General features: G+C 26.5%; 52 protein-coding genes, 1 pseudogene, 2 riboswitches and 1 other annotated feature. Of the genes and pseudogenes, 4 read left to right on the top strand and 49 right to left on the bottom strand.

Going from position 1 to position 57,671, the window contains the following annotated elements; all coding sequences use genetic code 11:
* Positions 1 to 150 precede the first annotated feature (150 nt).
* Positions 151 to 417, bottom strand: a binding site (T-box leader).
* 237 nt (positions 418 to 654) lie between these two features.
* Positions 655 to 750: riboswitch (purine riboswitch) on the bottom strand.
* A 142-nt stretch (positions 751 to 892) separates the two neighbouring features.
* The 30 genes from RYM86_RS09895 to RYM86_RS09750 form a co-directional block, all read right to left on the bottom strand.
* The gene (locus tag RYM86_RS09895; RefSeq protein ID WP_315080090.1) at positions 893 to 2,188 is read right to left on the bottom strand and encodes an amidohydrolase; all 1,296 of its coding nucleotides are present in this window, start codon (positions 2,186 to 2,188) and stop codon (positions 893 to 895) included.
* A gap of 365 nt (positions 2,189 to 2,553) precedes the next feature.
* Positions 2,554 to 5,547 carry a type I pullulanase gene (gene pulA / locus RYM86_RS09890; protein WP_315080089.1) on the bottom strand — a complete coding sequence of 998 codons (2,994 nt, stop codon included), beginning with the start codon at positions 5,545 to 5,547 and terminating at the stop codon, positions 2,554 to 2,556.
* A 150-nt stretch (positions 5,548 to 5,697) separates the two neighbouring features.
* Positions 5,698 to 9,138, bottom strand: a complete 3,441-nt coding sequence (locus RYM86_RS09885; RefSeq protein ID WP_315080087.1) for a pyruvate carboxylase — start codon at positions 9,136 to 9,138, stop codon at positions 5,698 to 5,700.
* A gap of 728 nt (positions 9,139 to 9,866) precedes the next feature.
* Positions 9,867 to 11,240 (bottom strand): MATE family efflux transporter, encoded by a 1,374-nt coding sequence (locus RYM86_RS09880; RefSeq protein WP_315080085.1) that lies wholly within the window; start codon positions 11,238 to 11,240, stop codon positions 9,867 to 9,869.
* Between the two features lie 540 nt (positions 11,241 to 11,780).
* Complete coding sequence (locus RYM86_RS09875) at positions 11,781 to 12,353, bottom strand: xanthine phosphoribosyltransferase (RefSeq protein ID WP_315080084.1); 573 nt, start codon at positions 12,351 to 12,353, stop codon at positions 11,781 to 11,783.
* A gap of 1 nt (position 12,354) precedes the next feature.
* The gene (locus tag RYM86_RS09870; protein ID WP_399547586.1) at positions 12,355 to 13,683 is read right to left on the bottom strand and encodes a uracil-xanthine permease family protein; all 1,329 of its coding nucleotides are present in this window, start codon (positions 13,681 to 13,683) and stop codon (positions 12,355 to 12,357) included.
* A 164-nt stretch (positions 13,684 to 13,847) separates the two neighbouring features.
* Positions 13,848 to 13,949: riboswitch (purine riboswitch) on the bottom strand.
* A 97-nt stretch (positions 13,950 to 14,046) separates the two neighbouring features.
* A complete protein-coding gene (locus RYM86_RS09865) occupies positions 14,047 to 15,234 on the bottom strand; it encodes an MFS transporter (protein WP_315080081.1) in 1,188 nt (395 codons plus the stop codon).
* Between the two features lie 156 nt (positions 15,235 to 15,390).
* Entirely contained in the window at positions 15,391 to 18,315 is a 2,925-nt protein-coding gene (locus tag RYM86_RS09860; protein ID WP_315080078.1) for a helicase C-terminal domain-containing protein, read from the bottom strand.
* A 382-nt stretch (positions 18,316 to 18,697) separates the two neighbouring features.
* Positions 18,698 to 18,931 carry a hypothetical protein gene (locus tag RYM86_RS09855; protein ID WP_315080076.1) on the bottom strand — a complete coding sequence of 78 codons (234 nt, stop codon included), beginning with the start codon at positions 18,929 to 18,931 and terminating at the stop codon, positions 18,698 to 18,700.
* A 93-nt stretch (positions 18,932 to 19,024) separates the two neighbouring features.
* A complete protein-coding gene (locus RYM86_RS09850) occupies positions 19,025 to 19,216 on the bottom strand; it encodes a hypothetical protein (RefSeq protein ID WP_315080073.1) in 192 nt (63 codons plus the stop codon).
* A 49-nt stretch (positions 19,217 to 19,265) separates the two neighbouring features.
* Complete coding sequence (locus RYM86_RS09845) at positions 19,266 to 19,763, bottom strand: hypothetical protein (protein WP_315080071.1); 498 nt, start codon at positions 19,761 to 19,763, stop codon at positions 19,266 to 19,268.
* Positions 19,764 to 20,202: 439 nt separating this feature from the next.
* The gene (locus RYM86_RS09840; RefSeq protein ID WP_315080069.1) at positions 20,203 to 22,392 is read right to left on the bottom strand and encodes a DNA topoisomerase III; all 2,190 of its coding nucleotides are present in this window, start codon (positions 22,390 to 22,392) and stop codon (positions 20,203 to 20,205) included.
* 186 nt (positions 22,393 to 22,578) lie between these two features.
* The gene (locus RYM86_RS09835; protein ID WP_252212375.1) at positions 22,579 to 22,770 is read right to left on the bottom strand and encodes a YwbE family protein; all 192 of its coding nucleotides are present in this window, start codon (positions 22,768 to 22,770) and stop codon (positions 22,579 to 22,581) included.
* Complete coding sequence (locus tag RYM86_RS09830) at positions 22,754 to 22,879, bottom strand: hypothetical protein (RefSeq protein ID WP_315080063.1); 126 nt, start codon at positions 22,877 to 22,879, stop codon at positions 22,754 to 22,756. Before RYM86_RS09830 ends, RYM86_RS09835 begins: the two co-directional genes overlap by 17 nt.
* Positions 22,880 to 22,999: 120 nt before the next feature.
* Positions 23,000 to 23,521: a metal-dependent hydrolase gene (locus tag RYM86_RS09825; protein WP_012451645.1), complete on the bottom strand. Its 522-nt coding sequence runs from the start codon at positions 23,519 to 23,521 to the stop codon at positions 23,000 to 23,002.
* A 264-nt stretch (positions 23,522 to 23,785) separates the two neighbouring features.
* The gene (locus RYM86_RS09820) at positions 23,786 to 24,016 is read right to left on the bottom strand and encodes a hypothetical protein (protein ID WP_315080057.1); all 231 of its coding nucleotides are present in this window, start codon (positions 24,014 to 24,016) and stop codon (positions 23,786 to 23,788) included.
* A gap of 74 nt (positions 24,017 to 24,090) precedes the next feature.
* Positions 24,091 to 24,978 carry a radical SAM protein gene (locus RYM86_RS09815; RefSeq protein WP_315080053.1) on the bottom strand — a complete coding sequence of 296 codons (888 nt, stop codon included), beginning with the start codon at positions 24,976 to 24,978 and terminating at the stop codon, positions 24,091 to 24,093.
* Between the two features lie 233 nt (positions 24,979 to 25,211).
* Positions 25,212 to 26,174, bottom strand: a complete 963-nt coding sequence (locus tag RYM86_RS09810; RefSeq protein WP_315080051.1) for an alpha/beta hydrolase — start codon at positions 26,172 to 26,174, stop codon at positions 25,212 to 25,214.
* Between the two features lie 336 nt (positions 26,175 to 26,510).
* Positions 26,511 to 28,628 (bottom strand): HAMP domain-containing sensor histidine kinase, encoded by a 2,118-nt coding sequence (locus RYM86_RS09805; RefSeq protein WP_315080049.1) that lies wholly within the window; start codon positions 28,626 to 28,628, stop codon positions 26,511 to 26,513.
* 103 nt (positions 28,629 to 28,731) lie between these two features.
* The gene (locus RYM86_RS09800) at positions 28,732 to 29,424 is read right to left on the bottom strand and encodes a response regulator transcription factor (protein ID WP_315080048.1); all 693 of its coding nucleotides are present in this window, start codon (positions 29,422 to 29,424) and stop codon (positions 28,732 to 28,734) included.
* A gap of 398 nt (positions 29,425 to 29,822) precedes the next feature.
* Complete coding sequence (locus RYM86_RS09795) at positions 29,823 to 30,101, bottom strand: late competence development ComFB family protein (RefSeq protein ID WP_315080046.1); 279 nt, start codon at positions 30,099 to 30,101, stop codon at positions 29,823 to 29,825.
* 18 nt (positions 30,102 to 30,119) lie between these two features.
* Positions 30,120 to 31,418 carry a CCA tRNA nucleotidyltransferase gene (locus RYM86_RS09790; RefSeq protein ID WP_315080045.1) on the bottom strand — a complete coding sequence of 433 codons (1,299 nt, stop codon included), beginning with the start codon at positions 31,416 to 31,418 and terminating at the stop codon, positions 30,120 to 30,122.
* Between the two features lie 128 nt (positions 31,419 to 31,546).
* Positions 31,547 to 32,452, bottom strand: coding sequence for a MurR/RpiR family transcriptional regulator (locus tag RYM86_RS09785; protein WP_315080043.1), 906 nt, complete (start codon positions 32,450 to 32,452; stop codon positions 31,547 to 31,549).
* Between the two features lie 173 nt (positions 32,453 to 32,625).
* Positions 32,626 to 33,336: a pseudouridine synthase gene (locus RYM86_RS09780; protein WP_315080042.1), complete on the bottom strand. Its 711-nt coding sequence runs from the start codon at positions 33,334 to 33,336 to the stop codon at positions 32,626 to 32,628.
* A 354-nt stretch (positions 33,337 to 33,690) separates the two neighbouring features.
* Positions 33,691 to 33,981 carry a hypothetical protein gene (locus RYM86_RS09775; RefSeq protein ID WP_315080040.1) on the bottom strand — a complete coding sequence of 97 codons (291 nt, stop codon included), beginning with the start codon at positions 33,979 to 33,981 and terminating at the stop codon, positions 33,691 to 33,693.
* Positions 33,982 to 34,392: 411 nt separating this feature from the next.
* Entirely contained in the window at positions 34,393 to 35,442 is a 1,050-nt protein-coding gene (locus RYM86_RS09770; protein ID WP_315080039.1) for a hypothetical protein, read from the bottom strand.
* Complete coding sequence (locus RYM86_RS09765) at positions 35,423 to 36,319, bottom strand: ABC transporter ATP-binding protein (RefSeq protein WP_315080036.1); 897 nt, start codon at positions 36,317 to 36,319, stop codon at positions 35,423 to 35,425. The genes RYM86_RS09770 and RYM86_RS09765 overlap by 20 nt, the downstream gene beginning before the upstream one ends.
* A complete protein-coding gene (locus RYM86_RS09760) occupies positions 36,303 to 36,701 on the bottom strand; it encodes a GntR family transcriptional regulator (RefSeq protein WP_252229772.1) in 399 nt (132 codons plus the stop codon). The genes RYM86_RS09765 and RYM86_RS09760 overlap by 17 nt, the downstream gene beginning before the upstream one ends.
* Complete coding sequence (locus RYM86_RS09755) at positions 36,688 to 37,227, bottom strand: hypothetical protein (protein WP_315080030.1); 540 nt, start codon at positions 37,225 to 37,227, stop codon at positions 36,688 to 36,690. Before RYM86_RS09755 ends, RYM86_RS09760 begins: the two co-directional genes overlap by 14 nt.
* Positions 37,228 to 37,657: 430 nt before the next feature.
* A complete protein-coding gene (locus RYM86_RS09750; RefSeq protein WP_315080027.1) occupies positions 37,658 to 38,302 on the bottom strand; it encodes a hypothetical protein in 645 nt (214 codons plus the stop codon).
* A 410-nt stretch (positions 38,303 to 38,712) separates the two neighbouring features.
* Between RYM86_RS09750 and RYM86_RS09745 the strand changes: the two genes are divergently transcribed.
* Positions 38,713 to 39,024, top strand: coding sequence for a hypothetical protein (locus tag RYM86_RS09745; protein WP_315080025.1), 312 nt, complete (start codon positions 38,713 to 38,715; stop codon positions 39,022 to 39,024).
* A 27-nt stretch (positions 39,025 to 39,051) separates the two neighbouring features.
* On the opposite strand, the gene RYM86_RS09740 is transcribed toward RYM86_RS09745, so the two are convergent.
* The 3 genes and pseudogenes from RYM86_RS09740 to RYM86_RS09730 form a co-directional block, all read right to left on the bottom strand.
* Positions 39,052 to 39,558 carry an NUDIX domain-containing protein gene (locus RYM86_RS09740; protein ID WP_315080024.1) on the bottom strand — a complete coding sequence of 169 codons (507 nt, stop codon included), beginning with the start codon at positions 39,556 to 39,558 and terminating at the stop codon, positions 39,052 to 39,054.
* Between the two features lie 195 nt (positions 39,559 to 39,753).
* A complete protein-coding gene (gshAB, locus tag RYM86_RS09735) occupies positions 39,754 to 42,057 on the bottom strand; it encodes a bifunctional glutamate--cysteine ligase GshA/glutathione synthetase GshB (protein WP_315080021.1) in 2,304 nt (767 codons plus the stop codon).
* Positions 42,041 to 43,222: pseudogene (locus tag RYM86_RS09730) on the bottom strand (MATE family efflux transporter); the annotation flags it as partial. The gene gshAB and the pseudogene RYM86_RS09730, both read right to left, overlap by 17 nt.
* A gap of 581 nt (positions 43,223 to 43,803) precedes the next feature.
* Here RYM86_RS09730 and RYM86_RS09725 point away from each other — a divergent pair.
* On the top strand, positions 43,804 to 44,028 hold the full coding sequence (locus RYM86_RS09725; protein WP_315080018.1) for a helix-turn-helix transcriptional regulator: 225 nt from the start codon (positions 43,804 to 43,806) through the stop codon (positions 44,026 to 44,028).
* A gap of 108 nt (positions 44,029 to 44,136) precedes the next feature.
* Positions 44,137 to 44,289: a ribbon-helix-helix domain-containing protein gene (locus tag RYM86_RS09720; protein WP_315080017.1), complete on the top strand. Its 153-nt coding sequence runs from the start codon at positions 44,137 to 44,139 to the stop codon at positions 44,287 to 44,289.
* Between the two features lie 217 nt (positions 44,290 to 44,506).
* On the opposite strand, the gene RYM86_RS09715 is transcribed toward RYM86_RS09720, so the two are convergent.
* From RYM86_RS09715 to RYM86_RS09685, 7 genes are all read right to left on the bottom strand, one after another.
* Positions 44,507 to 46,879 (bottom strand): hypothetical protein, encoded by a 2,373-nt coding sequence (locus RYM86_RS09715; RefSeq protein WP_315080016.1) that lies wholly within the window; start codon positions 46,877 to 46,879, stop codon positions 44,507 to 44,509.
* Between the two features lie 14 nt (positions 46,880 to 46,893).
* Entirely contained in the window at positions 46,894 to 47,154 is a 261-nt protein-coding gene (locus RYM86_RS09710; RefSeq protein WP_315080014.1) for a hypothetical protein, read from the bottom strand.
* 22 nt (positions 47,155 to 47,176) lie between these two features.
* The gene (locus tag RYM86_RS09705; RefSeq protein WP_315080012.1) at positions 47,177 to 47,608 is read right to left on the bottom strand and encodes a hypothetical protein; all 432 of its coding nucleotides are present in this window, start codon (positions 47,606 to 47,608) and stop codon (positions 47,177 to 47,179) included.
* Positions 47,609 to 47,924: 316 nt separating this feature from the next.
* Positions 47,925 to 48,104, bottom strand: coding sequence for a hypothetical protein (locus tag RYM86_RS09700; protein WP_315080010.1), 180 nt, complete (start codon positions 48,102 to 48,104; stop codon positions 47,925 to 47,927).
* Positions 48,095 to 48,991, bottom strand: coding sequence for a ParM/StbA family protein (locus RYM86_RS09695; RefSeq protein ID WP_315080008.1), 897 nt, complete (start codon positions 48,989 to 48,991; stop codon positions 48,095 to 48,097). Before RYM86_RS09695 ends, RYM86_RS09700 begins: the two co-directional genes overlap by 10 nt.
* Positions 48,992 to 49,109: 118 nt before the next feature.
* On the bottom strand, positions 49,110 to 49,316 hold the full coding sequence (locus tag RYM86_RS09690; RefSeq protein ID WP_315080007.1) for a helix-turn-helix transcriptional regulator: 207 nt from the start codon (positions 49,314 to 49,316) through the stop codon (positions 49,110 to 49,112).
* Positions 49,317 to 49,333: 17 nt separating this feature from the next.
* Positions 49,334 to 49,639 (bottom strand): hypothetical protein, encoded by a 306-nt coding sequence (locus RYM86_RS09685; RefSeq protein ID WP_315080005.1) that lies wholly within the window; start codon positions 49,637 to 49,639, stop codon positions 49,334 to 49,336.
* A gap of 200 nt (positions 49,640 to 49,839) precedes the next feature.
* Between RYM86_RS09685 and RYM86_RS09680 the strand changes: the two genes are divergently transcribed.
* Positions 49,840 to 50,307: a hypothetical protein gene (locus RYM86_RS09680; RefSeq protein ID WP_315080002.1), complete on the top strand. Its 468-nt coding sequence runs from the start codon at positions 49,840 to 49,842 to the stop codon at positions 50,305 to 50,307.
* Between the two features lie 417 nt (positions 50,308 to 50,724).
* On the opposite strand, the gene RYM86_RS09675 is transcribed toward RYM86_RS09680, so the two are convergent.
* From RYM86_RS09675 to RYM86_RS09635, 9 genes are all read right to left on the bottom strand, one after another.
* Positions 50,725 to 51,780, bottom strand: a complete 1,056-nt coding sequence (locus RYM86_RS09675) for a hypothetical protein (RefSeq protein WP_315080000.1) — start codon at positions 51,778 to 51,780, stop codon at positions 50,725 to 50,727.
* A gap of 262 nt (positions 51,781 to 52,042) precedes the next feature.
* Positions 52,043 to 52,843: a glycoside hydrolase family protein gene (locus tag RYM86_RS09670; RefSeq protein WP_315079998.1), complete on the bottom strand. Its 801-nt coding sequence runs from the start codon at positions 52,841 to 52,843 to the stop codon at positions 52,043 to 52,045.
* A 58-nt stretch (positions 52,844 to 52,901) separates the two neighbouring features.
* A complete protein-coding gene (locus RYM86_RS09665) occupies positions 52,902 to 53,192 on the bottom strand; it encodes a phage holin family protein (protein ID WP_315079995.1) in 291 nt (96 codons plus the stop codon).
* A gap of 1 nt (position 53,193) precedes the next feature.
* On the bottom strand, positions 53,194 to 53,430 hold the full coding sequence (locus RYM86_RS09660; protein WP_315079993.1) for a BhlA/UviB family holin-like peptide: 237 nt from the start codon (positions 53,428 to 53,430) through the stop codon (positions 53,194 to 53,196).
* Positions 53,431 to 53,503: 73 nt separating this feature from the next.
* The gene (locus RYM86_RS09655) at positions 53,504 to 54,301 is read right to left on the bottom strand and encodes a hypothetical protein (RefSeq protein ID WP_315079992.1); all 798 of its coding nucleotides are present in this window, start codon (positions 54,299 to 54,301) and stop codon (positions 53,504 to 53,506) included.
* 30 nt (positions 54,302 to 54,331) lie between these two features.
* Positions 54,332 to 55,732 carry an Ig-like domain-containing protein gene (locus tag RYM86_RS09650; RefSeq protein WP_315079991.1) on the bottom strand — a complete coding sequence of 467 codons (1,401 nt, stop codon included), beginning with the start codon at positions 55,730 to 55,732 and terminating at the stop codon, positions 54,332 to 54,334.
* A gap of 239 nt (positions 55,733 to 55,971) precedes the next feature.
* On the bottom strand, positions 55,972 to 56,160 hold the full coding sequence (locus RYM86_RS09645; protein WP_260534539.1) for a hypothetical protein: 189 nt from the start codon (positions 56,158 to 56,160) through the stop codon (positions 55,972 to 55,974).
* Positions 56,161 to 56,172: 12 nt separating this feature from the next.
* Positions 56,173 to 56,532 carry a hypothetical protein gene (locus tag RYM86_RS09640; protein WP_315079989.1) on the bottom strand — a complete coding sequence of 120 codons (360 nt, stop codon included), beginning with the start codon at positions 56,530 to 56,532 and terminating at the stop codon, positions 56,173 to 56,175.
* An 18-nt stretch (positions 56,533 to 56,550) separates the two neighbouring features.
* The coding region (locus RYM86_RS09635; RefSeq protein ID WP_315079986.1) for a phage tail protein at positions 56,551 to 57,671 on the bottom strand (1,121 nt) is incomplete at its 5' end.

The following is a 57,671-nucleotide window of genomic DNA, read 5'->3' as shown; positions in this document are numbered from 1 at the left end:
AGCAGTGAAGAAATAATGGTGCGACATATGATTATTTTTATTCTTTAGGACTAATTTCTTAATCTTTAAATAAGATGGCAATTTGGGTTATCCTCCATTTTTTAAAAATATAATTTCCTGAAGAATAAAAAAACTCCCATCCTTTATTTTACAAAGGACGAGAGTATATCTCGTGCTACCACCTTAATTTATTAATTACTCACATAATTAACCTCTTCAAGTACGCCATATTTTATGGATATACTTTAGCACTATAACGTGTGCAAGGATACGTCATCACCTAATTAGAAACATTTAATTCTGTTCAGCTTGAAGCTCTAAGATGTATTCAAAATTAGAATTCCAAGTGCCTCTCATTATCCGGCAACTTTCTGTTTGGCCTAACTAATTTCTACTTGTTCTTTTCACAGCTTTTCTTTAAATCTCATACTCCGAAATATAATTAATATAAATCTTCGTTATGCTATGTATATATTAAATTATTTACAATTATAGATAAATAATTTTTATTTGTCAAGTAATATAAACTTTATTTTTTGTAAGCACTTTCCTTTTGAAAATAAAACATTTATACGAGAAATTACTATATTTTATCAATCTATACTATTTTTATGTACAAAAAAACCAACATTCATAAAATTTGAATATAGTAATCCCGCAAAAGGATTAACTTATAATCAACTATTATGGTAGTTGGTAGAAACGTTCAACCTATTATGAACTTATATAAGTTAAAATATTATTTAATTAATGATTGTTTATTATTTAATTAAAATGCAAATTATAAATTTCGCTACCGTATTATTATATTGAATAATATCATAGTAAAAATACAAAGTCAATAAAAAAATGGCTTAACACTTTTATTAGTATTAAACCATTTTGTTTACTTCTATTTTAACTTAGAGAGCTTTTCATTTTTAATTCTATTAACATTGTAATAAACTTTTTCTATATCTATAGTTGTAAATACTCCATTTTTATATACAACTTTTCCATCTATCATTGATAAGCAAATATCACTTGCTTGTGAAGAATAGAATATATTAGCTAGCGCATCAAATACAGGTTGCATATGAGGCTTGTTAAAATCATAAACAACTATATCTGCTCTATTTCCTACGTTAATATATCCGCAATCGTCTCTCCCTTGTGACACAGCTCCGTTTAAACATGACATTTTTAATATATCTTTTGAACTTAAAAATAAAGGATCTTTATTGGCTCCTTTGTGTAATAAAGCTGCAAGATTAACTTCTTCAAGCATATTAAGGTTATTATTACTTGCTGCACCATCAGTTCCTATACTTACATTAATTCCATGTTCTAGCATAGTCTTTAATGGGGCTACTCCACTTCCAAGTTTTAAATTACTAGTTGGGCAGTGTGATACCGTAACATTATTTTCCTTAAGAATATTAAAATCATCACCTTCAAGAAAAACGCAATGAGCTGCTGTTGTTTTACTGTTAAAAGTTCCACATTTATAAAAATATTCAGCAGGAGTTAATCCACCATGTCTTTCCTTACAAGCTTCTTGTTCAAGTGTTGTCTCTGAAAGATGTATATGCATATTCATTTCTGTAGAATTACAGTAATCAGAAATTTGCTTTACTAATTCTTCTGAAGATGTATATTCTGCATGTACAGACACATCACCTTTGATAGATCCATTTTTAGAATTTTTAGCATAATTACGAATATATTCTGTTTCTTTATATGAATTATGTTTAAAATAATCATTATTTTCATCATTTTTCAAATATGAGCTTGAAATATTTGCCTTCATTCCTGTTTCTTCAATAGCTTGTACTAAAGATTCAAGATGAGAATACATGTCAGTAAAAGATACTACTCCACTTTTTATCATTTCAGATATTCCAAGTAAAGTACCCCAATAACAATCTTCATCTGTAAGCAAAGCTTCAAATGGAAAAATTCTTTCAGTTAACCACCTTTGTAAAGGTAGACCTTCACCATATCCTCTAAGTAGAGTCATTGGTACATGACAATGTGTGTTAAAAAATCCTGGCATTGCGACCTTATTTTTACCATCATACACTTCACCAGCATAGTTTTCCGGAATATTTTCTCCAATATATACTATTTTATTGTCCTCTACTAAAATATTAGTTCCTTCAATAGTATCAAAATTTTCATCAATCATTGTAATATTTTTAAATAACATAATAAGCATCCCCATTTCTTTTTTTGTTTACGGTAGCGGGTGTTATAAATTTGCTTATTATAATTTATGATAATATCAAAAATAATTAAAACATTCAATAATTATTTTTATGCAAAAGCATTATTTTTTTAACCACATCATACCTATTTAATATTTTTATCTATAATAATTTAAAAAACAATCAGTTAAACCTTATGCATATTCACTAATTGAAAAAATTACAGTAAATCTAAATTTAATTTTAATTTGTGCCATATTTATATTTTTTAAATAGTAATAATAAAAATTAATTATTATTGCTGGCATAGTAAAAAGAGAGAAACTTTTAAAGCTTCTCTCTCTTTATAAAATTATAAATATAATTATTATTTATAATTTTTTTCATAACTAGCTGTATCAGCAAGAACATAAGATGTATTACCTGGAATAGTAACTTTATTGCCTTCAATTTTACCTAAACTCTCTATACCAGCTTTATCTTTATTCACTACAATAGTCCAGTTGTCTTCTGGTAAAGTAACTTCAATAGATTCCTTATTAGAATTAAATATTACAGCTATATTTCCCCACTCATCTCCAATTTCTTTACCATTTATTGTATATGCAATTAAATTATCTTTATTATTAACACTTTGTAAAAATTTAAGATTATTTTTAATATCAATTGCTTTAGTCATTCTAAACGCCTTATGAGAACTTCTTAAATTAATTAATCCTTGATAATATTTATATAAATCCTCATACTTTTCAACTCTATCCCACTCCAATTTATTTACACTATCAGAAGAGTTATAACTATTTTCATTAAATGTACCATCTTTATTAACTTTACTTCTTGCAAATTCTTCTCCTGCTTGAATAAATGGAATTCCTTGAGAAGTAAATACAACTGCGGATGCCATTTTGTTCATGTCTTTTAGCTCTTCATCAGTTTTATTAGGATTAACAGTTTTAATTCTATCCCATAAAGTTAAATTATCATGACATGATACATAATTAATGGTTTGATACGGTTCATTTGCCCATGGTTTTTTGGAATATCTTACTTTATCATAATCTATATCATCATGCTTAGTAGAACCCACAATTCCAAATTTAACCCAATCTTCAAAACCAGGTGTTCCATTAATAAAAGCTGGAGCAGTGTTATTAAAAACATCACCTTTTAATCCATCTCTTATATCGTCACTAAATACACCTATTTGTTTATCTCCAAACTTAGAAACATTAATTTTTAATGATTGATTTTCACTAGGTAATGCACAAGAACCACCAGCCCATCCCTCACCATAAATTAATATGCTGCTATCTATTTTATCTAGTTCTTCTCTTATTAATTTCATTGTTTCAATATCATGATTTGCCATTAAATCAAATCTAAATCCATCAATATGATATTCTTCTACCCAGTACTTAACTGAGTCTATAATAAACTTTCTAACCATTTCTCTATCTGACGCTGTTTCATTGCCACAACCTGATCCATTAGAATAATTTCCATCTGCATCTTGACGGTAATAATAATCTGGTACAGCTAAATCAAAGCATGAATTTTTTGTTGTATATGTGTGATTATAAACAACATCCATAACAACTCTTATTCCTTGTTTGTGAAGTTCATTTATCATTTCTTTAAATTCTTTTATTCTTATTTTTCCATCATATGGATTAGATGAATATGACCCCTCTGGAACATTATAATTTTTAGGATCATAACCCCAGTTAAATTGAGGCATATCTAATCTACTTTCATCTACAGAACCATAATCAAAGCTTGGTAATAATTGAATTGTATTTACTCCTAACTCTTTTAAATGAGCAACTCCTGTTTTTATATTTCCATTTAAATTAGTTGTATTCTCTTGCCATACCCCTTTAAATTTTCCTCTATACTCTAAATTAACACCCGAATTAGAATCTATTGAAAAATCTCTAATATGCATTTCATAAATAACTGCATCTGTTGGATTCTTAAGTTCTGGTCTTTTATCATTTTCCCAATTTGCTGGATTAGTAGATTTTAAATTTATTACCATTCCTCTATTACCATTGACTCCAACTGCTTTTGCATATGGATCTATAACTTCATTTTCTTTTCCATTAACAGTTACTAAGTAATTATAATAAACTCCATCTAAATCTCCAGATTCTTTAACAGTCCAAACACCACTTTTTTCTTTTACCATATCTAGTTGTTTTTCAGCAGCTGAAGAATATAATTTACCATCTTTTCCGTAAAGAACTACTTTTACATCAGTTGCAGTTGGTGCCCATAAATTAAATTGTGTTTTATCCTTACTATAAATCACTCCTAATTTGCCATCATATGAATATAAATCTTCAAATTCCTTACTTTCATATACTTTTCTAAACTCAGCATTTTTTACTCCATGTTTAGGAATTTCCAAAGAGTAAGTGTTTTTTAAATTCAATTTTTTATTAAATTTAATGCACCCTTTAAGTCCATTATCTTCAAGTTTAATGCTATATAAATCCTTTCCGATAACGTTTCCATTTTCTTTCAAAATAAATTCATCAGTATTATCAATTTTAGAACTAACCTCAAAATTAATCTCATCAATGGAATCTATTTTTAAAGATGATATCCTTTCCCCTATTGGTTTACTGTTATCCATATAAACCTTTTCATTTCCTTCAACAATATATGCATTTATTTCACCATTATTATTTGCATATGACAAATCTATATTCCTATCTTTATCTATATCTTTTTCTGTCCACTTCTCCTTGTCTTTTCTTATTATAAAAGATATTTCTTTATTGTTTTTTGTATTTAATTTATTAATTTCAGCAATCTTACCAAATTCATCTTCCTTGTTAAAATCATATCTTTTTCCATCATTTTCATCAAACCAAGACCAAACATCCCATGAATCATAATTGCTGTCAGATCTATAATAATGTAAATTCAATTTTACTTCTTTAAAATCTCTATTTAAATTTTTATCTTCTCTATTTATTTCTTTGTTATTCTCATGTATTATAACTTCCTTGTCACCATTTGTTAAATCTACACATTGATCTTCTGTTGCTTTTTCACTCCAATTTGATTTTCTAATAATAAAAAATAACTTTTTTTCATTTTTATTGGATTTTATAACTGCAAATTTTCCTTCGTTATCTTCTCCAATAAAGTTTATCGACTTTCCATCTCTTCCTTTCTCCCATGTCCATATGTCCCAATCATTATAATTTTTATCTGATCGATCATATCTTATTTTTACATATACCTCATCATTTTTTTCAGTAGCTTGGACATTTATAGCTGGCATTTGTACCATAGTAAAAATAAATGTAACCATAAATATTATTGCCCATACTCTTTTAAATTTTTTCATTGTATTCCCTCCCGTTAAATGTTTACATTTAATACTATATCATACTTTTTTATCTTTAGAAATACTTGTAAAAAAAATAAGCATTTTAAGTTATACTTAATTAAACTTAAAATGCTTATTTAAATTAATTTACAATTAAATTTTATTCTATTATTTTAATTTTACTAATAATTGACCTGTTTTTACTTGTTCTCCTTCTTGAGCAAAAATAGATTCTACAATTCCATCACAGCTAGCAACTATATTTGTTTCCATTTTCATTGCTTCTATTACGACTAAACTTTCTCCTTCTTTAACTTCTCTCCCTTCTTTAACAAGTACATTTATTATATTTCCTGGAATACTTGCACCAATTTCAAGCTTATTTGATGAATCCGCCATTTTAGTTGGATTGTCTAAACTTAACATGCTTGTAGCTCTTTCAGTTCTATCTTTTATTTTTATCTCTCTCCTATTACCATTTATTTCAAATTCAATAGTTCTATAACCTTCTTTATCTAATTTTCCAATTTCAATCAGTTGAACTATCATTGTCTTACCTTCAGCAACTTCGATTTCGCTTGTTTCACCTTCAGATAAACCGTGGAAGAATACATCACTTCCCATAAGACTTACATCCCCATATTTTAATACTGACTTTATAAAGTCTTCAAATACATCTGGATATAAAGCATAACTTAGTATATCTCTTTTACATGGTTTAAATTTATATTTTTCTTTTAAGTATTTTTCGATTTTATCAAAATCTTCTGGTGGTAATAGTTCTCCAGGTCTAACTGTAATAGGCTCTTCTCCCTTTAAAACGAGTTTTTGTAGTTCTTTAGGAAATCCGCCTTCTGGTTGACCCATCATTCCTTTAAAATATGAAACAACAGAATCTGGGAAAGCCATATTCTTTGCCTTTTCATATATATTCTCAGTAGTTAAATTGTTTTGTACCATAAATATAGCCATATCTCCAACCATTTTTGAAGATGGTGTAACTTTTATTATGTCTCCAAGTAAATCATTTACTTTTTTGTACATCTTCTTCACTTCACTAAATCTATGTCCAAGTCCAAAGCTTTCAACTTGTGGTTTTAAATTTGAATATTGTCCTCCTGGAATTTCAAATTTATAAATTTCTGCACTACCTGATTTTAAATCAGATTCAAATTGATTATATACAGGTCTTACTGCATCCCAGTAATCAGATAATTTTTGAATTCCACGTATATCAATTCCTGTATCTCTATCAGTATTATTAAGAGCTGCAACTATTGAATTTAAAGCTGGTTGACTTGTAAGTCCTGACATACTATTAAAAGTTGTATCAATAATATCAACTCCTGCATCAGCAGCCATTAATACAGTTGCAACACCATTACCTGTAGTATCATGTGTATGAAGGTGAATTGGAATTGAAACTTCATTTTTTAATGCAGTTATAAGTTTCTTAGCTGCATAAGGTTTAAGCAATGCAGACATATCTTTTATTGCAAGTATATGTGCACCCATTTTTTCAATTTCTTTAGCTTTATCTACATAATATTTTAGACTATACTTATCTCTATTCTCATCTAAAATATCACCTGTATAACATAGTGCAACTTCTGCCATTTTATTAGCCTTAAGTACTTCTTCTAAAGATACCTCTATTCCTTTTAACCAATTTAGTGAATCAAATATTCTAAATATATCTATTCCGCTATTAGCTGATTCTTTTATGAATTCTCTTATCACATTATCTGGATAGTTTTTATATCCAACTCCATTAGCACCTCTAATAAGCATTTGGAACATAACATTCGGAATTCTTTTTCTTAATGAATCAAGTCTTCTCCATGGAGATTCTTTTAAAAATCTATATGCAGTATCAAAAGTAGCTCCACCCCACATTTCAAGTGAGAATAAGTCATTTCCATATACGGCTGTTGCCTTAGCTATGTTTTTCATATCCTTACTTCTAACACGAGTAGCCATTAGTGATTGTTGAGCATCTCTCATTGTAGTATCAGTAAGCAATAATTTCTTTTGATTTTTTATCCATTTAACTACTCCCTCAGGACCTTCTGCATCTAATATTTGCTTAGTTCCTGACAAACCCTCTAAAGAATTTACTATAGGAATTACAGGAACATCATATTCTTTCTTAATTCCTTTGGTTTCATTTACTAACTTTTCACCAATAAAACTAAGTAATTTATATTCACTATCGCTTTGTGGTGATATGTCAAACAATTGTGGATTTTCTGATATAAAGTTAGTATCACACTCACCTTTTTGGAATGTTTTATTATTTAATACATTTATTAAAAAGTCTACATTTGTTTTTATACCTGTAATAGTTGACTCTTTTATTGCACGTATTGATTTTCTAACAGCATCTTCAAAAGTTCTTGAATATGCTGTTGTTTTAACTAATAAACTATCATAATAAGGACTTATGACTGCCCCACCAAAGCCATTTCCCCCATCTAGTCTTATACCAAATCCTGAACTAGTTCTGTAAACATCTATCTTTCCTGTATCAGGTGCAAAATTGTTTGATGGATCTTCAGTAGTTATTCTACATTGAATAGCATAACCCCTTGGTTTTATATCTTCTTGAGAATATATCCCGATTTCTTTAGAATTTAACGGATAACCTTGAGCTACTAAAATTTGACTTTGAACTAGATCTATTCCTGTAGTCATTTCTGTTATGGTATGTTCTACTTGAATTCTTGGATTCATTTCTATAAAATAATGATTTCCGTGCATATCTACTAAAAATTCTAAAGTTCCTACATTTCTATAATCAACAGCTTTAGCTATTTTTAATGCATCAGCACATATTTCTTCTCTCTTTTCTTGTGTTAAGGATAAAGCTGGACTGATTTCAATAACTTTTTGATGTCTTCTTTGAATAGAGCAGTCTCTTTCATAAAGATGAACTACATTTCCATATTTATCACCTAAAATTTGAATTTCTATATGTTTTGGTCCTTCTATGTATTTTTCAATGAACATATCATCTATACCAAAGGCCTTTTTAGCTTCATTTTTTGCACTTAAAAATGCATCAACAAGCTCATTTTCATGTCTTACTATTCTCATTCCTCTTCCACCGCCACCGGCAGCAGCTTTTATCATAACTGGATAACCACACATACCAGCAATTTCAATTGCCTCTTTTTCACAAATTATTGGTTTTTCTACTCCCGGTATTACAGGAACTCCAACATTTTTAGCAACTATTTTTGATTTTATCTTATCGCCTAATTGATCCATCATTTCAGATTTTGGACCTATAAATTCTATACCTACTTCTTCACATCTTCTTGCAAACTCAGGATTTTCAGATAAGAATCCATAACCTGGATGTATAGCATCTACATTCTTCTTTAATGCAAGCTTTATAATCTCATCAATATTTAAATATGCTTCTACTGGCCCCTTGTTTTTGCCTATTTGGTATGCTTCATACGCTTTAGTTCTGAAAAGAGCACGTTTATCTTCTTCTGAGTATATAGCAACAGTCCTTATTCCAAGTTCATGACATGCTCTAAATATTCTTATTGCAATTTCCCCTCTATTTGCAACTAATACTCTTTTAAATTTCTTCCCCAATTAATACACTCCTTTATTCTTTTCTTATACTTTAATTAAAGTACATTTGATTGATTTAATTAATTCAATTGATAATATTATAAAAATTATAGCACATTTCCCTAAAATTTTCACTTAATATTCGTTATTATTTTTCTTTTAACTATACTCTTACTAATTTCGCTTATAAAAACAATTTAAATCTAAAACTCTACAATTCATCTGTATTTTTATTAAAATAATTTAGTTTAAAAAGCTAAGAAATCATACAATTGTTTATTTAATTTTACAAATGATTTTTAATTTGTAAAGTTCGTATTATTATATAAAATCATAATGTCATTAATATTTGCAACATGTAAATATTCACTTGTTCCTAGGTCTAAAAATCTTACTAAATTTATTATTTCTTCTTCTTAAAAATTATCTTACTAATATTATTTTCTTTCTATAATGAAAAAATATTCTTATTTATATATTTTAATTATGTCATCAGACATTCTACTAATAATATATTGAAAATATTGTTTTTTACTCATTAATAAAATTCCTCTAAAACTACCAATTTAACTTATGATATTTTAAATAAAAAAATAGCTGAGTATAACAAAATACTTTCAGCTATTTTTTAATTGGCTATGTTTAAATATGTGCTAGTCAAGGTAGTATGTTACTCTATCCATTTTGCTTATGCATATATCAATACATAATTTTTAAAACTTAAATTTAATAAGTAATATTTAACTAAATTATACTTCAACAATATTCTTTAGCCATCTCTTTTGTTTATATCTTTTAAATCCTAAAACAAATTTATAAATTTCTTCTGCTAATACTAGTACATAAACCCAATAAATAGGTAATGATAAAAGTATTCCTCCTAAATAAGCTAAAGGAATTCCAATTAACCATACTCCCGTAGCATCTAAAATAAGTCCTGCTTTAGTATCGCCTCCACTTCTAAGAACTCCTGTAATATTAACTAAATTAAACATTTTAAAAGGTAAATATAATACAAATACTATTAGACATTTACTTATATCTACTGCTACTGATTCTGTTACAGTAAACAAACGTATTAATGGCCATCTCGTTAAAACGCATATAATTCCTACAACTAAAGTAGCTATAAATTGCAATATAAGAAGATATTTTGCATGTTCATCAGCTTTTTTAAGTTTATTTGCTCCTAATTCATTTCCCAAAATAACAGCTGTTGCTGCACTAATACCTTGAAACATTACCACTGCTATTTGTTCAACTGTTTGAGTTATAGTAATAGCCGCAACTGCTCCATCACCCATTCTTCCATATACAAGTGAATATATAGTTACTCCGAGTCCCCACATAAACTCATTTGCAATAACTGGAGATACTGTAATAAAGAACATTTTTATAAACTCTTTATCAAAATCAACTAATTCCTTTAGCCTTGCAGCAGCTGGTCCATTCTTTAAGTAAACTATACTCAATACACTAATACATTCAACTATCCTAGCAATTAAAGTTCCAATAGCAGCTCCTTGCACACCTAATGCTGGAAAACCAAAGTGTCCAAATATTAATGTGTAATTTAAAATTGCATTAATTAAAATTGAAAATAAGCTTATTACAACTGGTGCTTTTACTTCATTTACAGCTCTTAATAAAGAAATATAGGCATTGGTAATTGCTGTTAATGGATAACTTAATGCAACAATTGATAAATACATAACACCAATACTTATTGTTGATTCATTTGGTGTAAAAATCCTCATAACTAAATTAGGACATATCAAACTTGGAATAACAAATATTATTGCTCCAAGTAAACCTATAATTAAAGATATTCCCAGTACTTTTCTTATATTTTTAATATCTTTTTTACCCCAATATTGAGCAGTTAATATTGATGATCCACTTACAATTCCAAATAATAATAATGTAAATACAAAGAAAACTTTATTAGCAAGTCCTACAGCTGCAATGGTAGTTTCGCCCAATTGGCCTATCATCATAGTGTCTATTAAATTTAAAGATGTATTAAGCAGAGCTTGTATTGTTACTGGAACAGCAATTGCTATTGTTTTACGAAGAAATACTTTATCTTCTACTATGTTTATTAACTGTTTTGTTATTGTCACTATTTCTCCCCCTTTTATCTATATAAATAACTATAAATACCTGAAAAACTCCACGTACAATATTAACATAAAATATACAATTTTACCAAGCATTCTATAACAACGTAAGTATTTTATTACTTGTAAGTGGAAATTTACGAGTTTTACTTCAAAAACTTAGGTTTTATCAGCTCTTTAAGTTTAAAAATTATAAATTTCCTTTACAATTGTATAGTATTGTTATGGAATTTAATATATAAAACAATAATAAAAACTAGAATTCATAATTAATAGTAATTTAACTATGATTCTAGTTTTAGTTACGCATATATAATTTTAGTTAATTATATATATTTTCTTATAAGAGCGTAGTGACATTGAAATTTGCTTTTTAGAATTCTTAATGGATATTTGTTGAATTAATTGCTTGTCCCAATGTTTCATTGGGAGCATGCATTAATTAGACTAATATACATTCTAGAATCCTTAAAGCTAATTTCTCAGTCCACGAGCTTTATACGAAAATATATATATTATTTCTAAAATACAATTTTAAAAGCATTATTTTGCAATTTTTATAATTCCTTTTTCAAGCTTTTCTATTCTAGCTAAAGAATATACATCATATCCTTTTTCTTCCAAAAGTTTTGGACCTGGTTGAAATGATTTTTCTATTACAATCCCAATTCCAGCAACTTTAGCTCCAGCACCTTCTACTAATCTTGCTGCCCCAAGAGCTGCTTCTCCATTAGCTAAAAAATCATCTATAATTAATATATTATCATCTTCATTTATATACTTCTTTTGAAGTGTAAGTTCATAATCTGTACCTTTTGTAAATGAATGTACTGTTGTTTGATACACATCACCCTTTAATATTTTAGATCCTTGTTTTTTTAATATTACCATTGGTAAATTCATTTGCATAGCTGTCATAACAGTTGGTGCAATTCCTGAGCTTTCAATTGTAAATATCTTAGTTATCTTATGATCTTTAAAGTAGTTTTTAAAATATGTACCCATTTCATACATTAAATCAGCATCTACTTGATGATTTAAGAACGAATCTACTTTTAACACATCATTTGAAAGTGCCTGTCCTTCTTCTAATATACGCTTATGTAAATTTTCCATTTTATTTTACCTCACTTTTTTCATCTTTTAATATTAAGTTTAAAACTAAAGCTACAATAGTTCCAGTTGAAATACCAGATGAAAATATCATTTTTAATCCTTCTGGTAATTGACTTATAAAATCTGGGCGGAATGTGATTCCAACTCCAAGACCTATTGATGTTGCTATTATTAATAAATTTCTATTGTTTAACTTTACTCTACTCAAAGTCTTAATTCCAGATGCTGCAACAGTACCAAACATTACTATTCCTACACCACCTAAAACTGGTGAAGGTATTATATTTATTAAAGCTGCAAACTTAGGGAAAAATCCTAATATAATTAATATAATTCCAGCCATCATTGCAACACATTTACTAGCTACTTTTGTTAATGGAATTAATCCTACATTTTGACTAAAAGAAGTATTAGGAAATGTTCCAACGACTCCTGCTAACATACTTCCAATTCCGTCAGCCAATACCCCTGCTCCAACTCTTTTATCGTCCATATCTACTTTAGAAACCTCTCCTATCGCTTTTAAGCACCCAACGGTTTCTATTGTAGTAACAAAATATGCAGGAATAAAAGGTAATACTACTTTCCAATCAAAAGTTACACCATATGAGAATATTTTAGGAAATGATAAAAAATTTGCTTCTCTTACAGTAGTAAAATCAATCACTCCAAGTGGTATACATATTATATATCCCATTACCATACCAATTAAAATTGAAGCACTGCTAACTAACCCTTTTCCATATCTATTTAAAAGCAATGTAACAATCATTACTAACATAGCAATTGAAATGTTCATTATACTACCATAGCTTGGTGAACCTACACCACCAGCTGCCCAATCCATAGATACTGGAAGTAATGTAAGACCTATTAAACATACAACTGTTCCTGTAACTAATGGTGGAAATAATTTCATTAATGGTCTGATTATAAAACTTAAAATTATTTCTACAAATGAACCTAAGATTGTTGCACCTATAATACCTGGAATTCCAAAAACACTTCCAACAGCTATAGATGGTGAAACAAAAGTAAAATCTGTTCCCATTATACATGCTACTCTTGATCCTACTGGTCCAACTCCTCTAGATTGAATAACGGTAGCTATCCCAGCTGCTAAAATTGTTGCACTCATAAGAGCAGTTGATGTTGCAGTGTCAAACCCCAATGCACTTGAAATAACTAATGGAACCACTATAATTCCTCCAAATGCTGCAAATATATTTTGAAATGCCAATAATATTTGAGTAGTTAAGCTAGGTTTATCATCAATACCATAAAGCAATTGTAAATCATCTTGATTTTCTAATAAATCATCTTCTCTCATTTTAAGCATTTTCTTTTGCTCTAATTGCATGTTATTTATCCCCCTCCTAGTAAAAATGATCATACCTAAAGACACGTAAATAACTAATATGTGCTTAAATAAATCTAATAAAAAAACACCTCAAATATAAAATTTGAGGTGTTGCATTTCTAGATAATAAATCAAGAATCTTAACAATACCTCGTAGTCTGCTAATTTACGGATAGCAGGTAGAAACTTTCCAACCATTATATCGGAAATATACGAGTCTTTCGTATGAATGTTGAAATTATAACATATAACAATTATTTATTCAAACACATTACAATTTATTAAGATGTTCTCAATATATACTTAATATTTTATAAAATTCATTATTTCTCATTAGAAATTCTTACAATTTGAAAATTCATCATCTTTAAAATTTTTTGTATAAATTAACATAAAGTATGTAATTACTAATATAACTCCTGCAATTATAAAAGGTAACTTGCTACCAAAATTAAATATAAAACCAGAAAATAGCGACCCAATCACCATTCCCAATGCTTTTGACGAATTCTGTACTCCCATTATCATCCCATAATTTTTACTAGATTCTTTTGATATTATACTTTGTTGTATTGGTGTTGTTAACGAAATAAATGATAAGAAAATTATTATAAATATTATTGCAATACTCAAATTTTCTATTAATGATGCTGTTATAAGAGAAACTCCTGAAAGCAATACCACTGATTTAAAAAGCTTCTTTTCATTAAATTTCCCAGCTAAATAAGGGTTTACAAAAAAATTCATTATAAGTCCAATTATTCCTGAAGCAAACATTACTATACCAATTATGCTTGGTGGTAAATTTAAAACTGCTTCCAAGTAATAGTTTATTGTTGAATTATAACTTGTTGTTGCAAAAGAAACCAATGCAACTGCTATTATCATAATGCCTAATATAGACTTAAAATTTATCTTAATCTTCTCTCCTTCACATATCTTTAATTTTTTATTTACATTTAAAGAAGGGGGCCTTATACTCTCTCCTATAAATAAATTTATTAATATAGTTATTATTAAACATACAGCAAATTGAAATAAAAATGTTACTTTATATTTACCACTACCTATTATCCCTCCCATAAGTGATCCTAAAGAACTTCCTATTGAACCAAAAGCCGAATAGTATGACAAATACTTTATTCTATTTTTCTTACTTGTTATGTCTGTTATATACGCCATAGAAACTGTTATATAGCTAGCTGCAAATGCACCTGCTAAAGATCTAAAAATTAATATTAATATTATGTTCTTTGAAAATCCAAATCCTATTTGACTTATTCCATATCCACAAACACCATATATTAAATATCTCTTTCTACCATTTTCATCTGATAACTTACCCCATATTGGAGATGAAATAAATGTAGCAACAGACATAAATGCAAAAAAAACGCCAAACATAAAAGAAGGTAAGGATAATTCTGTAATTAACCTTGGAGTAACAGGATGCGCCATACTGAACGCAAACATAGCAATTAGATTTAACACAAGTAAATATCTCTTGGATACTTTTTTCATATTTATTTACACCTAGCTTTCTTTTCCTTATGTACGTTTATTTTGTCAATTTTGCTTTGTTACTATTCCTTAAAAATCAAAATGATTATACTATATTTAAAGTGAAAATATTGAGGAATACTTTTTTCAATATTTATTTTCATCATACCTTATTATCTATAATTTAGCCTTTAAATTGAAATCTATGTTACGAAAATAACTTTGATTATCTTTAGTTCCTAAAATTTCCCAAAAGATCTTGTGTTTTTTCGCCTCATTATTAAATTCACTTTCAATGTTTTTATTTTTCTTCCTCATATCTCTTAACAAAATATTTAAGTTATACTTTTTCCAAAACTTATAGTCATAATCCATTTTATCTAATACTCTATCTGAATTAAGAATTTCAATTTCTGGACCGCTAAGATCTCTTTCTATATTTCTTATTGTATTAGAATTCTTCCCTGGATCTAATATAATAAAATATCCATAATCTAAATCGCTTCTAATCAATCTTCCATATATCTGCTTCATTTTTATACATAGTTGAGGATAATTAACTTCTTGGTATCTCTTATTTTGATATGTCGTTATAGCTTTTAATATTGGGTAATCTATACTGTAATTAGGTAATTTATCTAACATTACACATGTAAGTCCTTCTCCAGCTATGTCTATTCCTTCAAAGAATCCTTTTCCACCCAATACTATAACACTTCTATTTTTATCATTTAGAGATGAAATAGCTTTTCTATTTACATGGACTTCTATCTTTGTTCCACTAGCTAATAATTGTAATTCATCAAAAACTTCTTGTTTTCTATTATTGCTATTAAATAAAACAAGTATATGTCCATTTAACTTTTTAGCAGTATTAAATATAAAATATGCCATATTCTTAGTGTAATTTGGACTATCATAAGAACCTATATCATTTAAAGCAAATATTTTTGTTCTCTGTTTTAAATTAAAGGTAGATGGAATTATAAATTCATTAGAATTTTCTTGACCTAAATGATTTTTTATCTTTTCAAAAGAATTTTCTATTCTTAAAGTTGCTGATAAGAAAGTTGTACTTTTTACTTCTTTAAGCATATGTTCATTTACTAATTCACCAACATTTAAAGGTATATTTCTAAATGTGAATCCCCTGTATTCCATATCTATTTCTAGTTCTTTTGCATAAAATCTACTTTCTTCTAAAAATTTATCTATTATATTAAAGTTATCTTTTAATTTGCCCACATAATCATTTAAGCTTCTAAATTCTTTATCTCCATTTGTTTCATCTTCTAATGTAATACTTCTTATATAATCATTTAAGACTTTATATAATCCATATATACTTTCTTTTATATTGGATATTGGCAACCTTAGTTCATTCATTATATCTTTTAACTCATCTTTAGGTAAAAAGAACTCTGTAGTAAAATTATACTTACCATTTACTAATTCTATATTTCTAAATTCATTTAGTAATATAATAATGTTACTATTAATTTCTTCAATTAAAAATCGTAATTTATTTAAATCTATATTCTCTCTATAACCATACTCTGCATTTAACGTCCTAAGTTGAGCATAAATACTAGGATGTCCTTTTTCCACTTGAGTTAATAATTCTATAAATTCATTAGAAATAAACTCTTCACAAAAGAAATCATAACATTTATCCATCAAATTATGAGCCTCATCAATTATTAAATGATTTATTTTTTTCTTTTCACAATATGGATAACATGATAATAAGGAATGGTTAATTACTGTTATATTTTCACTTGGAAGTTCATTATATCTATTTTTTAAATAGCATGGTTTAATACATCTATCCAAATCACAAGATTCGTTATCACAGTTTATTGCTTTTAAATATTTATCAATCTCAAAATGAATGTATGCCCAATAACTTATATTTTCTATATCTCCATGTTTACCACCATCACATAATCTTCTTAAAAACAATTGGGTTAAACTACTTTCTTTGCTTTCATTAAGTGCATCGCATTTATTTAATCTATCTATGCAAATATAATTTGCTTTCCCTTTCATGGCTCCATAATTTAATTTTTTCTCTAATCCAAGTTTTTTTAGTATCATTGGTATATCTTTTTCAATAAGCTGATTTTGAAGTTCTTTAGTATTTGTAGATATAAAATAGCTTGCATCTTCTATTTTCTTATTCTTTTTGTTTAAATAGGCTTTAGTTGCTGCTATAAGAAGATATGCAAATGTTTTTCCACTTCCAGTTGGTGCTTCTATAAATATTCTTTTTTCTTTCTCTATATTTTCTCTTATCTTATTTGAAAAGTGCTTTTGATCTTCCCTATATTGGTAGCCAAAATCACCGCCATTATTCCATATTTCTTCATTAACTAATAAATCTTCATATTTTTCATAATCTATTAGTATTCTTTTTAGCTTAATATCTTCTCTTTTATTTTCTTCATAACTTACATAAGGGTAATCCCCTATATCAAATAATATTGGCTTCAATAAATATTCTTTCCATTCCCAATGTTTTAAAAATTCATAGTCTTTATCTATAATATTATATAGCGATTTATTTTTCTTCTTACTTTCTTCTCTAATCCACTCTCTACATAAAAGTGAATTTACCACCTTTAAAGTATCAATTGAATCTTCAAGACCTCTATGAAATTCATCTTTATCTAAAATAGTAATACTCTTTATTAAAGAATCTAAATTATACTCTTTTCTCCAAGGTTCAAGTATTGCTGCAAGTTCCATAGAATCAAATATTTCATTTTTTATCTCAGGAATATGATGAGAAAGAAATTTCCTTTCAAAACCTCCATTATGACAGATAAGTGGTAAATCTTCTAAAAAAACTAATAACTCATTCTTTATATCCTCTAAGCACTTTGAGTTCATCAATTCTTCTTCTTTTAGCCCATGACAAAGTTTATAAATGTTTACGGGTACATTCCCCTTAGGTTTTATTAGTACCTCATATGTAGTTACACTTGAATTTTTTATTTTAACTGCACCAATTTCGATTATTTCACAGTTTTTTTCATCTAATCCCGTTGTTTCAATATCTAGATATATAACATTGTCTAAAATGCTTTCTAATTTTTCCATAATATACTATTAACTCCTAGTATTTAAATAATTTAAATATGTTTTTCTGATAAATCTAATAAAATTATATCATAATACAATTTTTCACTAAATCTATTTCTAATCCTAAATATTATTAGCTTTATAAGCTTTAATAATTCTATACTTTTCTTATACAATTAAAAAGTTCCAGATATAATAAATTTATTATATCTGGAACTCTCCAAATAATTTACCAAATCACTTTTTGCATCAAATATTATAAATAAATATTTATAATTATTATACTCACATATAACTATATTATTGATATTTAATGTGATTTAACTTCATTATTTTTGAAAGGAATAAGTTTAAAACTTATGTTTGTAATATAGATGTTTTTTCATTACTTTGAACAAGATTACCATTGATTATTTGTAGCAGTTTTTTTATGTCTTCTACTTGCTTCTTCAATGTCATAATTTTGAGGCACTGATGTCCAGTTATTATTAGTGGCGCTTTTTCCTGATGTATCATTCACTTTCTCTGTTTTATCTTCGTGAATCAATGGTGCTTCCTTTTCATGGCATGAACATCCACAAGTCTTAAGGTCATTGTCACCATGATAACCCCAATATTCTTTTTCATTACTCATAACAAACACGTCCTTTCTACACATATAGATTGTGTAAAAGTTAAGTTTTTATGCTTTTTCATTCTAGAAATTCACACCACTTACTACTTAATTTTACTTGGTATGTGTACACTTTTCTCCTGTACTATCATTAAATCCTTTAACATGATAATGTTCAGTTAAAGGATTAGATGCTATATTTGACATTTGATTTTCTGTAACCATTCCAAGGTCGTGATAACCTTCTCCATTATAACGCTTAACATTTTTCTCTTCTTCACTACAAGATCTTTTAGGTGCATACATCTTAAACACTTCCCTTCTACACTAATATATTGTGTAGAAAAAAAAATTTTTATTCACCATTTTTTTCTAATTCATTTAGTACTTCTAAAAACAAATTGTACATTTCTACTTCGTCATCTTCTTTGCTTAGTACAATAAGTCCATAAAAAGATATAATTAACATATAGCATAATATTGATATAGTTCCTAACTTTTTTATATACAAACTAGTATATGCAAAAACAGCACTTGCAGTTAAATTAGTCAAAAGAGATGCCTCTATTCCACATCCGCCACTTAAATAAGAGCCTAGTTTTGTTTTAACATATATCTTTTCCATACTCATGTTTATATTTTCTACTTCATACCATTTTTTAACCTTATCATACATTATATATAAAGTCTTATCTCTATTTTTAGTAAGTTTAAGTAAAATTTTAAAAGCCTTCTTATATTTTTTTGCAATTTTAGGAGCATAAATTTTATATTCATCAGTATATCTATTTTTAAACCCTTTACTAGTATTAGAATGCAAATATCTTATTTTTATATTACTCTTATCTTCCAATATATTTTCCTCCAAAATTTTTCAAGAAGATTGTTAAACATTAATCCTAATAATATAAAATATTCTTATATACTTAAAATATTGCAAACGGATTTTTAATTATTATAAGTCTTACTTTATAAATATATTATTTCAGCATGTTTATTATTAAAAATTTAATCTTGTAATCCCGCATTTTACAATCAAATTCTTAAGTTCTTAAATTCTTAAATTTAAATATTCTTTTATTTTTTAGAATTTCCTAGACAAAAAAGAGCCTACTATATTTAAATATAATAAACTCTTTCTCCTATTTAAATCTCTATTTTAAATATGTGTTGATATATACAATAGGTAAAGTGGCATTGTAATTGGACTATACTCATTTTAGCATTCCTAAGTTCAATTACTCAGTCCACTTTGCTTATGTATATATCAACACACTACTAAAGCAGAACCTTTATTTAAAATCTTTTAAAAGTGCAGCAAATGGATTATCATTAAATTCTTCTGCTTCCTTTTTCATTTTTTTCATATAATTATTAACTTCTCTTTTATCTACTTTACCTTTTTTATCAAATCTCTTTTTAAATTGTGATGCTTTTTCTCTAAAGTTACAATTTGTATTTGGACAAACGTATATTTGACCTTCACCATGTCCTCTAAGTTCTAATTTTTTCTTACATTCAGGACATCTAGCATTTGTTATTTTAGATACACCTTCTCTATGACCACATTCTCTGTCTTGACATACATTCATTACGCCATTCTTGCCTTTAACTTCTAGCATGTATTTTCCACATACAGGACATTTTTTACCAGTCATATTATCATGAATGTATTTATCATTACTGAATTTAACATCTTGAACTAAAGCTGTTGTATAGTTTCTCATGTTAGAAATAAAATTATGAACATCTTCTTTTCCCTTACTTATATCATCTAGTGTCTTTTCCCACTTAGCTGTAAGAAGAGGTGATTTTAAATCTTTTGGTACTAAATCAATAAGTTGCTTTCCTTTTGATGTTGGATATAAGTCTTTACCTTTCTTTTCTATAACAAAAGAGTTAAATAACTTTTCTATGATGTCTGCTCTTGTAGCAACAGTACCTAATCCTCCAGTTTGACCTAAAGTCTTTGCTGACTCTTTATCTAGCTGGATGTATTTTTGAGGATTTTCCATAGCTGATAAAAGTGTACCTTCATTAAATCTTGCTGGTGGTTTAGTTTGATGATTCTTTATTTCTATAGAATTTATCTTTAACTTATCGCCTTTTGATAAATTAGGAAGTACTTGTTCTTTTAATGCTCCGTCTTCACTTGTCTCTTCAAGATCATCGTTTTTATCATAAACCATCTTCCAACCTTTAGATTTTATAACTTTACCTTTAGCTTTAAAATTTTCATTTCCAATCTTAACTTTAATTGAAGTCTGAATATATTCAAAAGGTGGTAATAACACACTTAAAAATCTCTTTATAACTAAATCATAAATATTTTTTTCTTCCTTACTAAGCATTCCAAGTGATACCTTTTGCTCTGTTGGAATTATAGCATGGTGATCACTTACCTTTGAATCATCAACAAAACTCTTATTACCATGTATAGTTCCTTTTAATATTTGATTAACAGCTGATGAATAATTTCCAACAGATATAGCTTTTAATCTTTCTTTCAATGTTGGAACTATGTCTCTTGTTATATATCTTGAATCTGTTCTTGGGTAAGTTAATATTTTATAATTTTCATAAAGTCTTTGCATTATAGATAAAGTTTGTTTAGCTGAATATCCAAATATTCTATTTGCATCTCTTTGAAGCTCAGTTAAATCATATAAAGCAGGTGAATATTGCTTCTTATTACTTTCGCTTATTTCTGAAACTTCTCCTTCTTTACCCTTTAATCCTGATATTAGTTTCTTTACTAACTCATTATCATATATTCTATTATTGTTATCATTAGCTGACCACTCCATAGCTAAATTATTATTTTTAGCTATTATAGTATAATAGTCCTTAGGTTTAAAGTTTTTGATATCCTCTTCTCTTTGAACTATCATCGCAAGTGTTGGTGATTGAACTCTTCCAGCTGATAATTGAGCATTATATTTGCAAGTTAAAGCTCTAGTAACATTAAGTCCTACAATCCAGTCTGCTTCTGCTCTTCCTTGAGCGGCTCTATATAAATTTTCATAAGCAGAACCTGGCTTTAAATTTCTAAAACCATCTAAAATTGCTTTATCAGTTTGAGATGAAATCCATAGTCTTTTTATTGGCTTTTTAACTCCAACCTTGTCTATAATCCATCTAGCAACTAATTCTCCTTCTCTTCCTGAATCTGTTGCAATTACTATCTCAGTTATATCATTTCTAAGCATTTGTTTTTTCACTTCATAAAATTGCTTAGAAGTTTTCTTTATAACACATAACTTCATATTTTTAGGAAGCATTGGAAGGGTTTCCATACTCCATTTTTTATACTTATCTCCATATCCTTCTGGATCTAGTAGTGTAACCAAATGACCTAATGCCCAAGTTACTACATAATTATTTCCTTCTATATAAGAACCTTTATTTTGATTACATTTTAATACTTTAGCTAAATCTCTTCCTACTGATGGTTTTTCAGCTAATACAAGAATTTTACTCATTATTTTCTTCCTCTCTCAAAAGAACTCTATTAAAATCCAATTTATAATATAAATTTCAATAGAGCTCTATTTTTACGTCGTATAATTTAATTATATCATAAAATTATATGTGAGATTATAATCTATAAACTTTATAGACTGTAAGCTTTATACGATAATATCCGAACTCACTCAAAGCTACTTAATTTAAAGAATTTTTTGAACTCTTCCGACTACATTATCTTCAAGCATAACTTTAATTCCTCTATGATGATTAGAAGAATTAGTAAGAATTCTCTTAACTATACCCTCAGTTAACTTTCCTGTACGTTGATCCTCTTTCTTAACAACTAATACCTTAGAACCTATTTTTATATCACATCTATTTGTTCCATTCATAACAACATTCTCCTCCAAAATTCTTAATATCTACTGCAAGCTCTAACAGTCTTTTACTATCATTTTCATTTATTAATTCCATACTATCTGCTATCAACTCAATAAACACTTTATTTAATTGTTTATTTATTAATATACTATTTTATTTCTCATTATTTTTACACGAGATGTCGCACTTAACTTAACAATTCATCATACATTAACACCATGATAAACATATCCCCTTAACTTAATGTTGTGTAAATGTAAATATTGATGTTATTCTTAATAAATCTAATAATATTACTATATTGATAAATATTATTATTCCACAAAAAGTGAATTCTAATTGACTATTAGTTTTGATTTTACCTAAGGATATTTTCTTTTTACTTAAGGGATAAAACCAAGGTAATCCCCCAATTGTACAACTATCTAAAATTAAATGAGAAACTATTCCCAAAAATAACCCATTAATAAAAATCAGTTGAAGTGCATCTTTAACTGGATATGTCACTATTAAATATAATATTAAGTATAATAATGGTGAATGAAAAAGCTTTCTATGACCTGCTAATTTATTTATAACTCTAGATACCGGTTTTGCTTTTTTTCCAATATAACTACTTTTATGATCAATATCCGGTAAAAGACTTCCTAATATAGAACCGCCAACAAATATAGTTACTGGTAATAATTCAATATTGTGCATTTGTGAAGTTATATAAAAACTCGCTAGAATACCTCCATTTATATGAGTTTTATAATTCATTTCTCTTCTCCTAATTTTTCTTTGGTTTCTATTAGTATATTGGCTATTATACTACATATTCGCCATATTTCCAAAAAATTAGATATAAAATTCATATTTATTTGCAAACCAAATTAGAATTTACTAAAAAGCAACCTAAAAAAGCACCTAAAAATATAAGTTATTTTAGATGCTTCTTAGCTTAACCTTTAACAATTTAAAATTATAATTGAATAAATTTAATCAGCTTAAATTATAATTAATATTTTAATTACTATAAATCTATTAATTTTCTATCATTGATAATAAATCCTGAACTGATTTTTTAACCTTACTAGGTAATTTGTCTAATGCTTTTTCTCTTTTTCTTTCATCTTGTATTTGAGCAATTCTAAGTACTTCTTGTTGAAGTCCAGGCACTCCCTTAAGATCTCCCACTGCTTGATAAAATCTTTGAGCAAATACTGGATCCTGCATTTTTTGTTGGACTTTCATTATTAACTGATAACCATTCATTTAAAATCCTCCTACTTAAGCGCTATCATTCCATACTCTTATAGTATTCAGATTTAATATAAATGGTACGAATATTATAAACTTCTTAAATTTCTGTTAAATTCAAACTTTAATCTCATTTCGTCGTAATTTTCAAGTATTATATCTAATCTTTTAATAAATTCTTCTTTATCTCTTGATAATTTCCCTGACATTTGTGTAAAGTTTGATTCATGTTTTGAACTAAATAATGTATTTTCATTAACATTTAAGTTTTTTATTAAAGTTCTTAATTCTACTAATCTTTCTAATTCTGTTGCTTCTTCGAATTTTCCAAGTAAGCAATCTGAATTTAACTTTGTTCCTGGCATTAATATTAAAGATAATGGGAAAATTCCCTTACTGTTTACTTTATTTAATAATTTTGCTGTATCAACAGCATTTTTAATTCCTTTACCAGCGCCAGCAATACCAGTCATAACCATACAATAGTATCCTATTCCCGCTTCATCTAATTTTCTTAATTCATCTAAAGCTTCTTTTGAAGTATTTCCTTTATTAATATTTAAAAGAACTTCATCATTTCCACTTTCTAATCCAATATATAAATCGTTAATTCCAAGATTACGTAATTCTTTTAATTCATTTATATTTTTTAATTTGATGCTTTTTATTGAAGCATACATAGCTATTGTTTTACATTTAGGTAAATGTTTCTTTATTAAAATAGCTATATTTTTTAATTCTTCTGTAGTTAAAATAAATGGATCTCCATTTAATAAATAAATTCTTGAATCATCTTTATGTAATTTACTTGCTTCTTTTAAATCCTTTTCTATTTGATCCAAGTTCTCTTTTTGAAACCTTATATTTTTATACATATTACAGTATGCACAACTATTATGTGAACATCCTGATGTTACTTGTAATAATAAAGTATTTGATTCAATTGGTGGTCTATAAATAATTTTATCGTAATTCATAAAAATACCTCTACTATTATAATATTGTTGTAATTTAAACTAAATAAACATTATTATTAACGATAATGTTTAATCAATTATTAAACATTTTACCCATAATTTATATAATCTAAACACTTTATTTATAATATTAGTAGAGGTTATTTTTATTAGCTTACTAGCTTTTTATCGCATATGCTTATAAAACCAGATGCATAAAAAAACCTTAACCAACAATCACCTTATAGTTTTTATTAAATATATTTTTCAATAAAATTCTTTATAGTATTCCAATATAAATCTGGATTAACTTTATGAGCCTTACAATGCCCCGCTTCTTTTACTATTAATATTTGTTTTTCACATTTCGCTGCATTATATACCTTATCTAGCATAAAATACGGTACAAATTTATCTTCCTCTCCATGAATAAATAACATAGGAGTCTTGGATTTACTTACTTGCCTTACAGCTGAAGCTTCTTTCAAAAAATATCCTGATTTAATTTTAGTAATAATACTTGCTGCATACAGTATTGGAAATTTAGGTAATTTAAACATATTATTTAATTGATATGAAAATTCATCCCAAGCTGATGTATAACCACAATCTTCTATGATAGCCTTAATATTAGTAGGAAGTTCTTCACCTGATGTCATCATAACAGTACTTGCCCCCATAGAAATACCATATAATAAAATTTCAGATTCTTTATCTTCATTTACTATATAATTAATCCATTCAATAATATCTTTTCTATCGTGCCATCCCATACCAATATAATTACCCTCACTTTTACCATGACCTCTCAAATCTGGTATTACAACATTATATCCCATTTCATAAAATGCCCTTGCTCTACTTCCCATTCTTAATCCTTCACCAGTATATCCATGAACAATTATAGCCCATTTTTGTGAATTATCGGTATTTAATATTTGATACCCATGAAGATTTAAATTATCAAATGACTTTATATATACGTCATTATACTTTGATGTATTTAAAATCCATTCTCTATCTTCTTCTCCATCCTCTCCGCTAGTTTCATCTTTCTTTACTACTTCACTTACAGAGTTTTTATTGCTATCAAATACTTTATCTTTTGATATCTTAGGATTAAGTGAAAAATTATAAAAATAGTTTCCTGCAAATATAAGTAAAATTATAATTATTAATAATGCGATACATATTATTAGTATTATCTTATCTTCCATTATTATCTTTATCTCCTACTGTTTAATTTATATAAATTCTATATAATATACTCTTAAAACCTCGTTTATTGCTTGCTTTTTTCATTAATATAGTTATATATTATATTATCATATTTTTAGCAGGCTGTCTTAAAATAAAGATTATAAAAATCAAATTCTAATTCCACTTCGCCCTTGCATTACAATATCAATATCCCATTAAAATATAATATAAGAAGAAAAGGCCATCTCAAATACACAAAGATATTTTTTGAGATAGTCTTTTTCTATAGCAAATTTCTAAATCTACACACCTATATAAAATTAATATTTAAAATAATATTAATCTTATAGGTTTTAAGCTTTTTTCAAATTAACTACTACCTTAAATAAATCTCCATCAATACTAATAATAAACTGTCCTCCTTGTAATTCAACTAAACTTTTTGCTATTGATAATCCAAGCCCTGATCCTTCTGTTGTTCTCGAACTGTCACCCCTTTTAAACCTCTCTAGTATTTCTTCTTCAGTAAAATCAACTTGATATTCTGATATATTTTTAAATACTATTGATATATACTCATCTTCTTCACATACTTCAATATATACCCTAGAGTTCTTCATAGAATACTTAAGTATATTAGATATTAAATTTTGAAATACTCTAAAAGTCTTTTTTCCATCAGCGTATATAGAAAGTTTTCCTTCAGGTATATTCTTTATAAATTGTAGATTAGATTTTTCTATTTCATTCTCAAATTCCCCTATAGTTTGTCTAATAAGGGCTACTGGATCTAAGTTCTCCATATCTAACTCTAAAGTTCCAGATGATGCTTTTGAAGCTTCAAATAAATCTTCAATTAAAACCTTTAGTCTTAATGATCTTTCCTTCAGAATTTCTAAATACCTTTTTTTATCTTCTTCTGAAATATTCTCTCTATCTAATAAATCTATATAATTAATTATAGAAGTTAGTGGAGTCTTTAAATCATGGGATACATTCGTAATCAATTCTCCCTTCATTTTTTCACTCTTAACTGCCTTATCTATAGCTTTGTCTAACCCATCTTCTATATTCATAACATTATTTGCTATATCCTTAAGGATTATTGCTCCTTTTACATCAATTTTATTATTATAATTTCCCTTTAAGATATTATCTGTACCAATTTTTATTCTATTAACGTTCCTTGCAACGGAAAGAAAATATATTATTATACATATAGTAAATGTAATGCTAGGTATTAATTTCATTACCTCATATGGCCACTCCCAGTAAATCCATATACTATCCCCCATTAAATATGCTTGTGTAAATACTACGATAACATAAGTAATAAATACTATTATTGATATAACAAGCCTTGAGGAAGTTGACTTTATTAAGAAACTTTCTTTTATTAATTCTTTAATTTTAAAAAATATTTTATAAAGTAATGATTTTTTATAAATATAATTTTTTATATTTATTTCTTTATTTAATAAATATAAATTTCTTATGTCTGATGCCACTAAATATATTGATATAATCGCTACTATAATAAGGGTATATAAATTACTCCAATATACTGTATTACTCCAACATACTACATTATACAAAAATCTTAAACATATTATAGATAATATAAAAACTAAACACCTTATTTCAATAAATAAATTCTTATAAATTTTTATTATAAAATTATCCTTTAATATTAAATATAATGTTTTTTTACACTTCAACATTAAAATAATAATCATAAGAATATCTAATAAGCTTAAAATTAAAAAAGTATATGCCTTAAAATTTTCCTCATTTTTTTCATTAATTTTATTGACTATTTCATCACCACTTTTTAATGGATTCGATATCCTAACAATAACTTGTTTATTATTATAAAGATTCTGTATTCTATAATAATTATGTGTTTTATTAAAGAATTTTTTTAAACTAGTCGAAACATTAACTTCTTCTGGCACTTTATTATAATTAATGTCTAAAACCATCATATAATACTTATAATTGCTTTGAGTTTCATTTATAATATCATCTTTTGATTTACCTTTGATATTTGTTATAGGCTCTTCACCATCATTTTTTTCTATATAATACTCCACATTTCCACTTTTTGCGAAATACTGATATTTGTCCTCTAAATAACCTTGTATGCTTTTTATTCCTTCTTCTCTATATGCTTCATCACCTTGCTTAAGTTTTTCTTCTAATTTATTGCGTCTATCTATTAATTCCTTATAATTTTCATTGTATCCTTCAATTGAATCATGATTTTCCTCATTGTTAATCAAATATTCATTTGGAATTTCATCTACAACTTCTTTTAAACTATCTCTATCAACATTCTCTAAATATTTTATTTGATTTTGTATAGCTTCTTCTTTTAGACTTCCATCTGATTCATTAACATAATAATTCATATCCCTTGCTAAAAGACATACATCATTCATAGAATTTATTAAAAATTCTTCAACATCCATCTTCCTTTGGTATCTAATGAATTTATGGGATGAGCTCATAAAAATAGGTAAAATCATAATACATAAGAGTAAAATTAATAAATTAGCATGTCTAATTTTTTTGTTATTTTTCAATTTTATATCCAATTCCCCACACCACCTTTAAATATCTTGGTTCTTTAGGATTTATTTCTATCTTTTCTCTTATCCTTCTTATATGAACTGTAACTGTATCCACATTATTAAAGACCGGTTCATTCCAAACTCTTTCATAAATTTCTTCAATGGAAAAAACCCTGTTGGGATTATCCATAAGAAGGGTTAAAATCTTAAATTCCAATGGAGTTAATCTTATATTTTCACCATCTACAAATACTTCTTTACTCTCCTTGTTTAGTTCTATCCCTCCTACTGTAATCACACTGTTATTTTCTTTTAAAGGCGAAAACTTAGTATACCTTCTTATTTGAGAGTTAACTCTTGCTATAAGTTCTAGTGGATTAAATGGCTTAGTTATATAATCATCTGCCCCTAAGTTTAAACCTAATATCTTATCAGTATCTTCTGATTTAGCTGAAAGCATTATTATTGGAATCTGTTTTTCTTCTCTTATCTTAATAGTAGTTCTAGTCCCATTCATATTAGGCATCATTATATCCAATATAACAAGGTGTATATCTTGCTGATCTATAACTTCTAATGCTTGTATACCATCATAAGCTTTGAAAATTTTATACCCTTCGTTAACTAAATATACCTCTATTGCTTCAGTTATTGTCTTATCATCATCAACAACTAAAATATTGTAATTTTTCATTTTATCCTCCTTAATAATTTAAAATTCATGTTAATTTTACCATATTTTATTAGTTGATAGAAAATTTAATCCCTTTAGACATTTGAATATGCCTTACCTTTATAATAAAAGTAAAATATTACAAAACTCTAATTGAAATTCTTAAGAATCTCGAAAGAAAAAACTGACTTAAAATTATATCTAAATAATTTCAAGTCAGTTTATAGGATTTTTAATTAGCAATGCAATTATATTTCTATTTTCACGCTGAGCTTTACTTTTTTATAAGGATCTGTTTTAAATGCGTGTTTATATATGCAATAAGTTCAATTACCTGCCCAGCTTTACTTATGCATATATCAACACCCTGCTAAAACAGAGCCTTTTATAAAATCCTCTTTAATTAGTTATATATCACTCTAAAATGTTTCATCTGCGTGTTTAGGATATTTTTTCACTGTTTCTATTGCTTTAGAAACTTCTATTACTATATCAGTCTCAAATTGCTGATACATTCCACTTATTTTAGCCATTATTTCACCTTTATTTGTTGATACATAATATGGTTTTAAATTATTAAGTGCAAGTGCAAAAATATCTTTTTTACATTTATCACATTTGCACATATCATTTTCCATTAATAACTTCTCCATGCACTCTTTTACCCATATTTCCATATAATTTATTGCTTTATCCATAATACTCTCACATCTTCCTTATAAATTTATTTTTTCTTTTACAATATTTATAAGGATTTCTTTATCATTTAAGTCCGGATTATTCATTACTAATTCTAATAATTCATTTAGCATTTCACCAATATTCTTTCCTTTTTCAAGACCTAAACTTATCAAATCCTTACCACTTATATTTAAATTACTTAAGCTAAAACATTCGTTGTTTAAAATCACATCTTTAAGATTTTCTCTAATATATAACAAATGTGATAACCTTTCTTCCTTATATAATGGATTTTGAGATAATATTTCAGATTCTTTTACCTTTAACAAATCTTCAAACAAGTCTAAGTTAATTAAATTTAGCATTTGCTTTATCTCTAATTTTGTATTTAAAGAATTATGCATATACCTTGTCAAATCTGTAACTTTATTTACTGTGTCATTATCATATTTGAATTCTTTTAAAAACTTTTTAATCTGTAAGATAGTGTACTCCATATCTTCATTATTCATTTTAAGCAAATTATGAAATAACATAGTTAATTTCAAGTGTAGTTTATTTTCTATTTCTTCAGTAGCTCTAATTGTATGAGTATATAAATTATCATTGTAATACATATTATCAATTTTAAAATCATAAAACTTAATTATTTCTGGGAAAATATACTCCATTAAGCCTGTTTCTCTTAAAATATCAATACCTTTTGTATTGCTCATAAGTATCTTATTAAATTCTTCTCTAATTCTTTCTTTTGATATATTTTTTATATTTTCTCTTAAGTTTTTTATTGAATTTAATGTCTCATTTGAAATGCTAAAATCTAATTGTGATGAAAATCTTATAGCTCTTAGCATTCTTAAAGCATCTTCTGAAAATCTTTTTTCAGAATTACCTACTGTTTTTATAACTTTTTTCTTTAAATCACTTACTCCCTCAAAATAATCTATTAATCCATCTACCTTATTATATGCCATAGCATTAATTGTGAAGTCTCTTCTTGCTAAATCTTCTTTTAAATTTGATACAAAATTCACTTGTTTAGGATGCCTACTATCTTCATATTCTCCATCCATTCTATATGTAGTAACTTCATAACCTTCTGAATTTATAAGTACAGTTACTGTGCCATGTTTAACCCCTGTTAATATAACTTTATCAAACAACTTTATAACTTCTTCCGGTGTTGCTTTAGTTGTTATATCCCAATCTTTAGGAATATTATTAAGTATACTATCTCGAACACATCCACCAACTATATAAGCTTCATGACCATTATTATTTAATCTATCAAGAATAAATATTACATTATTTGGAATATCAATGTTAAAATTCATGTTTAAAATCCTTTCTTAAATCGTATCTATTATATATTAACATTAAGTCTTATAATATCAAAATTTACAAAACAAAAGCCTTAAAGGAATAAGTTTAACTAATCCCTCTAAGGCTTTTGCTATAATTATTAGTCATCAGCTACATTTCTATTATTATAAGAATACACATTGTAATCTTTCCATATTTGTTCTAAACTCCCAAATGTAGTTGAAATACGATCTTTTTCTCTCATTCCAACTGCAATAACTAAAGCATTTATTACAGATAAAGGAGCTACTAAAGAATCAACAAATGAAGCCATATTACTTTGAGCAATTAAAGCATAATCTGCTTTAGATGCTAAAGGTGATAATAAACTATCTGTTATTGCTACTACTTTTGCATTTCTATCTTGTGCAAAAGCTAATACATCTATAGTTTTAGCAGCATATCTTGGAAATCCTATTCCAATAACTAAGTCATCTTCTCCTATATTTATCATTTGTTCAAAAATATCTGAAATTCCATAGCTTACAATTCTTACATTTTGAAGAATTACATTTAAATAAAAACCTAAAAATTCTGCTAGTGCAGTTGAGCTTCTAAGGCCTATGATATATATCCTCTTTGCTTCAAATATACTTTGTACAACATTTTCAAAAACATTTTGGTTTATCTTTTCTAATGTTGCTCTTATATTCTCCATATCAGCTTTAAGCACACCTTTTAATGCATCACCATCACTGTAATAGTCATTTTGAAGTTCTATCCTTTGAACAGTTGTAAGTTTATTTTTTATAAGTTCTTGTAATGCCTTTTGTAACTTAGGATATCCTGAAAAACCCAATTCATTTGCAAATCTTACAACAGTTGATTCTGATACACCGACTGAAGTTCCAAGTTTTGCTGCTGTCATAAATGCAGCTTTATCATAGTTCTTTAATATGTATTCTGCAATTAATTTCTGACCTTTGCTTAATCTTGAAAATTTAATCTGAATAAGTCTCATTAAATCTTTAGTATTTTCATTATTATCATTATTTATATCATTCATGTTTTTTTATCACCCTATCGTTCACAATATTGAATAATATTCATTTAAATTCTATCATCTTACAATCATATATTCAAGGAATATTGAAATATTAAGAATAAAAACTCTTAATTTGCAAGTTATTACTCAAAATCATTCATTTATATAAGTAAATTTATTAAAAAAACATGATTTTATAAGTTTCTTATATAATTTAACTCCTCATTAGTTAATTCTCTCCACTCGCCTTTTTTTAGATATTTTAATTGTATTTCTCCTATTGATACTCTATTTAGCGATAATACTTCATGATTTATAGCTGTACACATTTTCCTTATTTGCCTATTTTTCCCTTCATGAATACATACTTCAACTGTAGATTTTCCATTTTCATAACTTAAAACTTTAAGACTCGCTGGTGCTGTTACATATCCTCCAATATCAATTCCTTTATTAAAAGTATCTATATCCTTTTTTGAAACTTCGCCTTTAACTACTGCGATGTATTTTTTATTTAGTTCCTCTCTTGGGTGAATTATTTTATTATATATGTCTCCATCATTTGTTAATAAAATAAGTCCTGAACTATCATAATCTAATCTTCCTATAGGATATATTCTTTCATTAACTTTAACTAAGTCTAAAACTGTTTTACGTCCCTTTTCATCCTTTGCAGAAGTTATATATCCTTCAGGTTTATTAAGAATTATATAAACTTTATTTTCTTCCTTAGTTATTAAACTTCCTTTGTATTCAATCTTATCCTCTACAGGATTCACTCTAGTTCCAAGTTCTGTTATAACTACTCCATTAACCTTAACTTCACCATTTAATATTATCTCTTCACATTTTCTTCTTGAAGCTACGCCACAACTTGCCATATATTTTTGTAATCTTTCTTCCATAATACTAATCAACTCCATAAAATAAACATTTATTTAAGTAATACTTAATTTTTTAATAAGTCTATACTAAGTAAAATTACCTTAAATGCATATAAATTATTTTTTATATTGCATTAATAAATATACCATAATTCTAATCTTAATTCATATTAAAATTTTCATTATGATAAATAAAAATAATAAACCTAAGTTTCTTAATACTTTCCTCTCAAGAAGAATAGGAATCAGCATAAGAAACTGGTTTATTATTTTAATAGATTATATGCAAATAGAGGCTTTATTTGCCTCTATTCACACAATAAAGTGACATTGTAATACGAGTCACTATTACTCTATTTGTCTAAAAATCAGGAATTACCAGAAACCTCTACCTAAGCCTCCACAGCCTCCGCCGAATCCTCCACAGCCAAGACCGCCAAATAGAAGTAATATTATCCAGATCCACCAGAAGCCACCGAAGCCTCCGCCAAAGCCGTTACCACAGCCTCCACCGAATCCTCCACCAAATCCTCCACCGAATCCATCATTGCAGCATGGATTGCAGCATGGGTTACAACATGGGTTACAACATGAAGTGCAGCATGGTCTGCAACATGGTTTGCAACAACATTCGCATTTACAACAATCACAAGATCTCTTTGACATGTTTACCAACTCCTATTCTTTCGTTTAGTATATATTATTCAAACTTCAAATTTTGTGTTCTATTGTTTGAAAATAATTTTTTATATTAGGACTTAGGCTTTTTTATTCTAGGAGTTATAATAAATTAATAGGGTTAACGTAGCTACTTCATGTCTTTTTTAGTTGAAAGTGTACAAATAAGAATTGAAAGTTTTGTTAGAAGGTCTTATTGGCTTTCTAAAAATATATATTTAAAAATTCCACTAAGAAATTTATTCCATTACCCTCAATTTTCAACGTTTAATTCTCAACTAATATTTTCTTAAAGCTATCTTTTATCAGCTTTTCAAACTTTAAAAGTTTTATATATTCCTTTACATTGAAAAAGGAGTGTTGCATTTTGTCTTGCAACAGCTCCTTCTTTAATAAAATTTAAGCTAACTTCTTTGATACTTTTTTAATTATCATATATATTATAATTCCTACTATAGCTGATAATCCTAAGTCTATTCCAAAACTTGTCAAATAGTTATTAATAGATATCTTTTCTACAAAATAATAAGAGTCTGTAAATCGTTCTTTATAGTTTCCTAGTATTAAATCACTTAAAATTATTCCAAATGCTATTGATAGATAGACAATTACTACATTTTTACTCCATGTAGAACCAAAGAATCCAACATTGGTTTCTAAAGAATTTTTTCTTTGAACATAGTTTAATATAAATAAAGAAACTACTATGATTAATATAAGTATGCATGACCCTATAAATAAATTTCTCATTCTAATTTGATCAGCGCATGTATAACCTTCAAAGAGTCCAGCTGAACTGAATCTATTTAATTCTTCACTCGTATGTTCTTTTACTATTACTCTATTCATCCACATATAATAATAATGATCAAATTTTCTAACTAAAGAAAAGATGAAAGAAATAGGAATTATTATCATAAACATTATTCCTACCATATTATTAGAGAACATAGAATCTATAGTAAGCATAACTATTATTCCTATTATTCCAAATAATACAACTTTTATTAATTCAACCATAATTATGGTAAAGTATCCACTAATAATTATAAAATTATCTATATTTCTAATATAAAATGTACTTGCTATATATAAATATGTTAAAACAAAAAGTCCTAATGTAATCATATAACAAATCACTTCATTGAATTTTATTTGCTTCCTTGTATATGGACCACTTGATAAAAATATTTCTGTATTACGCTTATTGTTTCCAAAAGTTAAAACATAAATAACCAAAAATATTAATCCTAATATAAAATATTGTTCAAACCCTACTGTTCTAAATTCATTAGAATTTAATCTAGAAATATCATTTAATACACCCAAATGTACATCACTGATTATAGCATTAGAATATAATCCCCAAAAAAGTATTCCTGCAATTATTGCAAACTTAGCTGAATTAAACCATTGATAAATTAATGCCTTATTTAAATATCTTCTCATTGTTATTCTCCTTATCTACTTTGTAAATAAAGATATCTTCTAAGCTTAAATCTATTTCTTCCATAAACAATGGATTAAACTTATTTAAAGCTTTTATGAATTCTTCATCATATTGATCAGTTATAATTGTAAATACTCGTCCCACTTTAGATATCTTAAATATTCCTTTTAAATTTAAATCTTCTTCATATGTTGGTTTATCAAATGCTACTTGTATTTTCTTTATTTTATTTTTCATATTTTCAATAGAATTTTTATACGAAACTTTTCCTTCATCCAATATAGCAACTTCATCACATATTCTTTCTAATTCCCCAAGATGATGAGAGCTTATTATGATAGTAGCATTATTATTAGCCACTTCATCTATAAATATCTTTAAAAGCTTATTTTTTACTATTGGATCAAGTCCAGATGTTGGTTCATCCAAAATTAAATATTTTGCATTAATTGAAAATGCTAATGCTAAAGATAATCTCATTTTCATTCCCTTTGAAAATTGAAATACAAATTTATTTAGTGGCAATTTAAATATTTCATTTAATTCATTGAATCTATCAATATCAAAGTTTTTATATGCATACTTATAGTATTTCAAAACTTCCTTAACTTTAAAATTATAGAAAAAAGTATTTTCATCTGCTACAAATCCAATATTTTCTTTAACCTTTGGATTATCATATACATTTTCATCATTGTATTTTACTTCACCTTCACTTGTCTTATAAATTCCACTTAAACATCTAAGCAAAGTAGATTTACCTACTCCATTAGGACCAATTATCCCAAATATTTTTCCTTCATTTATATTTAAATTAATATCTTTTAAAATTTCTTTATCATCTATCTTAAAAGATAAATTATTTACCTGAATCACGATCTTTTCCTCCTAATTCATCAAATATTACTTGTACTATATTTAAAAATTTCTCTTTGTCTATTGAAACATAACTTGCCTCTAAAATTAAATTCTTTAATTCTTCTCTAATTTTCTCTAATTTTTTTGAGTCAGTAGTTGATTTTATATTATGAGTTATAAATGTTCCCTTTCCCCTCAATGTTTCTATAATGCCCTCTCTCTCTAATTCTCTGTAAGCTTTACTTATAGTATTAGGATTTATAGTTAATATCGATGATAATTCTCTAACTGATGGTAATTTTTCACCTTCATTTAAAGCGCCCTTTAAAATTAATTCCTTAATTCTAAGTTCAACTTGTTCATATATAGGAGTACTGCTCCTTGGATCAACCTTTATCATTATGATTCTCCTTATTTATTTCTCCATCTTTATCTATATCCCAAATACTAATATAATCTATTACTTTCCCTTCACCTTCATCTATTAATATCATATCTATCATCTGTTTATTTAAAGAATTTGCCCTTGGATACTGTGTATCCGCTTTAATCCTAACCACATTAATATTATCTTGTATTTTATAATTGGATAATCTTGATGCAGCATCAATATACTCCTTCTTTATTGAGTTAATCTCTTCTTCATCTAATTCTTGTTTTTCTATGTTACGAATAGTTTCATAATCTATTGCTGATCCTGCAATTCTTTTTCTTAATGAAAGACACTCACTAAATTGTTTGCTAGCCACCCAGTCACTTTTTTCATTAAATACTATAGTTTTATTATTTTCTAATTGATTTAATATTTCATCTGTAGTGTTAAAATGTACTTGTTTTTTGTATATCTTATCACTAGAGCCTATGCAAATCAGTGCTGTCATAACTACAAACGCGCCTAAAGCAACTATTATTTTAGATTTTCTCATATACTTACCTCCTTGTATTAAGTGTACTACTTTATATAGTACACCTTTATTATAATAAACTAGAACTTATAAAGATATTAGTTATTTCTTAAAAGATTCTTAATATTATATCCCTAACTATTTTTGAAAATATTAAACTTTAACCTAATTTAATATAATTCCACTGATAACTGTATATGACAGTGTATCATCATCCAAAATATTTCTTCTAAGCAATAACAAAAAACAGTAATTGTATTAATTATACTCACTCTTTATAGTAATTAATTAAAATAATAAAAATGTTCCTATAATTGAGAATATAAAACATCTACTTACTGTTTTTTACTTTACCTATAAATTTTTATGTAATTTAATTTTAATTTAAAAATAAACTATATGTATTTGAAAAAATTACAAGCTTTATTTTTAATTATAAGATTAACTAATCTTATATATCTTTTTTTACTATTGATTGTATTCCATCTTTAGATTTTATATATTCAAATTTATTATTTGCATTATGTACAAATTCTTCTATCCATTTACTTCTCAAATAATAAAAGTAATTAACGTCTCCATGTTCTTTGTTCCATATGGTTTCATGAACACATATTATTCTTTTCCACTCAACCTTATTTTCATTTGATGAAATAATCTCATTTACTTTGTCACTTGGTATACCATCAAATATATATTCATATACACCATTAAATATTTGCGGAGCTGTATTTAACTCTATACATTTTTCTAACAATTCTTCAGCAGCTTTTTTTCCTTGATTTTTATAAAGCATTTCAAGTTTATCCTTTGCATTACTATTGTTATTTATAATCCTTGTAATCCATGCTGCTGTTCTTTTTTCTGCTGAAATAATTTTTTCCTGTAACCATCCATTAACATCATTTATATCAACCATTTCTTCTAATGGAAGATTTGGAAGTTTCGGTCCATACTCTTCATTTATATCTTTAATTAAAAGTTCAATATCTAAACCTTCATTTTCAGCTAAATTAATTATATCTTCTTCTAAACTTTCAAACCATAAAATTTTTTTAAATAACACTTCATGTGCTTCTTCAATATATAAGTTCATTAAAATTCCTCCTAAGATATATAACTTAAATAATAAGTATATTATATTTTATTAATTCACTGTAGCTCTTTTGTTTAAACTACATTTTTATATAAGTTATTCTCTAAGTTAAATTTTTATATTTCTAAAAATAAAAAACTATATGAATTCCTCTTATTTTTAATAAATACTATAACTTTATTATTAACTTTTATGAATAGAATTATAATCTAAATTAACTATTTAAATTACACTTATTAAAGAATTAAAATCTTTATTATAGAAATACTAAATTTATAAATGTTAAATAGAAATAATATTATCTAAATACAAATAAGTTATTAAACATTTAAAAGTTACTAATAATGTAAGAAAGGAGGAGTTAGTGAGATTTTTCTACTTATAATATACAGTCTCACTAAAAATAATTTATGAATAATAAAGATAATAATACTGTTAATCATATTCCTTTTTTAAAAACTGATGTTTATAAAAGTAGCACCGATACTGATTTTATAAGCAATTTAAATAAAAATTTAGAAAATGCAGTGTTAGGTGATGACTTTTCAAATGCTATAGAAACAATATATAAAAATCCACATCCACAAGAAAATTTGAAAGATACATTAGTTGAATCTTTAGAATCAACTAAAAAGGGACGAGAGGCTTTAAATAATACCTCTACATATAAAAGCAATATAGCTTTAAGCTCAATATCAACGCTGACTAATAGATTACGATAATCTATTGCTTAATATTCTATTTTTATTTTATACCATTAACAGTTCTTGTATCTTATTTAAAATATCATATATTTCTGGATATTTAAATGCTTTGCCTTCATTAACCATTCTTTTAAATTCATTTACAGATACCCACTTAACTTCACTAACCTCTTCTTTTTGCAAAGATGCTTTTGATATATCATAATCTTTTTTTACTGCGAATACGTCCCACATAGTATTTCCATGTATTAAATTGCAAATAAGATTAAAATCTTCTTTCAGTATTTTTAAATCTATCTCCTCTTTAGCCTCTCTTATGCATCCATTTTTAGTATCTTCTCCACTTTTTATGTAACCTGTAGTCATTCCCCAAACATTAGGTAATACTTTTCTACATGAAGCTCTTTTTTGAATTAATATTTCATTTTTACTATTTACCACCCATAATTCAATTGCAAAATTATATTCATCCTCTTTTAACTCAGCTCCTCTTTTTTTAATGACTCCAGTTTTTTTACCATTCTTATCATATATATCTAATAACTCGTCCATTTTATTTCCTCCATTTTACGCACCAATCCTATTTATTATTAATAATTATAACATTTCTTTTTTTATAATGTATAAAAAAAGAAGTTCTAAGTTTCATTATCTTAGAACTTCTTATATCACATCATATTCTATTTAACTTTGTTTTTACTTCATATTAATATTTCCTATTAACATAAGCCTGATTTTATATTTACTTTAAATAAATCCTAATAGATCTAATATTTTTACAGCTATATTTCTTTCTGTACCCTTATATGGATAAGAATGAATATGTATTGCTGGGTTAAAATTAAGCTCAATTATTGCATATGCTGAGTTTTCATCTTTATAATCTTCTATGATCATATCAACTCCACATATTTTGGCATTTACTGATTTTGCACATTCTACTGCTATATTTTTAAACTTTTCTAATATGTCATCAGTATAATCTATGCTATCTCCACCTGTACTTATATTGGAATTTTCTCTTAAATATATGGTTTCACCTTTTTTAGGTACATAATCAAAATCTTTATTTTGTTGTTTGAGAAATAATTTTACATTTTCATCTAAATTTATTTTTTCTAATGGTGTTCTATAATGATATCCTCTTAATGGATCTTGATTTTTTGTTTCTACCAAATCTTTTATACTACTTGCACCATCACCAATAACATTAGCTGGCACCCTATGTAAGACACCTGCCACTTCATCATTTATTACTAGAAATCTATATTCTTTTCCTCTTATAAATTCTTCTACTAAGACTGTGTCATCATGCTTAAATGCTATTTTTAATGCTGAAATAAAATCTTCTTTATCACATTTTTCTGTGAATATACCTATTCCTATGCCGAAATTAGTGGATTTAGGCTTTATTACTATTGGCTTATCTATAAATTCATCTATCATGCTTATTGCATTATCTATTGAAGTAAATTCACTTCCTTTTGGCACTTTAATATCATTATCTTTAAGTACTTTTTTCGTGACCACTTTATTTTCCATAATTAAAACACTAACATAATTATCTTTTGAAGTTTTAGTTGCTTGTTTTATATACTCCACCTTTTCGCCTTTTTGAAGTGAAATAAAATTATCGCTTCTATCTATAACATTAAATTTAATTCCTCTTTTTACTGCCTCTTTTATCAAAATTTGAGTAGATAATTCTAAATCTTCATATACATCAAATTTAAATCTATTATTATATGCATCATCTTTATATTTCTCTGATAAGTTTAAAAAGCCATTAACATATCCTTCGTTTTTTATTTTTTCAAGTATCCTATATGAATATGTAAGATTACTATTATTAACTTTACTAATCATAGAATCTATCATATTCTCTTTTCCAAGTTTAAGTTCACTATTTAAGTTCTTAATCTCTTCTAATAATTTTAAAGCCCATGTATCTCTTGATATAGATATTCCATCTCTTTTTAGTTCAACATTGCTTTGTCCAAAATTTGATATAATATTTTGATTTTCCAACGCTTCTTGTTGCCAAGTTTCATAGTCACTTTCTTCTTTTATTAATAAAAATATATTGAATATTTGAAGGAAATATAAATCATCTAAAGCTATCCCGCTCTTTTCAAATGGGTTTATATCTATAGTTCTATACTCCAAATAGTTTATTCCATCATTTAATAGTGAATTTAAAAAATCATCATTGTTCTTGGGTTTTAATCTTATTTGACTGTATAATTCTTTATAACTATCAATAATACCATCATTTATAAATGATTTTAAGCTTTCAATATATCCTTCCACACTATAATAGTTTGGAAATAAATCTATATTATTTCTATATCCATATTCTCCACTTCTATAAGATGTAGCTTCGTTATTAGATAATGTATCCATCCCTATTTTTTCAAATTCATTCTTACTATTTTCAATGTATGTGCTATGTAAAATAGGACTTGCTCCTAAAAGATATATTATTAGCCATCTGTATCTAAGATAATTTCTTGCAACTTTTAGATAAATATTGTTTTTAAAAGTTTTATAAGTACCTTTTACCCCATACTCTTTATATAAGCTTTTTATTAGTTCCTCATTAAATGAAAAGTTATAATGTATGCCAGAAATAAGTTGTTTTTTTCCTCCATATCTGTGTATTAATTTTTCTCTGTAGTGTTTTGCTTCTTTTCCTTTAGAGCCTTCATTATATTTAGCAATAGGTATTTCACTTCCATCAGGAATTAAGCATGGCATAGATTGTGGCCATAAATATTCATCTCCAATTTCTTGAGATACAATATCATAAAGTGAACTTATAAATTTATGAACTTTTTCTACAGTATCAAATACTGGAGTTATCATTTCTATTTGACTTTCTGAAAAGTCAGTAGTTATATAAGGATTATTTATCTTATCTCCAAAAACTTTTGGATGTTCCTTTAAAGATAGCTTTCCTTTTTCATTAACTCTTAACATTTCTCTTTCAATTCCATAATTTGCTTTTAGCAGTTGATTGATAGTAACCTTTTCCTTAATATACTTTAACATCGCTAAATTCCTTTCTTACCTTTAACATGTACAGTAAATATGCCATTGTACCTTTTAAAATACTAGATAGTGCTATACTAATCCAAACTCCATTCAGTCCAAATTTTTCTATAAAGATAAGTGCCATGGGTATTCTTAAAACAGTAAATACTATGCTAATAATTGCTGGTATTTTAGGTTTTCCTACCCCTGTAAACAATCCATTAGACACCATTTCTATTGTGCTGAAAATTTGTGAAAAAGCAATAATTTTAAGATAGGATGAGCTTATAATTATTGTAGCTTCATCTCTAATAAATAACTTAATTATTGGTATATTAAAAAACAAAAATAATACAGTCATTATAAATGAATATGTGATTCCTATCTTAAGTGCAGTATTATATCCTTCATTTATTCTATTATATTTTTTTGCTCCAAAGTTTTGACCTGTAAAACTAGAAATAGCTCCATTTAATCCGCCTATAACCATATAAGTTATAGATTCTATTTGAAGACCTATTTTTTGAGCAGCTATTGCATCTGTTCCAAATCTGCTTATAATTCGCGCAAGTACTATATTTATAATAGTAAATAATACTCTTTGAAGAGACATTGGGAAACCCAGTCTTACTATCTCTATTACTTTTTTATAATCCAGTTTATATTTAAAATTATATTTTAAAATTTCCTTGCATTTGAAAATATATATTAAAAACATAACTATGTTAGCAACTAAAGTGGCTAATGCCGCTCCAAGTACTCCTAATTTAAATGTATAAATAAGTATTGGATCTAAAATGATATTTATAATTATTCCTATTGCATTTATATTAAAGGCTAACTTGTTATTGCCAAAGCTCCCCAGTATTCTCGCATACAATAAATTAAAGAAGGCAATAAGCATAGTTGGTCCACTTATTAATAAATATGTATATGAATCGCTTTCAACAATTGGATTATTTAAATTTAAATAATTTATAAAATTCTTCCCTAAAAATATCATAGATAACATGAAAATAAATCCAATTATTAAATTAATTAAAAGTCCTGCATTTATATATTCTTTTATATTTTTATCATCTTTCTCACCTATAGCGTGTGCAACTTTTATTCCACAACCAATAATAACCAAAGCATTTATAGAATATCCAAGACCTATATAAAAACTTGCTGATCCTATGCTAATAAAATAACATGATTATTTATCTTTCTGCATTATACAATATATTTAGATAAATTAAATAATCTTATACTTATAATAATACAATTTTTCTTTGTAGTTTCAATAATAATTTATAAAATTTTTCTTCATTTTTGCTCATATAACTATTTTTATCTTTTATTGTTTTATTATCTTCCATATTTTTACCCCTTTGAATTAGAGGTTGATATATCAACTTATTTTTAGCGCACTTAATTTCCTTTACAGGACTTATTATACATCAAAAAAAGTTTAGTACCACTAAACTTTCGACATCTTCTGACTATTCCAATTTTATGCAAATAATAACTAGCGTATAAAATGTAGATATTAAATGTATTTATAAATTAATTGTCATTTTATAGTTTTTTTATATTTATTTTTTAATCCTTTAAAAATAAATTTGTTAACAGAATCTATTTTTGTCGTAAAAAAATAAGATATTCTGAAATTTATCTTTCTAAAATAAATATAAAACATTATATTAAAGCATAGAAGGAGTATAATATATTCTGTAGAATTATGTATAATAAATTGTGTGTTACTTTTGATGAGGTGATTCTATGTTAAAACAAAAGAGAAAAGATAAAAAATTTACTCAAGAAGAATTAGCATTATTACTTAATGTTAGTAAAAGTACCGTATGTCAATTAGAAAAACATCCTGAACTTTGCAATCCTAATGTAAAACTAATTTTAAAGTTATCTCAGCAATTAGATATTGAACATTTGCAAATATATTTGTATTTTGTTGAGAAAATAAAATTCCAGCTATGTAATAAAAATTAAATACAAGAATTTTAAAAAGATTTACGTATCAAAAGTGTAGCACTGTTCCTCACTTTTGATACGTAGTGCATCACTTTTTATATACTTACAATGTAGGGGTGATGCACTATGATTAAAAAAGAAAATACAAGAATTACTTCTGTAATTCCTAAAAAAGTATATGAAAAACTAGAAAAAGAAGCTGAATACGAGGATAGAAGCATTAGTAAAATGGTAGCAAAAATTATAAAAGATCATTATAAGATAAAAAGTGATGATTAAATGTTATTTAAAAAGGAAGCTAATATGTTAAAAAAGAAAAGACCAGGAATATTAATCCTGGTCCTATTTTAAATTATACTAAAAAACACATTTATTATTAATAATAGTATAGTAATTTTGCAAGCAATTATTATACTATTGTTTGTATTTTTCTTTTTACCAAACAACTTATTCCCAGTAAATCCAAAGATAAAACACATTATACAGTATTTTATTATCATTGTTTCTCTATAGGCTTAGGCAATTTTGTTATAAATTTAGCATAGCCATTCTTATATCTTATTAGATTCAAGCTATTGAATTGCTCTAATTTTAATAAATCTTCTAATTCATACGGGAATAGTTCTTCTTTTAATTCATCAAAATTCTTTTTATCTGCTCCTTGAAGTAACATATATGAAGATCCGGAAGCTTTTATTTCACCTTTAAGCTTATTTGATAATTGATCCATATAGTGTGCTGATATTACAATTTTAGTACCAAATTTTCTAAGTTGGCTTAATACATTACATATTATATTTTCAGCAGTAGGAGCTTGATATATCTCATCATAAAAAACATTGCATCTCGAAGGCTGTTCATGAAGAGCTCCTCTAAGCTTTGTCGCTAAAATAATTTTAGATGTAAAGAAGGTTATTAATACATTTTTCACCATAGTATTATTAAACTTATGCTCAGGCATTTTTATAAGAAGAGTCTTGCCTTCTTCCATTGCTTTTACAAAGTTTATGTTATTATCTGCCTTCATATTAAGCATATACTTAAGGTATATATTTTCCTGAATCAAATTAACTCTATCTAATATACCTTCTATTTTTGAGTCTTTAGTTCCAACAATCTCACATCTTAGAACTTCCTTAGTCTTTTTATCAACATCTTTCTCAACTTCATTAAGTTCATCAAGTGAATCCAACATATCTTCAAGATATTCTAAACCTTGTGTAGAAATATTTTCTCTAGCCCAAGCAACATACTCAATTCTTTTTTGATATTTATTTAGGCATTTTATAACATCACCAATGGATGTATTATTATGAAGATAAACTATGTTAGCTGCAGCTGAAAGATATCTTCTCATTTTACCAGTCAAGGCAATTCCATCACTATTAGCTGCATCTATAAAGGCTAAAGTTTGTTCTGCTTTCATATTAGCAACCTCAAACATTTCAAATTCACTTGTACCAGTATAATTTATTTCATTAAATGATAAAGCTTGAAAATATTGTTCATTAGAAAGATCTATTTCTATTATATCTGAAGGATTAACTACTTTTTTTATGCTTTCAGCCAATTCACAATTTTTAATATAGTCCATTACTATATTAGCTTCTTTTGCTTTATTAGCACTACTTACAATATTCCCTATAAGCGTAGTTTTTCCTCCACCTTGTGGGGATAATAATAGTAGTGCTAAATTAGCAAAGTTATAATCTTTAGGTAAAAATGCATCTTGTTTATTACCTTTACATGTATTCTCCCCTATAGATATATTTCCATTTTTAAGTTCTTCAGGAATTGGGTTTTCTAATACTTGTACTTTGCTTTTGATTTTATATTTGTCTAATAAATCTCTTCCTGGTATCTGTATTAAATTATTACATTCTAATGTACTCATTTTATTAACTGTAATTTTATCTATAACATGCTTTTCAATATTTATCGGAACGTTATTATTAATTTTTTTATAAACTAATGAATTGTCTTCATTAATTGCCTTGTAACTTTCACATGTTGAAATAGCATTATTGCATTGTCTTGTTTTATCCACACTATTACTACTAACTATAATTTGAGTTCCTATAACTGTAGCATTTTCTTTTTTCTTAGTATTTTTAGATAATTCATCTGAAGTATACGTTCTTGTAATTGCAGCTTCATTATTCACATTTGAATTTCCATCTCCGAAAAAATCATTTAGTAAATCAAAAGCAAAATCAACACCTTTAATTACTCCTATAAAAAATATTCTAATAAAAAATGATATTGTATATTTTTCTTTATCAATAGGTATTCCATTATTAATATGTTTTATAGTTTCTTTGTAAATTCCTTTCCAACGATTTTGGCTTATAGGAATGAAATTATATAATATATTTATTTTATCTTCACCATCCATAATATCTTTAACAGACAATATATTTGAAAGTGGTTCATTAGTTTTTTTATTAACTTTTAAGCTTAAAGGATCTTCTTTTTTATAATGTAATTCATATTTTTCACCTTCCAAATTCAGAAGTGGATTAACCTCATTAATTGTCGCTCTATTCCAAACATCTGTACATTTTTCAATAAATAAATTCTTATACCTTTCAGGAACAACTAAATAAAATTTACAATCGTCTTTCGATATTGATAATATAAAACTAGCTTTTTCAGGCAATTCAAATGTGAATTTAAATTTTTTGTTTTCGTTAATTTCTCTTTTTAAGTGTTGATATGGTAATTTATATATAGAAGATATTGTTTGTACTAATATCTCAGTATCATAATTTCTGTTAGAACTATGGGGAATTATTTGTAAAGTAGAATATTTAGGATTCTTAAGTTCAAAATAATCACTTAATTTCATTGTTTGCTCTCTTTTAAACATATATTATCTCCTTTTTAGAATATTGCATTAAGCATGTGTATTAATATATAAACAAAAAAGCTTCCTGTTACTCCTAATTTAGCCTTTTTATTACCACACATATAGATTATAAGAGAAGTTAAGCATATTATAGTGCAAATCATAAAACTGTTATATACGCATCCATTCCAAATTAATAATCCCAAATCTTTAGGATGGGTAATATAGAAAATTCCCTTTCCAGCATTAATAAAAAAATCTTTAGTAACAATACAAAATTCTTTAATTTCTTCCATAAATGTTTCCTCCCTCTCCCAACTAAAATTTAAAAAGTCCAGGTATTTTAGCAAAAATTGATGGTATTCCATAATCAGCTGCACAAATCAAAATACCTAAAAAAGCGTTTTTAAAATCACCTTCTCCTTTGATTGTCATAAGAAACAATGCACGTAAAGAATACATTAAAGATACCCAAAATATACATGCTTGAATTCCACTTACAATTATCCATCCACCTTCATCAATTTCTGGGTATCCTGTACTTGGAGCGCTAGCATATGTCGCTTTTTCAAAAAATAGTAATGATGCTAACATAAGCGTAAGTGTTCTATATAATTTTTCATGTTTACTATAATTAAATTGGATTCTATCTAATTCTTTAGAAAAATCGTATATTATTTTTTCTACTTGTGTTAATTTCGTATAATTTTTAAATTCTTCTAATGTATAAGTTATCTTTTTTGAGAACATATATTTTCCTCCTGTATATTAAAATTATTTTTTGGTTAAACTCTTAGATATAAAAGTAAGGAGATGTTATCATGGAATTTCTTTTTATATCTTCAGGAGTTTATATAGCACTAGAATTAATTAAAAATTTATGCATGTAAATATTAAAAAATTATTAATATTTATAAAATTAACTAAAAATAGTTCTATTTCATTTTTTGAACTCATACACTGCTACTGTAGTGCGTTCTTTCGTGGCTACGCAGTAGACTCAAAGATAAGTGCTATCTGAAGCTGTGATATAGCCTAAGTCTACCTATTCGTCAGGTAGGCTTTTTTATATATCAAAATTAACATTTCTCTTCTTTTTAGGCCTAATTTGTTCTGTTTTTGTTTCTTGTTGCTCCATATCTTTTCTAATAAGATTTTTAACATAGTAACTAAAATCTCTTTCACCTATAAATTCCAGAAGATCATGTTCTTTATTTTTAAAACTAACAGGTTTAACTACTGCCATATTGAACACCCCAATTCATAATAAGCATTAGCATTTGCTTTAATAGGGCTAGGTTGAAGTCTTATATTTCTAAATCTTTTTTTTAATTGATTATAAAGAATTTCTCCACCTCCACCAGTTATAGATATTGGATAAATTTTTAGATTGTAATTAAGTTGTAATTTGCTAATTAAGTTTTCAACAAATTCTTCATATTCATACATGGCAAAATTAATATCATCTGTTCCTTGCTGATATAGGTATCCTCTATTTAAAATTCTTTCTGCATCTTCCAAAGTTACATCTAATCCTTTGCTAATTAGTTTATTAGCAAATTTATCATATAATTTAATAGTACCTTTTGGTATACTAATAGGATTAAGAACCTTTCTTTTTCCATGTTCATTAACTACTAAACCGCAATCAGTAGTTCCACCACCAACATCTATGACAATACATTCTTCATCATCTTTTAGTGTTGAAACACCTTCTGGAAATACCTCAACATCTTTTATTACTATTGATTTTTCAAGTTCATCATTTACCTTAATTATTCTATTATCATTAGATAAAACTAAATCTATCAAATTTTCTCTATCAGCCTTATATTGTCCTAATGGCAAGCCTAATCCTACATAGTTGTATACTGTTTTTGTAGTTAATGCTAATAATCCATACATCATATCAAGATAATGTTCTTTTTCAATTTTTCTAAATGTTGTATCATAACTTCCATATCCTAAGTAATAAGTTTTCCCATCAATAACTATTTTATCTATTTCTTTTACTGGCTCTATTGTTGTAATCTTTGCATCCAATATTAAACCATCTGAATTAATTAATGTTGCATTTCCAATATCAAGTCCATGAATTGAAATTGCATTCTTCAAATTTGTATATCTTTGCATAAATTTATCTCCTTTTAATTAATCTTATAGTTCAATATATGCTCTAAAAGAATAAAAATTACCTAAATTAGAATAAAAAATTATAAATTTATATAAAAAATTATGAGGATGAATATTTCTACTCATCCTCATAAAAAACAATATCATTTATATTTATTTTTAATTTTCTTGCTACTAAGAACAATTGATCTAATGTTAATTGTGATACATTATTTTCTAATTTATTATATTGTGGTTGTTTAAAACCTAAATATTCCGCAAAATCTTTTTGCTTTTTATATCCTAAATTTAATCTTATTTCTAATAGTCTATTTTTAACACTCATAATATTCTCCTAGATAACTAATAAGATAGCTGTATCATTTCTATATTCCCATAATCGTTCTTTAAATCTCTATTGGAATATAACGATACTTGTCCATCTGAATAGTATTTATGCTCTATATTCCATCCAATATTTTTTAACTGTTTGACTACTTCTTTATCATTTTTTAATTGTAGCAATAATTTTATCTCGTTATTTCTTGTTTTTAAATCTACTATTTCATTAAAAAATACAGAATAGTGTTCATCCTCAATTAAGTTATTTTTATTTAAAAATAGTTCTGTCTTTTCTAAAAAATCTTTTTGAAACCTTGTTAACTTCATATAACCACCTCTAAGAATAATATTACCATATTATGTTAATAATTTCTATGAGGTGATAATATTGCAAAAGAGTTTTATTAGAATAGATTTATGTATTTGCTTATTTTTGGTAAGCATTTTTATTTTATGTCTGTCCATAATTTGACAAAATATTTTTAAAATGTAATAATTTGATAAAGAAATATCTAGAGGTGATAAATATGAAAAAAAGATTAATTAAGATTTTTAGTGTATTATTGTTAGGAGCAAGTTTATTTAGCGTTCCTGCTTCTGCTACTGAATGGGAAACCAAATGGGATTTAATGCAAAGAAATAGAAATACAGGTTCTAGTACTATAAGTAATACAATTTATATTTCAAATCCACAAACAGTAAATGCAGATTCTTCTCAATGGGGATTCCGTTCTCCCTATTGGTGCTTAGCTACCCCCGATTTTCATCAAGGTTATTGTAATGCTTGGGCTAATATAAACGGAACTTGGTATTATATAAATACAGATGGTAATATGGTAGTAAATCATATAATCGAAAATTCAGATAATAATAAAAAATATTATATAAATAAAGATGGCTCTTTATTAACTAACGGATATTATATAGACTATTATAGTAATAACCAAACTAAGTATCATGCAGATGAAAATGGAGTTTTAACTTTAGTTAAATAAAAACAAAGCAGTAAGTAAGATTAACTTCTTTACCTACTGCTTATAAATTTATGTTTAATTAGTAAAATTTGACGCAACAATTGAATATAATATTACAAATAGTATTGATTATTTTAATTGATGATTTATAATTATAATTAATAAAAGGAGGTGATTTTAAATGTATTTTTCCAGTTTAATAAATTTTTTATCTGAATTAGGTACATTTATGATTGTTTTTTCTTTGTTTTACTTCCTTTTTAAATTTGTATTTAATAAAACTTTTCTAAAAAATGATTATTTAATTTTAAAGAAAATATATATTAGCGATTTATTAAGCTTACTCACTAGTATAATAGTAATATTAAAATTCATAACAATAAATCCAATTTTATGATTATAATTTATAGAGAGCAATTGCTCTCTATTTTAATTTTCCTAATTATTAATGCTTTCATCTGCTGCTAATTCTATTTCTAATTTTTCTTTGTCCTTTTCTAAGTTTTCAATTATTGATTGCAAATCCCTATTTTCTTTATCATCTTTAATTTTATCATATGTTTCCATTATATTAGTAATCAATTTAGGTAATCCATCAGTTTTCAATCCATATTTTAGTCCAAATGCTTCTATATTCATATCAACTCCAAATAATGCTCCAGTTATAAGTCCTATAATTAATATATTTTTAACTGTTCCCTTTAGTTGAATTGGTCCTTTGGATTGAACATTAATTTTTAATACTAAGTCATTGATATCTATTTTAGTTTTCTCTGATTTACTGCTTATATATTCTATTAATTTATTATTATTATTTAAAAAACTTAATACATCATTATATGGTATATTTTGCTTTTTGTTTACTTTATATGTATAATAAGCCTCATTGCCTTTTATATAAAATCTTGATAATGTTCTATCAATAAAAATACTATATGGTTTAGCATCAACAATAGCATTATGTGAATATATTATGCTATATAAATAAGGATCTAACTCCGTTCTTTTTACCGTTTTTATCCATTTTATTTTTCTTCTTTTAAGTAATAATGTTTTATCACACACCTCATCAGATTCATCATAAAATTCATCCAATAAATATTGAAAATCAATTTGGTCCTCTTCATATAAATAAATATCATCTTCTACGATTTCACCAAAGCTTATCCACTTTGAATCTTTGCTTGGAATCAAAACTATATCTCCTGATTTCATTGAATTACAAAACTTGTATATTTGGGCAGACACATAGCCTGGACGTTCTAATTCAGGGTATTGTTTATTCACCTCAACTTTTAAATCCTCTTCATTACTATTTTTTATTTCTTTTATATTACTAATTTTATCCCACTCTATTCCAATAAAATTATCATTTAAAAAATCTTCATAATATGTTCCTTTTTGAGTTCTAACAAACCAATAATTTCTATTTTCTGAGAAAACATCTACTCCTATTTTATTTAAAATTTCCTTTTCCTTAATTTCAAATTCCATACAAAACCAACCTCTCTTTTTCATATTTAATCAACAATAAGTTATATTCAGATATATTAATACTTTATAATAGCATTGAACCCTTTGAACTAAAATTTCATAATTTGGGTCTTTTTTATTGTATAATATTTCTATAAAATGGACAAGTTTTCCATGAAATAAAAAGAAAAAAGGTAACAAACAAGATTTCTCCTATCTACTACCCTTCGTTTTCTAATTTTATGTGTAATTTAGCCACACATATTATAACATATTTAATTATTTAATGCTCTGAATTATATATTTCATATAGAGCCATATTAACTCTAGCTCTACATCTTTTATTTAATCCTTCACTGTATTTACCATTGGCTTTATTCCATTGCATTACATATGTTTCTATAGCATCTTGATTTCCACTAACTAATGCTTTCCATGTGTTTCCTCCAATTAAAGATCCTGTTCCTGCATTATAAGCTATATCTACCATGCAATCAAAACGATTTTGTGATATTTGTATGCTACCTAATGCATTTTTAATTTTATTAGCACATTTATCTATTTCATCTTTTAACCATGTAGTAGCCTGTTCTTTAGTACAAGTAGATTCAATGCCTTTAGGAAAAGCAGATGGGTTAGCAGCTTTAGTTGTACCGTAGCCTATTGTTAGATATGTATCTGTTTTACCATATCCATCATAATAAGCACGTTCAAAGAAATCCTCCCAACCTTTAATAAATTCTATTAAAGATTCACTAACGAGGGTGGTTTCCTCTATCCATGCACCAGTAGAATCAAAAGTATATTCTTTACCATCAATTATTTTAGTACAATTACCATACATTTCTCCTTTGTAACCAGTAGAATTAGGCTCTAAGTAACACCATTTATCTTTATCTTTTAACCAGCCTGTTTTCATAGCTCCATTAGAATCTAAGTAATACCAGCGACCATCCTTGTCCTTTATCCAGCCAGTAGCCATTGTTCCATTGTCCTTTAAGTAGTACCAAGTTCCATTGTCCTCATACCAACCTTTTATGACTTTTCCATCTGAATCCTCAACACACCATTTCCAATTAGACATTTTACATTCCTCCTTCTATTAATATAAAGAAAAAAGGTAGCATTAAACGCTACCTAAATTACTCTTGTTTATTTAATTGTTTCCCTGTTTGATTTAGTCCTACAGCCACTCCCCAACACAATACACCTTGTAATACTCCATTTACAATTACATCTAATGTAACCTTAACTTGTGCATTTATAATACTTAAGAGTACTGCAAAAGTAATACCAAACAGCATTAATATACTTGTTATATATTTGTCTGGTATGCTGTCTAATTTTTTAAGAAACATTCCTACAACATATATAGCTGCAACAACTATAAATAAGCTTTCTGGTATAAATTGTACTAAATTTGTATAATCCATTTTATATTCCCTCTTTCACATCTAATTTTATTTTAATTTCCTTAACATCACTCTCTATATTCTCAACTACATCAAACTTTTCTGCTAATTCTCCAATAACCTCTTGATTCTTATTAATTATAGTTTGAAGTCTTTCTTCTCTAGTTTTACTCTCTTTTCTAGTGTCCATTAAGAGCCATACAAATAATACTGCCCATACACCTTGACTTACTATTGTTTTAATTACTTCATTTTCCATATAACACCTTCCTTAATTTTGTATATAAGAAAAGACACCTACATTTCGTAAGTGCCTTTTATAAGCTTTTATATTAATATTTTCTTACTTCAAACATTGTTATTTTATCATGTACAACATATTCATTTATTGATATTTTTGAATTAACTTCTTTTTTAAATTTATATGTTTGAGTATCATTATCATCATACCATTCTAGAAACTTCTTAACTTCTGAACTCGATACATCATATACTTTTGTTTCTCCATCTACTAAGTTTATTATTAATATTGCTCCAGTTTTATCTGAATAATTAGGTTCTTCTGGAGTTTCTATTTCCTCATATGGTAACAGTTCTCCATTTTCATCGATATCTATAGCATCAAGTCTAAAATCATATGTTAATGGATTTTCTATATACTCTATATGTGTTATTACAGCACAGTGGATTCCTTCAGATAGATTTTCTTTGGAATACATAACAGCTGAGAAAGTATCATTATATTTAGTTGAATTTAAATTTGAATCGAAATAATCTTCCTGTCCATCTATTTCTATTTTAATTTTATGAGTATAATTAGATGATATTAAACCAATTAATCTAATTTTGTCACCAGTAAAATTAAACTTTATTGTTTCTCCTAATTTTGTTTTACAGACACCATGATATGTGCTCATGTAATTTCCACTTTCTTTAGAAGCTTTTATATTAGAACTATATGTTATATTACTATCAGTATCATCAAATCTTCTCCAACCCTCTTCTGGTTGAGTTAATTGTTGTCCAACAGTTGCTGCATTAGCTACAATTTCATTTTTCATTATTCCTATGCTCATAATAGTTAATACCATTACGAACATTACAATTATTCTTTTATAGAAAATTCTCATAGATATTTTTTCTCCTTTTATTTTTAATAATTATTTTAATTCATAATCTGGATTAGCAAGCATATATTCACCAATCTTTAATAGATCATCATTATCTATTGCTTGGTTTATAACAATATCTGTATTATATTGAGGAAGACTTGCTGGATCTTCTCCATAATGTCTTGCATCAATTGCTAAATCCAAAAGAGTAAAAACCCCATCATTATTAACATCTAAAAAAGTTTCATCTTCTATAATTATCGTTGCTTCTCCACATTGATTTTCTGTTAAATCTCTTTCCATTTCTATACCATCAGAAATCTTACCTTTAGTTATGTCAACTAAAGCTTCTCCTTGTGCTATACCTTGGAAATTAAGTTTTAATAATATCTTTTTATTATTAGCAATATTAGCTAACCCCTTACTTGCAACAATTATTCTTAATTCTCCATTGTTCTCATTACCTTTTACCAATTTTATTCCATCAACTTCATCCATACTTAAGAATTTTAATTTAGTGTTGTCGTATTTTATTAACATATCTTCCGCTGCTATTTCTTTTATATTATCAATTACTATATTTGCAGTTACAGCTTCTTTTAATTTTATTCTATCTTTTTCTGGATCTACATTTAATATTTTATCTGAAGTTATTTCAGGTTGATCTGGATCAACAACATCTTTTGTAACAGTAACTTCACAAATAGCTTTTATATCTGTTTCTTTAATTTGCGCTGTTATTGTTACTTGTCCTTCTTTTATAGCTTTAACATTTCCATTAGAATCTACTGTAGCAATTGTTTCATCTGAACTTGACCATCCTATCTCTAATGCTGATGGCGTAGTTGTTGCTGTTAATTTTTTTGAACTATATTGCTTTAAGCTTAATGATGAGCTATCTAATGATATTGACTCATCTTGAAAAGATACTAAATATCCATCTTTATCTATATCTAATCCATCAAAAAAGAATTCCCCTTTATTAGGTTCACTAGTTACTTTTATTTCAACATCATGCATTTCTTTAGAAAGCGATAAATTTTGATAAACTAACATGCTTCCATAATTAGATGTTGGATAATCTGTTCTAAATTTTTCTGATATTCCATCTATTATTATTTCTACATGATCATTTCTATTGTTAAAAGTACAACTTAAAATTCTTATCTTTTCTCCAAAAAATCTAAATTTTATATTTCCATCAGAAGAAGCCATACTCCTATTATTCGTCATATCTAATATACGAGTGCTTTCATCAAATAAATAAAACCCTTTATAAGATAAATTTTTATCGGAATCGCTATATCTGTTCCACCCATCTTCTGGTTTACTCAGTTGCTTTCCTAGTGTTGCTGCATTAGCTACAGTTCCATGCTGAATTGCTCCTATCCCTATAAATGTTAACAGCATTAATAATACTATACTAAATTTTTTTAAATAGTTTTTCATTCTATTATTTCTCCCTTATTCCCATTATTGAACGCGTCCATAAATTATTTTAACTTCATATATAGTAAAATCCAACAACAATCGTAATACAAATTCCTTTATATCTAAGAAATTTAGTAAATTTTTACTTTCTATCATATAGTTTCTTTTAACTCTTTGTTTTATAGGCAATAAAAAAAACACCTTACTGGTGCTGATCTATTGCCTTAATATTATTTATCCTATATTCCTATTGCGAACTAAACTTCCTTATCTTCTGCTTTAACATTAACTGTTAATAATTCTAAAATTTCTTGATATTGTTCTTGTATAAGTAACTCATTCATTAAGAATATGCCTATATAAACCTTTTGTTTTTCAACATATTCAGTTGTTAATAATCCTCTCTCAATTTTTCTTTCATATTGTTTTTTACAAGTTTCAAACATAAATTGTACCTCCTATTGATTTATTAAGTTTTTAGCTGTAAGCTCGATAACTTTATCTGTTAATTTAATATTTTCATTTTCTTTAGTTTCTAAATAAGTATTTTTAGAAACTAACTCTTGATTTTTAATCTCTAATTCTTTATTTTTCTTCTCTAGTTCTATATTCTTAGCTTCTAATTCTCTCTTAAGTTGTTCTTTTTCTTCTGTAGTTGCAAGTCTATCTGTAAGGATAAGCCTATTAGTTTCTAAGTCTACTCCTATTATTTCTTTATTTTCCTCGACATCTTCTACTAGACATTTATATTTATCTGTAGCATTAGTTTGAGTAAATATAAGTTGTCCTTTAGAATCATATACTGCTAAAATTTTCATTTTATCACCTCTCTTTAATTATATTTTCAAAGCCATCCAGTGATTAACGTTCTTTATATTACCTGCTATAATTATAAACCCATTATCTATAATCTCAATTCTTTGGTTATAAGAGGCAGAGATTTCACTAAATTGACTGCCCTCTATATTCTCCCAAGAAGAACTTCCAATTTCATGAAGCCCCATACCACCTATAGTAAGCGCATAAGCGTAATTATAGAGTTTTTTAGTTGTATCTTTTAAATAAAGTCCACGTGTATCACTTCCACCTCCACCTCCATCTCTATAACTACTTACTAATATTAAATTAGGAGTAAATCCTAAATTAATTGTTTGTTTATTAGCACCGCTAATAGTTCCTGATTCGAACCTACTAGCACCTAAGCTTTCTATCGTAGCACTTCCATTTACCTTACTTCCATTTACCCAAGCACTAAATCCACTTAATATTTGTGCTGCTGTAGCATTGCCAGGGGTTTGACTAGATAAACTATTAGCAATTGCCTGTCCTCCACTATAATAACCTTCCTGTAAATTAAATGTTCCACCACAATTTAGATTTACAACTGGTGTACCTCTATTAACCATAGCACCATCTACTCTTCCACTATCTCCATCTCCATAGTAGCCTTGTAATAGATATTTAGGGATTAGGTTTCCACCACCTCCTTTACCCTGTAATATAAAATCCATGCCATTATAGCATAAATTATATGGAATATTAGCTTTAAGATTAGTAACTATATTTCCAAAGCTATCTTTAATGTTTTTTATTCCATAATTGTTTAAATTCAAACTACAATTACCAGTAGAATCTGTAGCTACAAACAAAGTACATCTTGTACCTTTACTTAGTTTAGTTATTCTAGCTGTAGAACCTACGTAGGCATTAGTTCCAGTTGCTTCTACTATTGGATAACTATCGTTCGCAATATCTTTCAATTGTTCAGTTATATCTTCTATTTTTTTATTTATTTTAGTTTCTAGATTTTTTAAATCCTTCATACTAGCTGTAGTTACTAATGGATCTATTTTTAAATTTATTACTGATGAATTATTCACCTCAAAAATGAGTTCTACAGTCAAATCATCTGTGCTTCCATCATCCATAGTTGGTTTATACGATTCAGGATATTTAC

Source organism: uncultured Clostridium sp., assembly GCF_963527835.1.
In the GTDB taxonomy this organism is placed as follows: Bacteria; Bacillota; Clostridia; order Clostridiales; family Clostridiaceae; genus Clostridium.
The sequence above is the reverse complement of the archived record's forward strand: the minus strand, read 5'-3'. Positions and strand labels throughout refer to the sequence as shown.

Coding starts and splice junctions, on each gene's coding strand:
- RYM86_RS09895 (WP_315080090.1), bottom strand. CDS start 2,188: ATGTTATTTAAAAATATTACAATGATTGATGAAAATTTTGATACTATT.
- pulA (WP_315080089.1), bottom strand. CDS start 5,547: ATGAAAAAATTTAAAAGAGTATGGGCAATAATATTTATGGTTACATTT.
- RYM86_RS09875 (WP_315080084.1), bottom strand. CDS start 12,353: ATGGAAAATTTACATAAGCGTATATTAGAAGAAGGACAGGCACTTTCA.
- RYM86_RS09870 (WP_399547586.1), bottom strand. CDS start 13,683: ATGAGAGAAGATGATTTATTAGAAAATCAAGATGATTTACAATTGCTT.
- RYM86_RS09865 (WP_315080081.1), bottom strand. CDS start 15,234: ATGAAAAAAGTATCCAAGAGATATTTACTTGTGTTAAATCTAATTGCT.
- RYM86_RS09860 (WP_315080078.1), bottom strand. CDS start 18,315: ATGGAAAAATTAGAAAGCATTTTAGACAATGTTATATATCTAGATATT.
- RYM86_RS09855 (WP_315080076.1), bottom strand. CDS start 18,931: ATGAGTAATGAAAAAGAATATTGGGGTTATCATGGTGACAATGACCTT.
- RYM86_RS09850 (WP_315080073.1), bottom strand. CDS start 19,216: ATGTATGCACCTAAAAGATCTTGTAGTGAAGAAGAGAAAAATGTTAAG.
- RYM86_RS09840 (WP_315080069.1), bottom strand. CDS start 22,392: ATGAGTAAAATTCTTGTATTAGCTGAAAAACCATCAGTAGGAAGAGAT.
- RYM86_RS09835 (WP_252212375.1), bottom strand. CDS start 22,770: ATGAATGGAACAAATAGATGTGATATAAAAATAGGTTCTAAGGTATTA.
- RYM86_RS09825 (WP_012451645.1), bottom strand. CDS start 23,521: ATGAATTATAAAACTCATATAAATGGAGGTATTCTAGCGAGTTTTTAT.
- RYM86_RS09820 (WP_315080057.1), bottom strand. CDS start 24,016: ATGAATGGTTATCAGTTAATAATGAAAGTCCAACAAAAAATGCAGGAT.
- RYM86_RS09815 (WP_315080053.1), bottom strand. CDS start 24,978: ATGAATTACGATAAAATTATTTATAGACCACCAATTGAATCAAATACT.
- RYM86_RS09810 (WP_315080051.1), bottom strand. CDS start 26,174: ATGGAAGATAAGATAATACTAATAATATGTATCGCATTATTAATAATT.
- RYM86_RS09805 (WP_315080049.1), bottom strand. CDS start 28,628: ATGGATGTTGAAGAATTTTTAATAAATTCTATGAATGATGTATGTCTT.
- RYM86_RS09800 (WP_315080048.1), bottom strand. CDS start 29,424: ATGAAAAATTACAATATTTTAGTTGTTGATGATGATAAGACAATAACT.
- RYM86_RS09795 (WP_315080046.1), bottom strand. CDS start 30,101: ATGGATAAAGCAATAAATTATATGGAAATATGGGTAAAAGAGTGCATG.
- RYM86_RS09790 (WP_315080045.1), bottom strand. CDS start 31,418: ATGAATTTTAACATTGATATTCCAAATAATGTAATATTTATTCTTGAT.
- RYM86_RS09785 (WP_315080043.1), bottom strand. CDS start 32,452: ATGAATGATATAAATAATGATAATAATGAAAATACTAAAGATTTAATG.
- RYM86_RS09780 (WP_315080042.1), bottom strand. CDS start 33,336: ATGGAAGAAAGATTACAAAAATATATGGCAAGTTGTGGCGTAGCTTCA.
- RYM86_RS09775 (WP_315080040.1), bottom strand. CDS start 33,981: ATGTCAAAGAGATCTTGTGATTGTTGTAAATGCGAATGTTGTTGCAAA.
- RYM86_RS09770 (WP_315080039.1), bottom strand. CDS start 35,442: ATGAGAAGATATTTAAATAAGGCATTAATTTATCAATGGTTTAATTCA.
- RYM86_RS09760 (WP_252229772.1), bottom strand. CDS start 36,701: ATGATAAAGGTTGATCCAAGGAGCAGTACTCCTATATATGAACAAGTT.
- RYM86_RS09755 (WP_315080030.1), bottom strand. CDS start 37,227: ATGAGAAAATCTAAAATAATAGTTGCTTTAGGCGCGTTTGTAGTTATG.
- RYM86_RS09750 (WP_315080027.1), bottom strand. CDS start 38,302: ATGAACTTATATATTGAAGAAGCACATGAAGTGTTATTTAAAAAAATT.
- RYM86_RS09745 (WP_315080025.1), top strand. CDS start 38,713: ATGAATAATAAAGATAATAATACTGTTAATCATATTCCTTTTTTAAAA.
- RYM86_RS09740 (WP_315080024.1), bottom strand. CDS start 39,558: ATGGACGAGTTATTAGATATATATGATAAGAATGGTAAAAAAACTGGA.
- gshAB (WP_315080021.1), bottom strand. CDS start 42,057: ATGTTAAAGTATATTAAGGAAAAGGTTACTATCAATCAACTGCTAAAA.
- RYM86_RS09725 (WP_315080018.1), top strand. CDS start 43,804: ATGTTAAAACAAAAGAGAAAAGATAAAAAATTTACTCAAGAAGAATTA.
- RYM86_RS09720 (WP_315080017.1), top strand. CDS start 44,137: ATGATTAAAAAAGAAAATACAAGAATTACTTCTGTAATTCCTAAAAAA.
- RYM86_RS09715 (WP_315080016.1), bottom strand. CDS start 46,879: ATGTTTAAAAGAGAGCAAACAATGAAATTAAGTGATTATTTTGAACTT.
- RYM86_RS09710 (WP_315080014.1), bottom strand. CDS start 47,154: ATGGAAGAAATTAAAGAATTTTGTATTGTTACTAAAGATTTTTTTATT.
- RYM86_RS09705 (WP_315080012.1), bottom strand. CDS start 47,608: ATGTTCTCAAAAAAGATAACTTATACATTAGAAGAATTTAAAAATTAT.
- RYM86_RS09700 (WP_315080010.1), bottom strand. CDS start 48,104: ATGGCAGTAGTTAAACCTGTTAGTTTTAAAAATAAAGAACATGATCTT.
- RYM86_RS09695 (WP_315080008.1), bottom strand. CDS start 48,991: ATGCAAAGATATACAAATTTGAAGAATGCAATTTCAATTCATGGACTT.
- RYM86_RS09690 (WP_315080007.1), bottom strand. CDS start 49,316: ATGAGTGTTAAAAATAGACTATTAGAAATAAGATTAAATTTAGGATAT.
- RYM86_RS09685 (WP_315080005.1), bottom strand. CDS start 49,639: ATGAAGTTAACAAGGTTTCAAAAAGATTTTTTAGAAAAGACAGAACTA.
- RYM86_RS09680 (WP_315080002.1), top strand. CDS start 49,840: ATGAAAAAAAGATTAATTAAGATTTTTAGTGTATTATTGTTAGGAGCA.
- RYM86_RS09675 (WP_315080000.1), bottom strand. CDS start 51,780: ATGGAATTTGAAATTAAGGAAAAGGAAATTTTAAATAAAATAGGAGTA.
- RYM86_RS09670 (WP_315079998.1), bottom strand. CDS start 52,843: ATGTCTAATTGGAAATGGTGTGTTGAGGATTCAGATGGAAAAGTCATA.
- RYM86_RS09665 (WP_315079995.1), bottom strand. CDS start 53,192: ATGGATTATACAAATTTAGTACAATTTATACCAGAAAGCTTATTTATA.
- RYM86_RS09660 (WP_315079993.1), bottom strand. CDS start 53,430: ATGGAAAATGAAGTAATTAAAACAATAGTAAGTCAAGGTGTATGGGCA.
- RYM86_RS09655 (WP_315079992.1), bottom strand. CDS start 54,301: ATGAGAATTTTCTATAAAAGAATAATTGTAATGTTCGTAATGGTATTA.
- RYM86_RS09650 (WP_315079991.1), bottom strand. CDS start 55,732: ATGAAAAACTATTTAAAAAAATTTAGTATAGTATTATTAATGCTGTTA.
- RYM86_RS09645 (WP_260534539.1), bottom strand. CDS start 56,160: ATGTTTGAAACTTGTAAAAAACAATATGAAAGAAAAATTGAGAGAGGA.
- RYM86_RS09640 (WP_315079989.1), bottom strand. CDS start 56,532: ATGAAAATTTTAGCAGTATATGATTCTAAAGGACAACTTATATTTACT.